The sequence below is a fragment of the Advenella faeciporci genome, assembly GCF_014652395.1.
GTDB classification, from domain to species: Bacteria; Pseudomonadota; Gammaproteobacteria; order Burkholderiales; family Burkholderiaceae_B; genus Advenella; species Advenella faeciporci.
The window spans coordinates 1-57,671 of record NZ_BMYS01000018.1 but is presented as its reverse complement, the minus strand read 5'-3'; the positions used below and the strand labels follow the sequence as shown (position 1 = coordinate 57,671).

The 57,671-nt window shown below is 49.2% G+C and carries 51 protein-coding genes and 1 other RNA gene (1 of these 52 running past the window's edge); 17 read left to right on the top strand and 35 right to left on the bottom strand.

Annotation, left to right across the window (positions count from 1 at the left end; all coding sequences use genetic code 11):
• On the bottom strand, positions 1–345 hold the 5' end (the start) of the coding sequence (locus IE074_RS11825) for a heavy metal translocating P-type ATPase (protein WP_189385664.1). 1,932 nt of this gene lie to the left of the window's left edge; only the first 345 of its 2,277 coding nucleotides appear in the window; it begins with the start codon at positions 343–345; its stop codon lies off the left edge, out of view.
• An 86-nt stretch (positions 346–431) separates the two neighbouring features.
• Here IE074_RS11825 and cadR point away from each other — a divergent pair, with 86 nt between their 5' ends.
• Positions 432–860: a Cd(II)/Pb(II)-responsive transcriptional regulator gene (cadR, locus tag IE074_RS11820; RefSeq protein ID WP_189385663.1), complete on the top strand. Its 429-nt coding sequence runs from the start codon at positions 432–434 to the stop codon at positions 858–860.
• Positions 861–865: 5 nt separating this feature from the next.
• On the opposite strand, the gene pstB is transcribed toward cadR, so the two are convergent.
• From pstB to pstC, 3 genes are read right to left on the bottom strand one after another with little or no spacing between them, the layout of a single operon-like run.
• Complete coding sequence (gene pstB, locus IE074_RS11815; protein WP_169295231.1) at positions 866–1,642, bottom strand: phosphate ABC transporter ATP-binding protein PstB; 777 nt, start codon at positions 1,640–1,642, stop codon at positions 866–868.
• Positions 1,643–1,677: 35 nt separating this feature from the next.
• Entirely contained in the window at positions 1,678–2,565 is an 888-nt protein-coding gene (gene pstA, locus IE074_RS11810; RefSeq protein WP_189385662.1) for a phosphate ABC transporter permease PstA, read from the bottom strand.
• An 18-nt stretch (positions 2,566–2,583) separates the two neighbouring features.
• Complete coding sequence (gene pstC, locus IE074_RS11805; RefSeq protein ID WP_189385661.1) at positions 2,584–3,543, bottom strand: phosphate ABC transporter permease subunit PstC; 960 nt, start codon at positions 3,541–3,543, stop codon at positions 2,584–2,586.
• Between pstC and IE074_RS11800 the strand changes: the two genes are divergently transcribed.
• The gene (locus tag IE074_RS11800) at positions 3,431–3,685 is read left to right on the top strand and encodes a hypothetical protein (RefSeq protein ID WP_189385685.1); all 255 of its coding nucleotides are present in this window, start codon (positions 3,431–3,433) and stop codon (positions 3,683–3,685) included. The genes pstC and IE074_RS11800 overlap by 113 nt on opposite strands.
• A gap of 16 nt (positions 3,686–3,701) precedes the next feature.
• On the opposite strand, the gene pstS is transcribed toward IE074_RS11800, so the two are convergent.
• Positions 3,702–4,748, bottom strand: coding sequence for a phosphate ABC transporter substrate-binding protein PstS (gene pstS / locus IE074_RS11795; RefSeq protein ID WP_189385660.1), 1,047 nt, complete (start codon positions 4,746–4,748; stop codon positions 3,702–3,704).
• Between the two features lie 283 nt (positions 4,749–5,031).
• Positions 5,032–7,116 (bottom strand): polyphosphate kinase 1, encoded by a 2,085-nt coding sequence (gene ppk1, locus IE074_RS11790; protein WP_189385659.1) that lies wholly within the window; start codon positions 7,114–7,116, stop codon positions 5,032–5,034.
• A 296-nt stretch (positions 7,117–7,412) separates the two neighbouring features.
• Here ppk1 and ppx point away from each other — a divergent pair, with 296 nt between their 5' ends.
• Positions 7,413–8,912: an exopolyphosphatase gene (gene ppx, locus IE074_RS11785; protein ID WP_189385658.1), complete on the top strand. Its 1,500-nt coding sequence runs from the start codon at positions 7,413–7,415 to the stop codon at positions 8,910–8,912.
• Positions 8,913–8,990: 78 nt separating this feature from the next.
• Here ppx and IE074_RS11780 read toward each other — a convergent pair whose 3' ends face one another.
• The 5 genes from IE074_RS11780 to IE074_RS11760 all read right to left on the bottom strand — a co-directional run bounded on the left by IE074_RS11780 (position 8,991) and on the right by IE074_RS11760 (position 14,862).
• Entirely contained in the window at positions 8,991–9,755 is a 765-nt protein-coding gene (locus IE074_RS11780; protein WP_189385657.1) for a GNAT family N-acetyltransferase, read from the bottom strand.
• Between the two features lie 138 nt (positions 9,756–9,893).
• The gene (gene glmM, locus IE074_RS11775; RefSeq protein WP_189385656.1) at positions 9,894–11,231 is read right to left on the bottom strand and encodes a phosphoglucosamine mutase; all 1,338 of its coding nucleotides are present in this window, start codon (positions 11,229–11,231) and stop codon (positions 9,894–9,896) included.
• The gene (folP, locus tag IE074_RS11770; protein ID WP_189385655.1) at positions 11,228–12,076 is read right to left on the bottom strand and encodes a dihydropteroate synthase; all 849 of its coding nucleotides are present in this window, start codon (positions 12,074–12,076) and stop codon (positions 11,228–11,230) included. The genes glmM and folP overlap by 4 nt, the downstream gene beginning before the upstream one ends.
• An 18-nt stretch (positions 12,077–12,094) precedes the next feature.
• The gene (gene ftsH / locus IE074_RS11765) at positions 12,095–13,996 is read right to left on the bottom strand and encodes an ATP-dependent zinc metalloprotease FtsH (RefSeq protein ID WP_308429761.1); all 1,902 of its coding nucleotides are present in this window, start codon (positions 13,994–13,996) and stop codon (positions 12,095–12,097) included.
• A 206-nt stretch (positions 13,997–14,202) separates the two neighbouring features.
• Positions 14,203–14,862 carry an RlmE family RNA methyltransferase gene (locus IE074_RS11760; protein ID WP_189385654.1) on the bottom strand — a complete coding sequence of 220 codons (660 nt, stop codon included), beginning with the start codon at positions 14,860–14,862 and terminating at the stop codon, positions 14,203–14,205.
• An 18-nt stretch (positions 14,863–14,880) separates the two neighbouring features.
• Between IE074_RS11760 and IE074_RS11755 the strand changes: the two genes are divergently transcribed.
• Complete coding sequence (locus IE074_RS11755) at positions 14,881–15,456, top strand: YhbY family RNA-binding protein (RefSeq protein ID WP_189385653.1); 576 nt, start codon at positions 14,881–14,883, stop codon at positions 15,454–15,456.
• 199 nt (positions 15,457–15,655) lie between these two features.
• Here the strand turns inward: IE074_RS11755 and greA are convergent, their stop codons facing one another.
• Positions 15,656–16,132 (bottom strand): transcription elongation factor GreA, encoded by a 477-nt coding sequence (greA, locus tag IE074_RS11750; protein ID WP_189385652.1) that lies wholly within the window; start codon positions 16,130–16,132, stop codon positions 15,656–15,658.
• Between the two features lie 240 nt (positions 16,133–16,372).
• Positions 16,373–17,692, bottom strand: coding sequence for a solute carrier family 23 protein (locus IE074_RS11745; protein WP_189385651.1), 1,320 nt, complete (start codon positions 17,690–17,692; stop codon positions 16,373–16,375).
• 239 nt (positions 17,693–17,931) lie between these two features.
• Here IE074_RS11745 and IE074_RS11740 point away from each other — a divergent pair, with 239 nt between their 5' ends.
• The 6 genes from IE074_RS11740 (at position 17,932) to IE074_RS11715 (ending at position 24,079) form a co-directional block, all read left to right on the top strand.
• A complete protein-coding gene (locus tag IE074_RS11740; RefSeq protein WP_189385683.1) occupies positions 17,932–19,218 on the top strand; it encodes an ABC transporter substrate-binding protein in 1,287 nt (428 codons plus the stop codon).
• An 86-nt stretch (positions 19,219–19,304) separates the two neighbouring features.
• The gene (locus IE074_RS11735) at positions 19,305–21,002 is read left to right on the top strand and encodes an ABC transporter permease (protein ID WP_189385650.1); all 1,698 of its coding nucleotides are present in this window, start codon (positions 19,305–19,307) and stop codon (positions 21,000–21,002) included.
• 24 nt (positions 21,003–21,026) lie between these two features.
• Entirely contained in the window at positions 21,027–22,130 is a 1,104-nt protein-coding gene (locus IE074_RS11730) for an ABC transporter ATP-binding protein (RefSeq protein ID WP_189385649.1), read from the top strand.
• 54 nt (positions 22,131–22,184) lie between these two features.
• Complete coding sequence (locus tag IE074_RS11725) at positions 22,185–22,829, top strand: histidine phosphatase family protein (RefSeq protein ID WP_189385648.1); 645 nt, start codon at positions 22,185–22,187, stop codon at positions 22,827–22,829.
• Positions 22,830–22,882: 53 nt separating this feature from the next.
• Positions 22,883–23,293, top strand: a complete 411-nt coding sequence (locus tag IE074_RS11720; protein ID WP_189385647.1) for a YchJ family protein — start codon at positions 22,883–22,885, stop codon at positions 23,291–23,293.
• 24 nt (positions 23,294–23,317) lie between these two features.
• Positions 23,318–24,079, top strand: a complete 762-nt coding sequence (locus IE074_RS11715) for an SDR family oxidoreductase (RefSeq protein ID WP_189385646.1) — start codon at positions 23,318–23,320, stop codon at positions 24,077–24,079.
• 112 nt (positions 24,080–24,191) lie between these two features.
• Here IE074_RS11715 and bfr read toward each other — a convergent pair whose 3' ends face one another.
• The 4 genes from bfr to IE074_RS11695 all read right to left on the bottom strand — a co-directional run bounded on the left by bfr (position 24,192) and on the right by IE074_RS11695 (position 30,227).
• Entirely contained in the window at positions 24,192–24,656 is a 465-nt protein-coding gene (bfr, locus tag IE074_RS11710; RefSeq protein ID WP_189385645.1) for a bacterioferritin, read from the bottom strand.
• A 140-nt stretch (positions 24,657–24,796) separates the two neighbouring features.
• A complete protein-coding gene (gene carB / locus IE074_RS11705; RefSeq protein WP_189385644.1) occupies positions 24,797–28,039 on the bottom strand; it encodes a carbamoyl-phosphate synthase large subunit in 3,243 nt (1,080 codons plus the stop codon).
• Between the two features lie 6 nt (positions 28,040–28,045).
• Complete coding sequence (carA, locus tag IE074_RS11700) at positions 28,046–29,203, bottom strand: glutamine-hydrolyzing carbamoyl-phosphate synthase small subunit (RefSeq protein ID WP_189385643.1); 1,158 nt, start codon at positions 29,201–29,203, stop codon at positions 28,046–28,048.
• A 115-nt stretch (positions 29,204–29,318) separates the two neighbouring features.
• The gene (locus tag IE074_RS11695) at positions 29,319–30,227 is read right to left on the bottom strand and encodes a hypothetical protein (protein WP_189385642.1); all 909 of its coding nucleotides are present in this window, start codon (positions 30,225–30,227) and stop codon (positions 29,319–29,321) included.
• A 333-nt stretch (positions 30,228–30,560) separates the two neighbouring features.
• On the opposite strand from IE074_RS11695, the gene tal reads away from it, so the two are divergent.
• Entirely contained in the window at positions 30,561–31,517 is a 957-nt protein-coding gene (gene tal / locus IE074_RS11690) for a transaldolase (RefSeq protein ID WP_189385641.1), read from the top strand.
• 38 nt (positions 31,518–31,555) lie between these two features.
• On the opposite strand, the gene recR is transcribed toward tal, so the two are convergent.
• From recR to IE074_RS11635, 11 genes are all read right to left on the bottom strand, one after another.
• Positions 31,556–32,164 (bottom strand): recombination mediator RecR, encoded by a 609-nt coding sequence (gene recR / locus IE074_RS11685; RefSeq protein WP_189385640.1) that lies wholly within the window; start codon positions 32,162–32,164, stop codon positions 31,556–31,558.
• Positions 32,164–32,490: a YbaB/EbfC family nucleoid-associated protein gene (locus IE074_RS11680; RefSeq protein ID WP_189385639.1), complete on the bottom strand. Its 327-nt coding sequence runs from the start codon at positions 32,488–32,490 to the stop codon at positions 32,164–32,166. The genes recR and IE074_RS11680 overlap by 1 nt, the downstream gene beginning before the upstream one ends.
• 77 nt (positions 32,491–32,567) lie before the next feature.
• A complete protein-coding gene (dnaX, locus tag IE074_RS11675) occupies positions 32,568–34,517 on the bottom strand; it encodes a DNA polymerase III subunit gamma/tau (protein WP_189385638.1) in 1,950 nt (649 codons plus the stop codon).
• A gap of 73 nt (positions 34,518–34,590) precedes the next feature.
• Positions 34,591–34,688: signal recognition particle sRNA small type (gene ffs / locus IE074_RS11670), an RNA gene on the bottom strand.
• A gap of 72 nt (positions 34,689–34,760) precedes the next feature.
• The gene (locus IE074_RS11665; protein ID WP_189385637.1) at positions 34,761–35,393 is read right to left on the bottom strand and encodes a YadA-like family protein; all 633 of its coding nucleotides are present in this window, start codon (positions 35,391–35,393) and stop codon (positions 34,761–34,763) included.
• A 157-nt stretch (positions 35,394–35,550) separates the two neighbouring features.
• Positions 35,551–39,057 (bottom strand): UvrD-helicase domain-containing protein, encoded by a 3,507-nt coding sequence (locus IE074_RS11660; protein WP_189385682.1) that lies wholly within the window; start codon positions 39,055–39,057, stop codon positions 35,551–35,553.
• Between the two features lie 4 nt (positions 39,058–39,061).
• Positions 39,062–41,785 carry a PD-(D/E)XK nuclease family protein gene (locus IE074_RS11655; RefSeq protein WP_189385636.1) on the bottom strand — a complete coding sequence of 908 codons (2,724 nt, stop codon included), beginning with the start codon at positions 41,783–41,785 and terminating at the stop codon, positions 39,062–39,064.
• A gap of 89 nt (positions 41,786–41,874) precedes the next feature.
• The gene (locus tag IE074_RS11650; protein ID WP_189385635.1) at positions 41,875–42,306 is read right to left on the bottom strand and encodes a MaoC/PaaZ C-terminal domain-containing protein; all 432 of its coding nucleotides are present in this window, start codon (positions 42,304–42,306) and stop codon (positions 41,875–41,877) included.
• Complete coding sequence (locus tag IE074_RS11645; RefSeq protein WP_189385634.1) at positions 42,303–42,749, bottom strand: FAS1-like dehydratase domain-containing protein; 447 nt, start codon at positions 42,747–42,749, stop codon at positions 42,303–42,305. Before IE074_RS11645 ends, IE074_RS11650 begins: the two co-directional genes overlap by 4 nt.
• 15 nt (positions 42,750–42,764) lie before the next feature.
• The gene (locus IE074_RS11640) at positions 42,765–44,015 is read right to left on the bottom strand and encodes an ABC transporter substrate-binding protein (protein ID WP_189385633.1); all 1,251 of its coding nucleotides are present in this window, start codon (positions 44,013–44,015) and stop codon (positions 42,765–42,767) included.
• A 182-nt stretch (positions 44,016–44,197) separates the two neighbouring features.
• Positions 44,198–45,835, bottom strand: a complete 1,638-nt coding sequence (locus IE074_RS11635) for an acyl-CoA synthetase (RefSeq protein WP_189385632.1) — start codon at positions 45,833–45,835, stop codon at positions 44,198–44,200.
• A gap of 256 nt (positions 45,836–46,091) precedes the next feature.
• On the opposite strand from IE074_RS11635, the gene IE074_RS11630 reads away from it, so the two are divergent.
• Positions 46,092–46,613, top strand: a complete 522-nt coding sequence (locus IE074_RS11630) for a hypothetical protein (RefSeq protein ID WP_189385631.1) — start codon at positions 46,092–46,094, stop codon at positions 46,611–46,613.
• A gap of 126 nt (positions 46,614–46,739) precedes the next feature.
• Here IE074_RS11630 and IE074_RS11625 read toward each other — a convergent pair whose 3' ends face one another.
• Positions 46,740–47,216 carry a carboxymuconolactone decarboxylase family protein gene (locus IE074_RS11625; protein WP_189385630.1) on the bottom strand — a complete coding sequence of 159 codons (477 nt, stop codon included), beginning with the start codon at positions 47,214–47,216 and terminating at the stop codon, positions 46,740–46,742.
• A 131-nt stretch (positions 47,217–47,347) separates the two neighbouring features.
• Here IE074_RS11625 and IE074_RS11620 point away from each other — a divergent pair, with 131 nt between their 5' ends.
• The 5 genes from IE074_RS11620 to IE074_RS11600 all read left to right on the top strand — a co-directional run bounded on the left by IE074_RS11620 (position 47,348) and on the right by IE074_RS11600 (position 50,629).
• Complete coding sequence (locus IE074_RS11620; RefSeq protein WP_373297819.1) at positions 47,348–47,596, top strand: transposase; 249 nt, start codon at positions 47,348–47,350, stop codon at positions 47,594–47,596.
• 7 nt (positions 47,597–47,603) lie between these two features.
• A complete protein-coding gene (locus tag IE074_RS11615; protein WP_189385628.1) occupies positions 47,604–47,759 on the top strand; it encodes a hypothetical protein in 156 nt (51 codons plus the stop codon).
• 328 nt (positions 47,760–48,087) lie between these two features.
• On the top strand, positions 48,088–49,644 hold the full coding sequence (locus IE074_RS11610; protein ID WP_189385627.1) for a multicopper oxidase domain-containing protein: 1,557 nt from the start codon (positions 48,088–48,090) through the stop codon (positions 49,642–49,644).
• A 42-nt stretch (positions 49,645–49,686) separates the two neighbouring features.
• Positions 49,687–50,160: a c-type cytochrome gene (locus IE074_RS11605; RefSeq protein WP_189385626.1), complete on the top strand. Its 474-nt coding sequence runs from the start codon at positions 49,687–49,689 to the stop codon at positions 50,158–50,160.
• A gap of 52 nt (positions 50,161–50,212) precedes the next feature.
• Positions 50,213–50,629, top strand: a complete 417-nt coding sequence (locus IE074_RS11600; RefSeq protein WP_189385625.1) for a DUF411 domain-containing protein — start codon at positions 50,213–50,215, stop codon at positions 50,627–50,629.
• A 72-nt stretch (positions 50,630–50,701) separates the two neighbouring features.
• On the opposite strand, the gene IE074_RS11595 is transcribed toward IE074_RS11600, so the two are convergent.
• From IE074_RS11595 to IE074_RS15080, 6 genes are all read right to left on the bottom strand, one after another.
• The gene (locus tag IE074_RS11595) at positions 50,702–51,223 is read right to left on the bottom strand and encodes a hypothetical protein (RefSeq protein WP_189385624.1); all 522 of its coding nucleotides are present in this window, start codon (positions 51,221–51,223) and stop codon (positions 50,702–50,704) included.
• A 175-nt stretch (positions 51,224–51,398) separates the two neighbouring features.
• Positions 51,399–53,744 (bottom strand): heavy metal translocating P-type ATPase, encoded by a 2,346-nt coding sequence (locus IE074_RS11590; RefSeq protein ID WP_189385623.1) that lies wholly within the window; start codon positions 53,742–53,744, stop codon positions 51,399–51,401.
• A 222-nt stretch (positions 53,745–53,966) separates the two neighbouring features.
• Positions 53,967–55,373: a heavy metal sensor histidine kinase gene (locus IE074_RS11585; RefSeq protein ID WP_189385622.1), complete on the bottom strand. Its 1,407-nt coding sequence runs from the start codon at positions 55,371–55,373 to the stop codon at positions 53,967–53,969.
• A 2-nt stretch (positions 55,374–55,375) separates the two neighbouring features.
• Positions 55,376–56,059 (bottom strand): heavy metal response regulator transcription factor, encoded by a 684-nt coding sequence (locus tag IE074_RS11580; protein ID WP_189385621.1) that lies wholly within the window; start codon positions 56,057–56,059, stop codon positions 55,376–55,378.
• A gap of 195 nt (positions 56,060–56,254) precedes the next feature.
• Positions 56,255–57,319 (bottom strand): YVTN family beta-propeller repeat protein, encoded by a 1,065-nt coding sequence (locus IE074_RS11575; RefSeq protein ID WP_189385620.1) that lies wholly within the window; start codon positions 57,317–57,319, stop codon positions 56,255–56,257.
• Positions 57,320–57,409: 90 nt separating this feature from the next.
• A complete protein-coding gene (locus tag IE074_RS15080; RefSeq protein ID WP_373297818.1) occupies positions 57,410–57,544 on the bottom strand; it encodes a DUF2933 domain-containing protein in 135 nt (44 codons plus the stop codon).
• Positions 57,545–57,671: the final 127 nt, after the last annotated feature.

Sequence of the window (57,671 nt, the reverse complement as noted above, 5' to 3'; positions counted from 1 at the left end):
GCTGTTTTTTAAAGGCACCACGTCTATTGCTGCGGTTTGTGGCTCAAAGCCCAACGATTTAATCGCGTCAAGAATAGCGTCCAAGGCATGAGGTTGATGCAGCACCAGCAATTCCCGCTGCATCAAATTAAAATTCATGGCCATTACCCCTGCGGTATTTTCAAGTCGGGTCCTGATAAGACGCTCTTCGGTAGGACAATCCATTTGCATGATACGAATGGGGGTTTGCACTGCATCACCCGCCACCTGTTGAGGCGGCAGATCCCTTAAACCCTGTGTTGTTTCTTTGGGGTCGTGATGAGTATGTTTATGATCGTGATTATGTTGCTGGCAGCAGCCTGACATGACTTACTCCATTTATGCGGTTATTCATTTATAATGATTAGACACCCTGTAGTAACTACAAGGTCAAGCATTTTCGGGAGTATTTCATGAAAATCGGTGAATTGGCCAGTTTGCTAAACTGCAAAGCGGAAACCATTCGATATTACGAGAAAGAAGGCTTGTTACCCAAGCCTGAACGCAATGCCAGCAATTACCGCCACTATGGCGATGAGCATGTTAAACGACTGCGGTTTATCCGCAATTGCCGCTCACTGGATATGACGCATGATGAGATTCGCACACTGTTAATGGTGCAGGATGAAAGCAATGGCAATTGCGCCTGCTTTAACCAGGTAATAGATGAACACCTGGGACATGTGGATGCCCGGATTCAGGAACTGGTTTACCTGAAAGAGCAGCTGATTGCGTTACAAAAGCAATGTGAAACGGCGCAGGCGGTTGAAAATTGTGGGATTTTCAGGCAGCTTTCCACCATGGAAAGCACCGAACCACCTACACGCCATTCACATTTATAGCAACATTAACCGAAACGGCCGGTAATGTAATCCTCAGTTTCCTTGCGCTGTGGTTTAACAAAGATTTTCTCTGTCTCACCAAATTCCATCAGTTCACCAAGGTACATGTAAGCGGTATAGTCGGAACAACGGGCTGCCTGCTGCATGTTATGGGTCACGATGGCAACGGTATAGTCTTTTTTCAACTCGGTAATCAATTCCTCGATTTTTACGGTTGAAATAGGATCAAGTGCCGAACAAGGCTCGTCAAGCAATAAAACCTCGGGTTTAATCGCCACACCACGTGCAATGCACAAGCGCTGCTGCTGGCCACCCGACAAGCCGTTACCACTTTGACCCAGCTTGTCTTTTACTTCATTCCACAAAGCCGATTTCGTCAAGGCCCATTCAACCCGCTCGTCCATTTCAGCCTTACTGAGTTTTTCAAACAACTTGACACCAAAAGCGATGTTGTCATAAATACTCATGGGAAACGGCGTGGGTTTTTGGAAAACCATTCCCACTTTTGCACGAATCAATGAAATATCGGTATTGGTGGTGAGCAGGTTTTCACCATCAAGGTTGATCTCACCTTCTGCACGCTGGCCTGGATACAATTCGAACATGCGGTTGAAGGTACGCAACAGGGTAGACTTGCCACAGCCTGAAGGACCAATGAAAGCAGTTACCTTGTTACGGGCAATACGCATGTTTACGTCTTTGATCGCGTGAAAACCACCATAATAAAAATTCAGGTTTTTAACTTCGATCTTTGTCTCATCGACTGGAACCAAATTTTCCATTTCAATTTCCTAAAATCTGTATATCGATAATCTGTTTACTTACGGAACAAACTGCGAGCCAGGATATTCAGGCCCAATACCAGCAGGGTAATCAGGGTTGCTCCTGCCCAGGCCAGCTCGTTCCAGTCTTTAAAGGGACTGGCCGCGTATTGATAAATAACCACTGGCAGGTTGGCCATTGGTGCATTCATGTTCCAGCTCATGAACTGGTTGGACAATGCGGTAAACAGCAAGGGAGCCGTTTCACCCATAATGCGGGCCACTGCCAGCAAAATGCCGGTAATAATGCCTGAGCGCGCAGCACGGTAACAAATCATGGTCACAATACGCCATTTGGGGCAACCCAACGCAGCAGCGGCTTCACGCAGGCTGTTTGGCACCAGCAAAAGCATGTTGTCGGTGGTGCGCACCACAACCGGAATAACCAGAATGGATAAGGCCAGCGCTCCTGCCCAACCGGAGTAATGACCCACATTGGACACATACAAGGAGTAAATGAACAAACCGATAATAATGGAAGGGGCTGATAGCAGGACATCGTTCAGGAAACGGGTAGCCGGTGCCAACCAGCCACGGCTGCCATATTCGGCCAGATAGGTGCCTGCCATGATGCCAATAGGCGTGCCAATAATGGTGCCCACCGCCGACATAAGCACGGAACCAAGTATGGCGTTGGCCAAGCCTCCCGAATCACCCGGTCCGGGGGTGATTTCGGTAAACAGGGTAAAAGACAGGGACGCACCACCTTTAAGCAGCAAGGTAAGAATAATCCAGAAAAGCCAGAACAAGCCGAAAACCAGTGTAATGGAAGACAGCGTTAACATGACTTTATTGATTTTGCTACGTTTTCTATACAGGGCGTTATCGTTGTTAAGCAACGACTTCACAGGCACAGATGCATGCAATGTAGATTGTGTATTCATTTTTTGTATCCGGTACGCTTAGGATTTCTTGCCTTCACCTCTGGCTGCACGAGCGAGCAACAAGCGGGAAAGCGCCAAAACAATGGTCGTAATAAGGAACAGGATAAGACCCAGTTCGATCAAGGCTGATTTTTGCAAACCACCTGCCTCGTTGAATTCGTTCGCAATGGCAGAGGCAATGGAGTTTGCCGGTGCAAAAATACTGTCAGGCAAGCGGAAAGCATTACCAATGACAAAAGTAACTGCCATGGTTTCACCCAGTGCACGCCCCAAACCAAGCATGATGCCACCAATGACACCGCTGCGGGTATAAGGCAATACGACTTTCCACATGACTTCCCAGGTTGAAGCGCCCAGGCCATAAGCGGATTCTTTAAGCATGGTTGGCACCACCTCGAAAACATCACGCATGACCGAGGCAATGTAGGGAATGATCATAATGGATAAAATGAGACCGGCGGTGAACAGGCCAATACCAAAAGGAGGGCCCGAAAAGAAGCCGCCAATGACAGGAATATTGCCAAGCACGGCAATCATGCCGGGCTGAATATACTCCTGGAAAATAGGCACAAAAACAAACAGACCCCACATACCATAAATAATGGAGGGAATCGCTGCCAGCATTTCTACGGCAACCCCCAATGGCCTGCGCAACCATGCCGGGGCCAGTTCGGTCAGGAACATGGCAATACCAAAAGAAACGGGAACTGCAATAAGCAGTGCAATAAAGGCGGTTATCACAGTACCTAAAATGGGTACAACAGCGCCATATACGTCATTGACCGGATCCCAGTCATTTGTGGTAAAAAATGACATACCATAGGCGGCAATGGTTTCACGACTCCCATAAACCAGGGAAACCATGATGGCTGCAAGCAAAATAAAGACGAAGAAGGCGAAAAACCTGGCTGTACCTTTGAACAAACCATCTGCAAGTGCATTTTTACTTGTCGGGTTTGGTGGGATATCTTTTTTCATGGCTGAATCAGCAGTTTTAATATTTGAAGAAACGGAAGGGGTTATTGTAGCGCTCATTCTCGACTCTACTTTTGAATTTTGCAAAAAACATGGCGGTTTTTTAAAAAACCGCCATGTTTTTCAGACAAGGTTAGCCAATTAATTGAACAACCCGTTGTTTATTTCCAAACTGCTTCACCGCCAGTTGTTTTGATTTCAGATGCCCATGCATCACGAACCTGGCTGGTAACTGCTTCTGGCAGAGGTACGTAGTCCAGCTCGGCGGCTGTTTTGGCACCATTTTTAAATGCCCAGTCAAAGAATGACAGCACTGCTTTAGTTTGCTCGGGCTTTTCAGCAACTTTATGCACCAGGATGAAAGTAGCTGCAGTAACAGGCCAGGATTCCGCACCGGGTTCGTTAGTTAATACAACACCCATACCTGGGGCACCTTTCCAGTCAGCATTGGCGGCAGCTGCTGCGAATGCTTTTTGTTCTGGCTGAACAAATTTACCATCCTGGTTTTGCAATTGTGTCCAGGACAGGTTGTTTTGTTTTGCGTAAGCGTACTCTACATAGCCAACCGAGTTTTTCAATTGACCCACGTAAGCGGCAACACCTTCGTTACCTTTTCCGCCCTGACCTACTGGCCATTTAACGGCCTTGCCTTCACCCACTTTTTCTTTCCATTCGGCAGAAACTTTAGACAGGTAGTTGGTCCAGCCGAAGGTGGTGCCTGAACCGTCTGAACGGTGAACAACAACAATGTCGGCGCCTGGCAGTTTAAGATCGGCGTTCAGGGCAACGATAGCAGGATCGTTCCATTTTTTGATTTTACCCAGGAAAATATCGGCCAGAACAGCACCTGACAGTTTCAATTCACCTGGTTTGATACCGTCGATATTAACAACAGGTACTGTACCGCCAATAACAGCAGGAAATTGCAGCAGATTGTTTTCTGTCAGTTTGTCAGCTTTCATTGGATCATCAGAAGCACCGAAATCGACGGTTTTAGCAATAATTTGCTGTTGACCGCCGCCCGAACCAATTGACTGGTAGTTGATTTTATTACCGGTTTGTGCTGCGTATTCAGATGCCCATTTTGCATAAATAGGGTATGGGAAAGAAGCACCTGCACCAGTTACTGTGCTGGCGGCCTGTACTGAAAAAGCAGCAGTGCCTAAGGCGACTGCCAATGTAACGCGTTTAAATGCATGCTTCAACATTGTTTTTCCTTTCGAGAAAAGTGGAAATGGATTTTGATACCAATGACGACATAGTAAATCCCAAATATGACATGATTGTGACAGTTCTTGCATATTCGCTTGCGACTTGTCTAGATCACAATCCCCAAAAACCCTAATTAATCAATAAATTAAAAGAAAGATGTTGAATTTTTACATCAGACAAAAAACGTGAACAAATGTCAACAAGCTTTAGGCCTCCTGAATTTGCCCACGTTTTCAGAGCCAGGCCCGGCTGGTGCCTGGTGATGACCGGGGGAAAGAATTATTTACCCAGCAATCCCATTAAATGATTTTGCAAATTAAATGGTTGGCGACGGTTTCTGACACGCTGGTAATTGCCGTCGGGTTGCTGCTCCCAAGCCAGTACATTGTCTTTAAGCGCATAAGTGAATGACTCGGCAATAACCCGTTTTTTCAGCGCAGGATTTAAAACAGGGAATCCGACTTCCACACGACGGAAAAAGTTGCGCTCCATCCAGTCAGCCGAAGAAAGATAGACCTGCTCTTTACCATTGTCATAAAAATAAAATACCCGGGAGTGCTCAAGGAAGCGCCCTACAATGGATCGCACGCGAATATTTTCAGACATACCGGCAACCCCGGCACGCAATGCACACACGCCGCGCACAATCAAGTCAATTTCCACTCCTGCCTGACTTGCCTCATAAAGGGCATTAATCACCTGAATATCCAGCAGGGAATTCATTTTGGCCATAATACGCGCCTTTTTACCCTGACGTGCATTTTCCGCTTCATTATTAATAAGCGTTAGCATTTTTCCATGCAGGGTAAAAGGAGACTGCAGCAACAATTTCAGTGGGCGCCGGGCCCCCAAACCGGTTAACAGGGAGAATATCTTATCCATGTCCTCGGTAATTTCCCGGTTGGCGGTCAGCATGCCAAAGTCGGTATACAAACGGGCTGTACGCGGATGGTAATTACCGGTACCCAGGTGACCATAGCGTACAATGCGTCGCCCTTCCCTTCTTAATACCAAGGCCATTTTTGCATGGGTTTTATGACCAACCACCCCATAAACCACATGCGCCCCAACCTCTTCAAGCTTGGCGGCCCAATTGATATTGGTTTGTTCATCAAAGCGAGCCATCAGTTCTACCACTACAGTAACTTCCTTGCCCGACTTGGCAGCCATAACCAGCAAACGCATCAATTCCGAGTCTTCACCGGTACGGTAAATGGTTTGCTTGATCGCGACCACGGCCGGATCCACGGCAGCAGCCGTCAGAAATTCAATGACCGGATCAAAAGATTGGTACGGATGATGCAACAGCAGATCTTCCTTGGCGATCGCACTGAACATGTGCTCAGGATGATCTTCCATTTTGTCAAAGGGTGATGGAATTTTTGCCCTATACCCTGGAAACACCAAATCGGTTCCCGCATCAATATCACACAGCGGCATGATGCGGGTCAGGTTAACCGAACCCGCAGTACGGTATGTGTCAAGCGGTGTCAGTGCAAACTCGGATTGGAGGAAAATCTCCAGCTCTTCAGGGGTATCCTCGGCAATCTCCAATCGAACCGCGGCACCAAAGTTGCGCTGGGACAACTCTCCCTGCAAAGCCTGCCGCAAATCGGTTACCTCATCTTCATCGACATAAAGGTCGCTGTTGCGGGTCACCCGCCATTGATACAGTCCCTTGACTTCCAATCCTGGAAACAGATCTCCAACAAACATCTGCATCAGACTGGACAGCAAAGTGTGACCGTGTTTTTGCCCACACACTTCTTCAGGAATTTTTAACAGTCGCGGCAAGGCACGCGGTGCCTGAACAATGGCAATGGAAGAATTACGTCCAAACGCATCAACACCCGATAGTGAAACGATAAAGTTAAGGCTTTTGTTATAGACCCGGGGAAATGGATGGGATGGATCAAGCCCGATGGGCGTCAATAAAGGCATCACATCCTCAAGGAACACCTCACGGGCCCAGGCCATCATGCCTTCGGTGTACTCCTGGGGCTTGTAAATATAAACCCCTTTCTCACGCAAGGCTGGCAAGATGCTTTGATTTAATAAGAAATACTGCCGTTTGACCAGCTCATGCACATCTTTTTGCACCAAATCAAACGCCTCACCGGGTGTGTAACCATCATCACCAATCACCCGAGGATTGCGTCTCTCCTGCTCTTTAAGGCTGGCAATCCGGATCTCAAAAAATTCATCCAGATTGGAACTGACAATACATATATATCGCAAGCGCTCTAGTAGTGGCGTATTTTCGTTTTCAGCCATCCCCAATACCCTGGCGTTAAACTTGAGTAAAGACAACTCCCGATTCAGAAAATTGGGAGGCGACACATCTTCCTGGCTATTCTCGATCATGATTACCTTACAAATGATTTAATTTTTTATTTGTTGCTTATACACTATATAAATTACCATTTAATGACAATGTCATGTAAGTGCCTTTTTTTCATTAATTTAATTATTCCTGTCTCATTGGCACACATTCACCCCACGCAAGTCACATAACCTGCCCAATTACGTTTGCCCCACTTACTCAGTCAGTCAAAACTTCTACGAATGTCGCTTAAATTTTTTGGCATTTATTCTTTTATACAAAATACATATTTTTTTTTACTAAAATAGCGCAACTAAACACCTAAGACAGCAAACGCATGGATCAAAATAACTTATTAGCTGCCGTTGACCTGGGCTCCAACAGTTTCCGGCTTTCTATCGGACGCATTGTGCAGCGTGAAGGTATTTCACAAATCTATGCACAGGACAGACTGAAAGAAACGGTCCGCCTGGCAGCCGGCCTTGATGAGAACATGATTCTTAGTGAGGAAGCGATTGCAAGAGCTATTGCCGTGCTGGAACGGTTTGGCGACCGAATAGAAAACTTTCCTCCCGACCGCGTTCGTGTAGTGGCCACCAATACTTTTAGGGTTGCCCGCAATATCAAGGAATTCCTGCCTCGCGCTGAAGCTGCATTAGGTTACCCGATTGAAGTGGTTGCCGGTCATGAAGAAGCACGGCTGGTTTTTTCGGGTGTGGCCCATGAACTGCCACCATCAGACGAAAAACGCCTCGTGATCGATATTGGCGGAGGCTCAACAGAATTCATTATTGGTCAAAACCTTGAACCCAAACTCATGCAATCTTTAAGCATGGGCTGCGTCAGCTTCACCAAAGCCTATTTTCCAGAAGGCGCAGTGACAGCTGAAGGTTTTGCCCATGCAGAAATTGCTGCCCGCAAAGAGCTGGAGGCCATCTCCAAACAATTCCAAAGAATGGGTTGGGCCGAAGCTTATGGCTCTTCCGGCACCGCAAAGGCCTTAGTGGCCACCCTGGAAGAATCCGGCTTCTCGGAAAAAGGCATCACCCTTGATGGCATGCAAAAACTCAAGAAAGTCTTGATTCGCTACGGTTCTGCCAAAGCCCCCGAACTGAAAGGTCTTAAAATTGATCGTATGGAAGTGTTGCCCGCAGGACTTTCCATTATGATATCCGCCTTTAAAGAGCTTAAAATAGAACGCATGCTTCAGGGTGAAGGTGCGCTTCGGGTAGGTGTACTTTACGATATGCTGGGGCGGCAGGCTGCTGTTGACAAACGTGATGAATCGGTCAAGCAGTTCATCAGGCGCTATCACATAGATATCAAACAAGCCACTCGTGTAAAGCAGCTTTCCCTTCAGTTTTTTGACCAATTGAAGCTTGAAGACCCCCTGGCGAGTGAATTACGACAGGCCCTGGGATGGGCTGCCGATTTACATGAAGTGGGCTTAAGCATTTCACAAAACGCCTATCACAAACACACCGCCTATGTGTTGGGCAATGCCGATATGCCAGGGTTTTCCAAAGCAGACCAAAGTATTCTTTCATTACTGACGCTGGGTCACCAAGGCCGCCTTGATAAAATAAACTCGCACACACCCACAAGAAACCAATGGCTTGCACTGTTATGTTTAAGACTCGCCGCTTTGTTTCTGCGTCGCCGGCAACTTATTAACCCGGAAATTTTAAGACTGGAAGTAGATGGAAAAACCGTCTCGGTGATTATCTCCAGCAAGTGGCTGGCTCATCATCCGTTAACGCAGTACAGCCTTAAGCTGGAAGCGTCGGAATGGAAACAGGCTGATGCCAATTTAACCTTCAAGGTAGTTCCGGCATAGCTAATGACTATTTCCAATGACCAATAAAACAATGGCCTCACTTGTCAGCCAGTGAGGCCATTGGCATAAAATCCGAAGTTAATCTATGCCAAAATGTTTACGATAACGCGGATCCATACTTTCAATATCAATAATAATCGGGAAATCCGCTGCATTGAAATTGGGATCCCAGGCAGGCTCACCACAAATACGGGCACCAATTTTAAGATATCCCTTAATTAACGGTGGAATCTTCACTTCCCCGGTCGCATCAAGCTTTTCAAGTGGATATGGATTTAACGGCGTTACCCTTGGCAATTCCGGATGTTTGTCCATTTCAGCTTTTGCGGCACGCCACACCTGTGAGGCCTGCACACCACCATCAGCCAGGCTGACACTGGCACAACCCAGCATGTACCGATAATTTCTTTGATGTAAAAATTTGGTCAGACCCGTCCAAAGCATCATTATGGCTGAACCATTACGATAATCGGCATGAGTACAGGAACGACCACACTCACACAATAAGTGACGGATATGATCCAGGCTGGAAATATCAAACTCGGATTCCGAATAATAACCTTTGGCTTCAATGGCTTTTTCGGGTGTCATGACACGATAAGTGCCCACAACCTTACCGGTTTTTACATCACACACCATTAAGTGATAACACCATTGATCATAACGGTCAACATCAACGCCATCAACGGCATCAGGAAAAACAGCGTTCATTTCTTTTGTATAAACATCGAAACGCAATCTTTGCAACTGCTCAAGTTCTTCCGGTGTTGTTGCAAGCCCCAAAACCAACCCAGGTTCATCCTGATTTGCCGTATCCGTATCTGTACGCAATAGTTCTTGCATTAGCTTATTTTCCTACGCAATGATTAACAATGACATCATACCGATCTCATTTGACAAAAACTTTTCACAAACACGAAACATAAGGTGTTTGTGAAAAGCATTGTACTTTATTTGTTTTCTGGCGTGATGCTGTTGTAATCAAGACAAATTAACGGCAGCAAGCTGATCAACACAGTGTTTGGCCAAATCATAATTCTCAGCCTCGACCATCAAACGAAGTTTGGGTTCTGTACCGGAAGCCCTGATCAAGACACGACCGCGACTGCCAAGCTCTTTTTCCACTGCCTCACGGGCAGCTTGAAGCCCGGCATGCGACTCCCATTTCACTTCTTTGGCCAAAGGGACATTGATCATGACCTGAGGATACATTTTAAGATCGGCAATCCACTCGGACAGTTTTTTTCCACTGCGAACCAAACCTTTAAGCACTTGCAAACCGGCAATAATACCATCACCTGTTGTATGATGATCTAAACACAACAGGTGCCCGGAGCCTTCACCACCATATAACCAGCCATTTTTCTGCATGGCTTCCAGCACATAGCGGTCACCCACTTTTGCACGTTCAAAGGGGATACCCAGGGCTTTCATTTGTTTTTCAAAACCGTAATTGGTCATTAGCGTACCCGCCACACCCTTGACCGCTCCTTGATTAAGCCGTTCAAGGATAATGGCATACAACAATTCATCACCATTATAAATACGTCCATCGGCATCAACCATCTGAATCCTGTCTGCGTCACCATCAAGGGCAATGCCATAATCAGCACCGCGGGCGCTAACCGTGGCGGCCAGTTTTTCGGGGTACAGGGCACCGACATCCTTGTTAATATTAAAACCATCAGGGTGGCAACCAATCTCAATAACCTCGGCACCCAGCTCACGAAAAACATGCGGAGCTATATTATAGGCGGCGCCGTGCGCACCATCCACCACAATTTTCAGGCCTTTCAAGTCCAATTCGTTTGGAAACGTGCTTTTACAAAATTCGATATAGCGCCCTGCCGCATCATCAATCCGCCTTGCCCGGCCAATTTTTTCTGAACGCACGCAACCAACGGGTTCATCAATGGCCCGTTCAATTTCCTCTTCCACGTCATCGGGCAGTTTGGTGCCCTGACCGGAAAAAAATTTAATCCCGTTATCATCATAAGGATTATGCGAGGCACTAATCACCACACCGGCAGTCAATCGCAAGGCACGGGTTAAATAAGCAACCGCAGGCGTGGGAATAGGGCCTGCCAGAAAAACATCAATGCCTGCCGCACTAAGACCCGCTTCCAGGGCTGATTCGAGCATATAACCCGAAACTCGGGTATCTTTGCCGATCAGGACAATAGGACGCCCCCCTCCCTGATGATTCTTGGACAGCACACGTCCTGCCGCATACCCCAATCGCAATGCGAAGGCGGCATTAATCAGTTCTCCACCCACTTCACCCCGAATTCCATCGGTTCCAAAATATTTACGGCTCATTCATTAACTCCAAATTCAACTGCATTCCATACGGCCAGCGCATCATGCGTCTGGGCCACATCGTGCACCCTGACAACCACCGCCCCCCGGGCAACCCCAGCCAACGCTGCGGCAATACTTCCTGACAGACGATCATTTACCGGCTTATGGGTAACAGCGCCAATCATTGTTTTTCGGGAAACCCCCACCAGTATGGGCGCTTTCAATTCATTCAGGTCAGCCATTTCCCGTAGCAGCTGAAAATTCTGTGCGGCTGTTTTACCAAAACCAAAACCCGGATCGATCATAATTCTACGAGGATCAATCCCGCTTTGCAGCATAATTTTCATTCTGTCCCGTAAAAAAGCAGCCACTTCACGAGTAATGTTATTGCCGTAATCAGGCGGATTGACTTGCATGGTTTTAGGCTCACCGTGCATATGCATGATGCAAATTCCGCAATGTGGAAATTCACTAACAACCTCAAGGGCACCTGGCTGCCTTAATGCATAAATATCATTGATTAAATCAACCCCCGACTGCAAGGCTGCCTTCATCACCTCGGGTTTGAAAGTGTCAATGGATAAAGGTACGCCACAATTGCGCAGCCCCTCTATAACGGGAATGACCCTGTTCAGCTCTTCCTGTATGCTTACCGGCTCGGAACCGGGACGCGTGGACTCACCACCGATATCCAGGATATCTGCACCTTGCTCGACCAGTCCCAGGGCATGATCAATGGCCGCATTAGTTGAAAAATGATGTGAACCGTCCGAAAAGGAATCGGGCGTGATATTCACTATCCCCATAATTAAAGGGCGCTCGAACCCAAGTTCAAAGCGCCCGCAAAGGAATGTACTATTCATTCAGTAAAAATATTATTATTACACGGCAGTTGCCGGACTATCGCTGTCTTTACCTTTGGGAGCCGTGCCTGTTGGCGGGGGCATACCAGCGGAATCATGCGGTGCATCAGGCTCTTTAGGCGGACGAGGATCACGACCTTTCATAATGTCTTCGATCTGATCCGCATCAATGGTTTCCCACTCTAGCAGCGCTTTGGCCATAGCATGCATTTTATCGCTGTTCTCTTCGATAATCTTGCGCGCAATGGCATATTGCTCATCGATAATCAAGCGAATTTCAGTATCCACCTTCTGCATGGTGGCCTCAGACATATGTGTGGTTTTTGTCACACTTCGGCCAAGGAAGACTTCATTTTCGTTCTCGGCATAAACCATTGGGCCCAATGAGTCTGTCATCCCATAGCGGGTAACCATGTCACGTGCAATGGCGGTTGCCCGCTCAAAGTCGTTTGAAGCACCGGTGGTCATTTGATTCATGAACACTTCTTCGGCAATACGGCCACCAAACAGTACAGCAATGGTGTTAAGCAAACGTTCCCTATCCATGCTGTAACGATCGCCTTCAGGCAATTGCATGGTAACACCCAAGGCACGACCACGAGGAATAATGGTAACCTTGTGGACCGGGTCTGTTTTAGGCAGCATGCTTGCCACAATGGCGTGACCAGCCTCATGGTAAGCCGTATTCTTACGCTCTTCTTCGGGCATGACAATAGAACGGCGCTCGGCACCCATGATGATTTTGTCTTTGGCTTTTTCAAAATCGATCATGTCGACGGTACGGCCATTACGACGCGCGGCAAACAAGGCGGCTTCATTAACCAAGTTGGCCAGGTCTGCGCCCGAAAAACCAGGTGTGCCACGAGCCAGAACTGAAGCCACTACGTTAGGTGCCAAGGGCACTTTACGCATATGTACATTCAGGATTTGCTCACGACCACGTACATCGGGCAGGTTTACCACGACCTGGCGGTCAAACCGGCCTGGACGCAACAAGGCAGGATCAAGCACATCGGGACGGTTGGTTGCAGCAATCACGATAACGCTTTGACCGGACTCGAAACCGTCCATTTCAACCAGCATCTGGTTGAGCGTTTGCTCGCGCTCATCGTTACCACCCCCCACACCAGCGCCACGCTGACGTCCAACCGCATCAATCTCGTCAATAAAGATAATGCACGGTGCGTGTTTTTTGGCGTTTTCGAACATATCGCGAACACGGGAAGCGCCCACACCCACGAACATTTCAACAAAATCGGAACCCGAAATGGTAAAGAACGGTACTTTTGCTTCACCGGCAATAGCCTTGGCCAACAAAGTCTTACCGGTTCCAGGAGGACCAACCATTAACACGCCACGGGGAATACGACCACCCAAACGCTGAAAGCGCGAAGGGTCACGCAGGAAATCGACCAACTCCTTAACATCCTCCTTGGCTTCATCACACCCGGCCACATCAGCAAAAGTAATGGGGTTAGTGCTTTCGTCCAGCATGCGGGCACGGGATTTGCCAAAACTGAAGGCACCGCCCTTGCCACCGCCCTGCATTTGGCGCATGAAAAAGAACCAGACCCCAATTAACAGCAACATGGGGAACCATGAAATAATGGCGCTTAATAAAAACGAAGGCTGTTCTGGCGGTTTGGCGGTAACCTTGACGCCGTCACGCACCAAATCACCAACCATCCAGAGGTCACCCGGAGAGGTTAAAGTATAAGGACGACCACCGCTAGGGGTCACATAAAGGGTATCACCCTGAATTTCCACACTGGAAATCTTGCCCTGTTTGGAATCAGCCATGAACTGGCTGTAACTGACACCATCGTTGGTACGTGCCGGGCCGTCATACTGTTTGAAGACAGTAAAAAGCACCAAGGCAACAATGGCCCACATGGCGAATTTGGAAAAGGAATTATTCAAAGATCAGCTCTCCCGCATGAAATTTAGAGCTGCAATTTTTATGACTCATAAAAACTACAAAAAAAACTAAGATTGCACCTGATTACATTCTATATCATAGAAATAAAAAAGATAGAATTAGTGCATATTTCGAATGAATTAAAATGTATCGAAATACGCGGGTACTAAATATTAGATTGGGACAAAAAACCCAATTGCAAGCCTGTTTAATCTTGCAGATCTTGCTCCCGGGGTTTCTTCAGACCGCGGGCAACCAGAAAAGTTTCTGATGATTTATCACGCGAGGCCTTTGGCTTGCGCTCCACCACTCTTTTGAAGTGCTGCTTGAACATTTCCACAATTTGTGAAAAGCCGCTACCATGGAACGCCTTGACAATGAGCGCGCCCTCGGGCTTAAGATGATTAAGCGCAAAATCCATGGCAAGCTCGCATACATGCTGGATACGGGCCGAATCGGCCGAACTTACACCAGAAAGGTTGGGAGCCATGTCAGAGACAACCAAGTCTACCTGCTGACTGCCAACTTGCTCATGCAAGCGGTTAAGAACCTCATCTTCACGAAAGTCACCCTGAAGAAATTCCACCCCGGCAATCGGTTCCATGGGTAAAATATCAAGTGCAATAACCCGGCCGTCCATGACACCACCCGGCCCAACCAATCTTTCGCGTGCAACTTGCGACCAACTTCCCGGAGCAGAGCCCAAGTCGACTATAATATCCCCCCGACGCATGAGCTTTTCTGAATCCAGGATCTCGATCAGCTTGAATGCAGCACGTGCCCGGTAACCTTTTTGCTGAGCCATTTTCACATATGGATCATTAATGTGCTGATGGATCCACTCTTTTGAGAATTTCTTTTTGGCCATTGCCGTATTTCCTAACTTATGCCTATACTCGAATTAACATCTAAAGAACGCAGCGCCTTACGCTCTGCCGCCCACCCACTGAAACCGGTTGTCCTGATTGGCGATAACGGACTGACCGAAGCAGTCCTGAAAGAAATCGACACCAGCCTGACGGTTCATGGCCTGATCAAAGTCCGCGTCGCAGGAGACGACCGGCAAGCTCGCATTGATATGTTGAATCAGATTTGCGACACACTTTCCTGTGCCAATATTCACCATTTGGGCAAAACGCTTATTTTATATCGTCACGGCTCGTCCAACCGTGCTTTTGAAGAAAACGAAGCAGAACCCCAACAGGCCAGTTATCGCAAACCTTCCGAACCTTACACACCCAAAAAACTGGCAGCCGCCGGCAAAAGCATTAAAGACAAGCGCCGCAAAACAACCTTTAAGGGTAATGATGCGCTGGCTTCCGACAATCAAAAACCAGTTCGTAAACCTGTGGCCAAATCGCCTGCCAGTCGCCCGGCCCATAACATTCCGCGCCGTGCTGGCAGTGCCTTATCTTTGCGAGCCGGACGCCGCAGCAGCACAACACGCCGCGGCTCCCGCTAATGCCAATATTCTGACTGGCAGAAACTGCCAGCAGTTATTACAGCAAGATCCCTGAGCAGGTATAACCTCGTTGACAATTGCCAGCCCTCAAGCTGGCTTTTCTTTTGACGACTGAAAAACAAAAATGCCAGCCCTTTAATAAAGCGTGGCATGCAATTTCATGCTATGGCAAGCATAAAATCCTGAAACAACGATTTGTTTAATTATATTCGATCTCGATGATTTCGAACTCTTTCTCTCCGGCGGGTACATTGACCATGACCACATCACCTTCCGATTTACCAATAAGCGCACGGGCAACCGGACTGGAAACGGAAATCAGGTTCTGGCGAATATCCGCTTCAAGATCACCCACAATCTGGTAAGTCACCGTTTCACTGGAGCCCAGATCTTCGATCGTAACCGTTGCACCAAACACAATACGATCATCTACTTCCAGCGTAGCCGGATCAATGATATGTGCATTGGCCAAAGTGCCCTCCAGTTCCTGGATGCGGCCTTCGATAAAACCCTGGCGCTCACGTGCGGCATCGTACTCGGCATTTTCAGACAAATCTCCCTGGGCACGTGCCTCGGAGATGGCTTCAATGACATTTGGCCGTTCGATTGTTTTCAAGCGGTGCAATTCTTCTTCTAAGCGCTTTGCACCACGCGCCGTTAATGGAATAGCTGCCATAATTTCACACACTCATAAAAAACTAAACGCCCCGCATTATTGTTAGATAAATACAGAGCGTTACAAATAAACACGCGTCTTTTTGAAAGACAAAAAATTTCCCCGGTTCACTCTGAACCGGGGAACTAATCACAATTGTGCTTAAATTTGATTAAAATTGCAAGTCATTTAATTAAAAGACATTTTTATGTCGCCAAAAAGCACGAACAAACGTCAAACCTGTTTTTTCAGCGCAAAAATTCAATGCTTACTTGCACGGCAATTCAATAAGGCATATAGCAAAATGGCACCAAAAGTGGCCGTACCAATACCATTCAGCTCAAAAACCCCCATGGAAACCTTAAAGTCTCCAGCGCCCAGAATCATGGTTACCGCCGCCACAATCAGGTTTTTATTGTCACTGAAATCAACCTGATTAACCACCCAGATGCGGGCACCTGCAATAACGATAAGACCAAAGACCACCACTGCAACGCCACCCAGCACAGGCGCAGGGATACTGTGAATCAGGGCACCAAATTTGGGAGAAAAACCCAGTAAAATGGCAAACAAAGCGGCAACGACAAACACGATCGTTGAATAGATGCGGGTCACGGCCATTACGCCTATGTTTTCGGCATAGGTAGTGACCCCTGTTCCGCCCACCGAGCCTGACAGCATGGTCGCAACACCATCCCCCACAAAAGCGCGCCCCAGATATTTGTCCAGATCCTGCCCGGTCATGGCGCTGACCGCACGAATATGCCCCAGGTTTTCGGCAACCAGAATGACCGCCACCGGCACAATAACCGAAATGGCTGAAAGACTGAATTGAGGGGTAGCCAGGGAAGGCAAACCAAACCAGGCCGCATTCTGGATGGCAGTAAAGTCAATAGCCTGCCCCAGTCCCATGACGTTGGCAAAGACCCAGTACAGCACGCTGGCCAGAATCAGCCCCACCAGAATAAGCAGCCGCTGGACTGTACCTGACGTAAAAACAGCAATAATACCCACACATAAAATAGTCATGATTGACATGGCAGCCTCGAAATTGCTGCCGCTACCCATCGCCCCCTTAGCGGCAATGGGCGCCAGGTTCAGGCCAATCACGGCAACAATCGCCCCAGTGACAACCGGGGGCATCAGTTTTTCTATCCAGGCTGATCCATTGCCCCGTGAGTTGGCATACCAAACGATAAGACCGATCAGGGTATATACCGCACCGCAGGCAACAATGGCCCCCAATGCCACCCCGATATTAAGGTTGGGTCCTGAACCGGCGTACCCGGTAACCGCCACCACTCCACCAATGAAAGCAAAACTGGAACCCAGATAACTGGGCACTCTTCCCCCCACGAACAGGAAGAACAGAAGCGTACCTATACCCGACATTAAAATAGCCAGGTTGGCATCAAAACCCATCAACAAGGGTGCCAGTACCGTTGAACCGAACATGGCAACCACGTGCTGAATCCCCATGGCCACGGTTTGCCCTGCAGGCAGATATTCATCAGGCGCAACAACCTGACCAGGTTCAAGTTCATCAACCTTGCGCCAGATTGGAAAATAAGTTCCAGACATTTCTTTCCCTTTAAATTATTTCAGACAAATGCTGGAAGCAAAGTGTACGTCCTGAAGGGCTTTGGTGGCAAGCAAATATGGCAGGAAAACTAGGGACAACCACTATTAGACAATTTAATCAATCAATCGTATTGTGACATTTATATTGCGGCTCATATAAAAAAGCACTATTCCAACCACCAGGAGACAAACCCATGAAAGCCAAGCTGAAAAAAAGGCTCAAATGCACCTTTTTAACCATGATGCTTGCCAGCGCCCCTGGCGCTTTTGCCGGCACAGTTACCATCATCACATCTTTTCCCAAAGAACTCACCCAAGCCTATAAAAGCGCTTTTGAAAAAGCCAACCCTGACATCAAACTTGAAATATTAAATAAGAACACCGTTTCAGGGATTGCCTATGTCCGGGAAACACCTGCCGGTCAACGCCCCGAAGTTTTCTGGGCTAGCGCCCCCGATGCCTTTGAAGTCCTGGGGGCTGCCGGCATGCTTGAAAAAGCGGGCGACATTTCCAATCCTGACGTCCCCGATAAAATCGGCAGCTTCCCCATTAATGATCCCAATGGCTTATTCCTGGGACAGGCATTGGCAGGCTACGGCATTATGTATAACACCCGCTTTCTTAAAGCCAAAAACCTGACAGAACCCAAAGAATGGCACGACTTGCTTAAGCCGGAATGGTTTGGCAATGTTGGCATGACGTCTCCATCACGCTCGGGCACACAGCACCTGACTGTTGAAACCATTTTGCAGGGTGAGGGATGGGATCAAGGCTGGAATACCATTATTCGTATGGCAGGCAATAGCAGCGCATTAACCGAACGCTCGTTTGGCGTCCCCGATGGCATCAATAACGGGCAATTTGGTGCGGGCCCGGTCATTGACTTTTTCGGACTGTCCAGCAAGTTTTCAAAATTTCCGGTTGAATTTGTTTACCCGGAAACAACCGCGATCGTACCGGCCAATATCGGGCTGATCAGTGGCGCAAAAAATACCGAAGAAGGCAAAAAATTCATTCAATTTGCACTTGGCAAGGAAGGACAGGCATTATTGCTGAAACCCGAAATATCACGCCTGCCTGTTTTGCCCTACGAAAAAATGGAGAATATTCCCGAGGGCTACCCCGATCCGATCAAACTGGCTGAGCGCAGCAAAGTTCACTTCGACACCAATCTTTCGCAAAAGCGTTATTACGTCGTTCAGTCCTTGTTTGACCAAACTATTACCTTCCGCCACAAAGAGCTTCAGCAAGCCACTCAGGCCATTCTGGATGCCGAAAAGAAACTGGGTGACAACGCCAGTGACAAGGCAAAAGCATTGCTGGATGAAGCCAAAAAACTGGCCTGGTCTCCACTGATTACCGCCGATCAGGCCTTGTCGGATGAAATCCAGGCTATTTTTCAGGGTGATAAAAAAGACGTACAAGTGAGCCAGAAAATCTCAAAACTGCAAGGTGAATGGAACAGTCAAGCTGAAGCCAATTACAAAAAAGCGATTGAGCTGGCCAAACAGGCAAGCAACGCATAACGCACAATCGTTTGGCGTGTAGTTTCCTGAGGCTCATCTACGGGTATGCCCCACTGGGACAGGCATACCCGACTGGACTTTCAAGCATGACCACAATAAATACAAGATTTCCGCCAGGCCTGACTATTATTGCATTGCTCATCCTGGCATTCCTGGCCCTGTTTCTGGTGATACCTGTCGTCACGGTTTTCTATACTGCCTTTACCGACTTTGACGGCAGTCTGACACTGGGGCACTTTGGCGCATTCTTTCACCAACCTTTACTTGAAGAAGCGTTTTACAACAGCCTTTATGTCGCTGTCATGTCAGTCATTTTTGCCTCTTTGATTGCCATACCGCTGGCTTATTTTACGGTACGCTTTCGTTTTAGGGGTGCCCTGATCATTCAAACCCTGGGGGTGCTTCCCTTAATTATGCCGCCTTTTGTGGGTGCTGTTGCCCTGCAACTTATTTTTGGCCGCTCGGGTACAGTCAACCTGCTTTTGCAAGACTGGTTCAATTTTTCAGTACCTGTCATGGATGGCCTGAACGGGGTGATTTTTGTCGAGTCATTGCATTACTTTCCTTTTATATTGCTGAACCTGACGGTTGCCTTACGCAATATTGACGGTGCCATGGAAGAGGCCGCCCTGAATATGGGCGCAAAAGGCTGGCGCCTGTTCAGACGGGTTATTTTTCCGCTTGCACTGCCCGGTTATGTTGCCGGTGCCTCACTGGTTTTTGTCAAGGTTTTTGATGACCTGGGCACCCCACTGGTCCTTGGCATCACCAATATGCTGGCGCCACAAGCTTACCTGCGTATTACCCAGGTGGGACTGGATGACCCACTGGGTTACGTTATTAGCGTACTCATGATTGCATTTTCCATTCTGGCGCTATGGCTTTCTGCCCGGGTACTTAAAGACAAGGATTTTTCAACCATTCAGAAAGGCGGCAACTCCCTGCAGCAACGCACCCTTAATAAAACTGAAAGCATCCTGGCCTATGGCTGGATTTTCCTGGTGCTATTGCTGGTACTTTCACCCCACATAGGTGTGTTGCTGCTTTCATTTGCAACGGTCTGGAGTTATGCCCCCTTGCCCGATGGCTATACCCTGAGCCATTATGCCGCCGTTTTCACCCACTCCAATGACATGATCATGAATACCCTGCTGTATTGCAGCCTGGCGGCCGGGATTGACATTGTCCTGGGCACTGCCATTGCCTACCTGATTTTACGCACCCGGCTGCCCGCACGCCGCTGGCTGGACTGGATTGCCTCTGCGGCGCTGGCCGTACCCGGAATTGTGCTGGCTATTGGCTATTTGCGTACGTTTCGCGGCCTTGAAATCCCGGGTACCGACACGATGCTTACTTCAACCTGGATCATTATCATGCTGGCCTATTCGGTAAGGCGCCTGCCTTACGCCTTGCGATCTTGTATTGCAGCCCTGCAGCAAATCAACATTTCCCTGGAAGAAGCCGCAGCCTCGGTGGGGGCAACCCGCCGCAGAATCATTCAGCGCGTGGTTGTTCCCTTAATGGCGGGCGGTATTCTGGCCGGTTTTGTCACCAGTTTCATTACCGCAGCGGTTGAGCTTTCTGCCACCATCATGCTGGTTACCCGTGACAGTGACGCTCCCATGAGCTATGGCATCTATTTGTACATGCAAAGCGCATCAGGACGTGGCCCGGGTGCAGCCCTGGGTGTTATGGCGATTGTTGTGGTCGCTATTGGTACCTATATTTCACACCTGATTGTTGAGCGCAATGCCATGCGCACGCGTCCGGCCAGAACAGAATAAGAAAAACGCAAAGGAACTTAAAAAATGAAAAAAGTCAGTGTTGAATGCAAAAACATTTGCCTTTCCTATGGCAACAATGAAGTACTGAAAGATATTAATATCCGGATAGAACCCGGCGAATTCTTTGCCTTGCTCGGCCCCTCGGGTTCGGGAAAATCCACCTTGCTGCGCCTGATTGCAGGCTTCAACCAGCATAATGCCGGACAATTGCTGCTTGATGGCAGTGACATCACACACACACCACCCCATAAACGCAATATTGGCATGGTGTTTCAGAGTTATGCATTGTGGCCACATTTATCGGTCTGGGATAATGTGGCATTTGGTCTGGTTGAACGCAAATTGCCATCAACGCAAATCAAGGAAAAAACCGCTTCAGCCCTGGAACTGGTTGGCCTGTCTCAATTTGCCAAACGCCGCCCCAATGAACTTTCCGGCGGTCAGCAACAGCGGGTTGCGCTGGCACGAACCATTGTGATTGAACCACAGGTACTGTTACTGGACGAACCGCTTTCCAACCTCGACAAAAAGCTGCGGATACAGATGCGACGCGAACTGCTATCGTTACAACGCCGGCTTGGCATTACCACTATTTTTGTGACCCACGACCAGGAAGAAGCCATGACAACAGCAGACCGCATGGCCGTTCTGGATCACGGGATCGTTCAGCAAATTGGCACGCCCACTGCCCTCTTTGACTATCCGGTCAACCGCTTTGTAGCCAATTTTGTTGGCACCATGAATACACTGGAAGGTAGGGTAACCGCCCGCGATGCCAGCAAGGTTTCCATTTATGTCGATGCGATTGGGGAACTGCACATTCCTGTAAACGGCCACGTCCCGGAGGGAGATTTTTTGGCTGCCAGTTTTCGTCCCCACACCCTGCAAATCCATCCTGCCGATACCCGGCAGGATCCAAATTTCATTTGGCTACCGGGTATCATAGAGGCCAGTGAATTTCTGGGTGAGTTCACGCGCTACCAAATTACATCGGGCAATACCCTGATTACCGCCGACCAAACCCATTTCTCGGACCAACAAAAAATGAAAGCTGGCCAAGCGGTTACGCTTGCCCTTACCCCATCACAAATACGCTTATTGCCAGCCACCACCACCCGCATTGGTTAAAGTAATACAATGGAGTATTATTGAATTGAACAGGCTAATTGCTTTAAACAACCTATGTCACATACTGATATCTGGGTTATCCGTCACGGAGAAACCGACTGGAACAGCGAACGCCGTTTGCAAGGCTGGAGAGATATTCCCCTGAATGAGGCCGGCATTGCCCAGGCAGAAAACCTGTGCAGGCACCTTAACAAGGATTTCTTTCAGGTTTTACCCCAACACATTTATACCAGCGACCTGCAACGCGCCTACCATACCGCGCTGCCTTATGCCCGTGCCAACGACCTTGGCATTACCACCCTGCCCGGCCTGCGTGAGCGCAATTATGGCATTCTGGAAGGCAAACACTGGTCAGTCCTGAAAGAATACAATACCATCCGTGAAGAAAACCTCGCCATCGAACTCAACCAGGAAGAACACCAGGCCGAATCCCTGCAAACTTTCTACGATCGAATCAGAAATACCTTGCTTGATCTGGCCACGCAACACGTGAATGAAACACTGCTTGTCATTTCCCATGGTGGCGCCATTGACATGATGTGGCGGGCGGCCAATCAACTGCCCCCCAATGCACCACGTGAATTTACACAACGCAATACATCCATTAACCGTTTGCAAATTTCCCATGACAAAAAGTGGTCGGTCATTTCATGGGCCGATGCCAGTCATCTTGATGAATTACTCAAACAGACAAACTGATCATTAATATTTTTTTTACACCGGGTAGCGTCTAGGATTAAAGGAGCGCAGACATGAGCAAAAAGAAAAATACCGAAAACACAGCCTGCCCCTGCGGGGGGTATCAGGGAAAAACCCTGTTTGGGCAGTGCTGCGAGCCATATATCCTGGGCCAGGAGCAGGCCCCGGATGCCGAGCGCCTGATGCGTTCACGCTATTCTGCCTACGCACACAGCAATGAGCATTACCTGTTGAACACCTGGCATGCTGCCTCACGACCTTCCACCCTTGATCTTGAGTCATCCCCATCGCAATGGCTGGGCCTTACTGTCCATGAGTTCCATGAAATAGACCCGGACCACCAAGAGGTGTCCTTCACCGCCAAATACAAGCAAAACGGAAAAGCCTTTAAAATGCATGAAAACAGCCGCTTTGTTAAAGAAGATGGCAAATGGTTTTATTTTGATGGCGATATGGTTGAGTAAAGAAAACTGCCGAAGGGATTTTACATGCGTATATTTATAACCGGCGCAAGCAGCGGGATTGGCAAAGCACTGGCAACGGCCTATGCCCAACAAGGCGTCTGCCTGGGGCTGGTTGGGCGCAAGAAACAGGTCTTGGAAGCACTGGCTGCCAGCCTGCCCGGACAGCACCGGGTTTATGCTCTGGATATTGTAGACAGAAACGCCCTGCATACGGCCGCCCGCGATTTTCTTGAATCTGGCCCCGTTGACATTGTGATTGCCTGTGCAGGCATTAGCATTGGGACCCTTACCGAACATGAGGAAGACTTCATCCAGTTTCAGAAGGTGATTCACACCAATCTGCTGGCCATGGTAGCTACCTTTGAACCATTCATCAAACCCATGAAGACGCGAGACTGCGGCACGCTGGTGGGCATCAGCAGTGTGGCTGGCGTGCGTGGCTTACCCGGTTCCAGCGCCTATTCTGCTTCAAAAGCGGCCACCACTACTTATCTGGAAAGCCTGCGGGTTGACTTGCACGACACCAACCTTAAGGTTGTCACCATTGCACCCGGCTTTATTGATACCCCCATGACGCAACACAACCCGTATAAAATGCCCTTCCTGATGCAGCCCGATGACTTTGCCGGTGCTGCCCTGAAGGCCATAAAGAAAGGCAACAGCCATACCGTTATTCCATGGCAAATGGGTATGGTGGCTACGCTGCTTAAATGGGTGCCAAACCCAGTCTATGATTATTTTGCATTCAGATCGGGCAGAAAACCCAGGAACAACTCCCTATCCTGAATAACGCACAAAACAAAAGGACTGATCCCGGCTTGACACCGATTCAGTCCTTGTTAAATCCATCAAGCCGGTTTTGCATTTGCAGCAATACTTGCCTGGTTTAAAAGAATGATTACAGTTGTGATTGCAGGTAATTTTCAAGACCCACATGCTTGATTAAACGCAGCTGCTGTTCCAGCCAGTGTGCGTGATCCTGTTCAGTGTCGTCAAGCTGCTTCAGCAAAATATCACGTGATACATAATCGCTATGCTGTTCACATAGTGCCATGCCTTTTTTCAGGTTTTCACGCACTTCATATTCGGTGTCCAGGTCATACTGCAACATGTCGGGCACATCTTTACCGACATTAATTTTAACTGGCACCATATTGGGTATCCCTTCAAGCATAAGGATACGACGGATCAGGTCATCGGCATGACCGGTTTCATCTTCCATTTCATGACCAATGCGGGCAGCCAGTTTTGTATAGCCCCATTCATCGTACATCCGGGAATGAATAAAGTATTGATCGCGGGCGGCCAATTCACCAGTGAGCAATTGATTTAAAAAGGCAACGACTTCGTGATGTCCTTTCATGATAATAAATTCCTGTTTTAATGAAGCTGATGGTCAAATTATAGCCAATATAAAAAACTGCCCACACAAGGTGGGCAGTTTTTTATAAATACAGGCTACCAGCGTGAATGCAAACCGCTCACGCCGGTGGTTTGGCCAGATTATTGAGCCTTAATAGAGGCATGCAATGATTGCAGGGAATAAACTTTCATACCCTGTGAATCACGCAGATACTGCATACCCTCTACCGCGGCACGGGCACCGGCAATGGTGGTGAAGAAAGTAACCCGGGCAGCCAATGCCTGGGTACGGATGGTACGGGAATCCTGAATGGCGTTACGACGCTCTTCAACCGTATTGATAACCATGGCAATTTCACCATTTTTAATCATGTCAACAATATGTGGACGACCTTCGGTGACTTTATTGACTGCCAGTACCGGTAAACCAGCCTCTTCCAGGGCGGCAGCCGTGCCACGAGTAGCAACCAGCTTAAAGCCCAGTTCATGCAAGCCTTTGGCAATATCAACGGCCTTGGCCTTATCCTGGTCTTTGACACTGATAAATACCGTGCCACTTTCCGGCAGAATAACACCGGCAGCCAGCTGGGATTTCACAAATGCCTCGCCAAAGGTTTCACCAACACCCATGACTTCACCGGTAGATTTCATTTCAGGGCCAAGAATGGTGTCAACGCCCGGGAATTTGACAAACGGGAATACCGCTTCTTTGACCGAGAAGTAAGATGGCGTGATTTCCTTGCCAACGCCCTGTTCGGCCAGGGTTTTACCGGCCATGGCACGGGCCGCTATTTTAGCCAGCTGCAGGCCGGTAACCTTGGAAACATAAGGAACAGTCCGTGAAGCACGCGGGTTGACTTCCAGTACATAGACATCGCCATTCTGAATCGCAAACTGCACATTCATCAAACCCTTGACATTAAGGGCCTTGGCCATCAAACCGGTTTGGCGCTTGATTTCCTCGATGACTTCAGTAGACAGTGAGTACGGTGGCAAACTGCATGCGGAGTCACCCGAGTGAACACCCGCCTGTTCGATGTGCTCCATGACACCACCGATAAACACGGTTTCACCATCAGCCAGACAGTCCACATCGACCTCGGTCGCATTGTTCAGGAAGCGATCCAAAAGCACCGGAGAGTCGTTACTGACTTTAACCGCTTCACGCATATAGCGCTCGAGATCATTTTGCTCATGAACGATTTCCATGGCACGACCACCCAGCACATAGCTTGGGCGAACCACCAGCGGATAACCGATTTCAGCCGCGTGGGCAATTGCTTCGGCTTCAGTACGTGCAGTACGGTTTGGCGGCTGGCGCAGACCCAGTTTTTGCAACAGTTTCTGGAAACGCTCACGGTCTTCGGCGACATCGATGGATTCAGGGCTTGTACCAATAATGGGCACCCCATTGGCCTCGAGGGCACGAGCCAGTTTCAGCGGGGTTTGGCCACCGTACTGAACAATCATGCCTTCAGGTTTTTCGATATGGACAATTTCAAGAACGTCCTCAAGCGTTAAGGGCTCGAAATACAGACGATCGGAAGTGTCATAATCGGTAGAAACGGTTTCAGGGTTGCAATTGATCATGATGGTTTCGTAACCATCTTCACGCAAGGCCAAAGAGGCGTGAACGCAGCAGTAATCAAACTCGATACCCTGGCCAATACGGTTGGGACCACCACCGAGCACAATGATTTTTTTCTTGTCGGTGGGTTCGGCTTCGCATTCTTCCTCGTAGGTAGAATACATATACGCGGTTTTGGTTGCAAACTCTGCGGCGCAGGTATCAACACGCTTGTAAACCGGGCGAACACCCAGCTGGTGACGTACTTTACGTACTTCAGACTCGGAGACGTCAAGCAGGAAAGCCAGGCGACGATCTGAAAAACCACGACGCTTGAGTTGACGCATGGTGTTTTCATCAAGGTCGGCCAGTGTTTTTTGCTCAAGCGCCAATTCAATTTCAACAATTTCCTGGATTTGATACAGGAACCAGGGATCTATTTTGGTTAAAGCATGCACCTCGTCAAGGGTGAAACCTTGGGCAAAAGCATCGCCCACGTACCAGATACGTTCCGGGCCGGGCTCAGCCAGTTCCACTTGCAGTTTCTCACGATCCAGGGTTTTCTGGTTCAGACCATCAACACCCACTTCAAGGCCACGCAGGGCCTTTTGGAAAGACTCCTGGAAAGTACGGCCCATGGCCATGACTTCACCCACGGATTTCATTTGAGTGGTCAGGTGAGAATCGGCCTGGGGGAATTTTTCGAATGCAAAACGCGGGATCTTGGTAACCACGTAATCGATGGTAGGTTCGAAAGAAGCCGGTGTTGTACCACCCGTAATTTCATTCTGCAGTTCATCAAGTGTATAACCCACTGCCAGGCGGGCTGCCACTTTGGCAATCGGGAAACCGGTGGCCTTGGAAGCAAGCGCGGAAGAACGCGACACGCGCGGGTTCATTTCAATGACAATCATGCGACCGTTATCGGGGTTAACCGCAAACTGCACGTTAGAGCCGCCGGTATCAACGCCAATTTCACGCAGCACCGCAATAGAGGCGTTACGCATGATTTGGTATTCTTTGTCTGTCATTGTTTGGGCCGGTGCTACCGTGATGGAGTCGCCCGTATGCACACCCATGGGATCCAGGTTCTCGATAGAGCAAATGATGATGCAGTTGTCAGCCTTGTCGCGAACCACTTCCATCTCAAACTCTTTCCAGCCTAGCAGGGACTCTTCAATCAGCAACTCTTTGGTCGGAGAGGCTTCCAGACCACGACGGCAGATAACCTCGAACTCTTCGGGGTTGTAGGCAATACCGCCACCGCTGCCGCCCAGTGTAAAGCTGGGGCGAATCACAACCGGAAAACCGGCTGTACCAATTTCTGCAGCAATGTTTTTTTGGACTTCCCAGGCTTCTTCCATGCTGTGGGCCACGCCGGATTTGGCTGACTCAAGACCGATGCTTTCCATGGCCTGTTTGAATTTCAGACGGTCTTCAGCCTTTTCAATCGCGTGCTCGTTGGCACCAATGAGCTCTACGTTATGCTTGGCCAAAACACCGTTATGAGCCAGATCCAGTGCACAGTTAAGCGCGGTTTGGCCACCCATGGTGGGCAACAGGGCATCCGGTTTTTCAACTTCGATGATTTTCTCAACAGACTGCCAGGTGATGGGCTCGATATACGTCACATCGGCTGTTTCAGGGTCTGTCATGATGGTGGCCGGATTACTGTTGACCAGAATGGTACGGTAACCCTCTGCCTTCAGGGCTTTACAAGCCTGGGCTCCAGAGTAGTCAAACTCACATGCCTGACCAATAATGATGGGGCCTGCCCCAATAATAAGAATGCTTTTTATGTCGGTACGCTTTGGCATAATACTCTACTTTTGCTGTGCCATTTGGCTGATGAATTTATCGAACAGGACAATAATGTCATGAGGGCCGGGGCTGGCTTCAGGGTGCCCCTGGAAGCAGAAGGCGGGACGGTCGGTAAGCTCGAAGCCCTGCAAGGTGCCATCAAACAGTGAAACATGGGTGACACGTGCATTGGCTGGCAAGGTGTCTGCATCTACCGCAAAACCGTGATTTTGGGCAGTAATATAGACACGGCCGGTTTGCACGTCTTTGACGGGATGGTTGTCACCATGGTGGCCTGTTTTCATTTTCAGGGTTTTGGCACCAATAGCCTGCGCCAGGATTTGCTGCCCAAGACAAATGCCAAACAGCGGAATTTTTTTATCAAGGAGGGTTTTAACGGCTTCGACCGCATAACCGCAAGCGCTAGGATCGCCAGGGCCATTGGCCAGGAAAACGCCATCTGGATTAAGCGCCAGAACATCTTCTGCAGGTGTTGTGGCAGGAACTACCGTTAAACGGCAACCCTTATCGGCCAGAATACGCAAAATGTTTGATTTTACCCCGAAATCATAGGCCACGACGTGATAGCTTGTTTGATTGGGCTGTGTATAGCCCTGACCCAATTGCCAGGTACCTTCAGTCCAGTTTTCGGTTTGCTGGCGGCTAACCTGACTGGCGAGGTCTTGCCCTTGCATGCCCTGGTAACCACGAGCCAGTTCAAGGGCTTTTTCAACATCATCGCCCACCAGGATACATGCACCCTGCGCACCTTTCTCGCGCAACAACCGCGTGATTTTGCGGGTATCCACCTCTGAAATGGCCACGATGCCATTTTCCTTGAGATAAGCAGGCAGTGATTGGGTGGCACGGAAATTTGAAATACGGTCTGGACAATTGCGAATGACCATACCAGCGGCATGTGTCTTGAAAGACTCAACATCTTCTTTGTTAACACCCGTATTGCCAACATGCGGGTATGTGAAGCTGACAATTTGCTGGGAATAACTGGGATCGGTCAGGATTTCCTGAAAACCAGTCATTGAGGTGTTGAAAACCAGTTCGGCTACGGTATGACCGTTGGCACCAATGGAAATACCTTTAAATACAGTACCATCGGCCAAAGCCAGAATTGCGGTAGGGAATTCTGTATTTTCCCCGAAAATATGTGACGGCAGCGTCATAAAACCCCAAGTTCTAAAATCAATAAGTAAACCTTGCTATTATACTGTTTTATTGATTTTCCAATAGAAATTTTACGATTTGCGCACGAAAAAAACCGTAATTTTCACTACTTTTCTAGGGCATCTGTATATCAAAAGCCAATGCTTCTCCTGAAGCATCCACATTTATGGTGAACCCGAGTTTTTGCTGATAGAGGTCTTCTCCGTATTCAAAGAAAGTGACCCGTATGCCCTCGGGGAGCTTTTTCTGGCTGTAAAGCGTGGGATAGGTATAGCGGCTGTTGGGCAAAATGTACAGTTCACTGAGTGACTTGCTGGACATGATGGGCACCCAAACTTTGGAGTTGGCCGCGTTTTCGATAATCCAGGTAGGTCCTTCCGGTTCACTGGTTTTACATTTCACCAAAACCAGTGCCTTGCCAGAAACCTTCATGTTTACCGTATGAAAATCAAGCGAATCGAAGGTGGAACTGCGGCACCATTCGTATTGCCCCTGCAAGGGCAAAACCAGCTCACGCAAAGAAAGACGGGGGTGCGACAACAACTCTGACTTTACCTGAATACGGTCACTTTCCCGGTAAACCGCCGTACGGTCCAGGTTGGTTTGCGCCCACTCTATCATGCGTGGCAAACGCTCAGCCAGGCAGGCAACCGTTTGACACAAGGCCAGACCGTTATTGCGGGTTTTTATCAAACGACTGATTAACACAGGGCGATCGGTTTGCGCCTGAAGGGCTGAGCTGATGTACAGCCATTCGAAAAGCCCGGTGGCCACCTGTGTGTTTTCACACATGTTTGCCGGCCATTGTTTTTGAGTATCACGCAACAGTTCTAGGCCACTTTGCCCAAACCTGCTTTTTATCACCGATTCGGGAATACAGGGATTAAGGGCAATTTCCTGAAACGCAGTCGGCAACCCGACGCCCACCTTTAAAAGGGAGCGATCGAATTGCGCATATACCGCTTTTACGGAAAAGAGCAGGCCAAAAACCACTATAAATAGCCTACCCAGCTTAAGTAGCATTTACTTACAACCTTTAAATTAAAATGAACGGTTCAACGATGAAATCATATCAAGCTATCCACAAAGAGGCAGCTTATATTGTTGTTTATGTATAAATATATTACCCGGAATGTAAAAAAATACTACCAGGATATATTATTGACAAAGCGATTATTTGAAGAGGCAAAAGACTACAATTAATATGTCACCCTGTCAAACCTGAAACATATAAACGACATGTCTGCACCCAGATTTTAATCCTGATTCAAAATCAGGCTATATTGTCATATGGAATCTGAGAAATAACTTCCAATATCGTTGCCATTATAATTTCTATCCTGGGTACAAGTATATATGAGTAATCAATTAGATGAACTACGTAAATTCACTACTGTTGTCGCAGACACCGGAGACTTCCAAAGTATGCGTGAGCACCGCCCCACCGATGCCACCACCAACCCGTCACTTATCCTGAAAGCCATTCAAAAAGACGAATATCGCCCCCTTCTTGACCAAACCATCCAGGACTATCCCAATGCCAGCACGTCACAAACCCTGGATCACTTACTGGTGAAATTTGGCGAACAAATACTGAATATTGTGCCAGGACGGGTGTCCACCGAAGTTGATGCGCGCCTTTCATTTGATACCAGTGCCACCATTGAGCGTGCCCGCCACCTTATTGGGCTTTACGAAAAAGAAGGCATTTCGCGAGATCGCATTCTGATAAAGATTGCTTCTACCTGGGAAGGCATCAATGCGGCAAGGATTTTACAAAACGAGGGAATCAAATGCAATATGACCCTCCTGTTCTCGATGGCCCAGGCAGTTGCCTGCGCTGATGCCAATGTACAGTTGATTTCACCCTTTGTAGGCCGTATTTACGATTGGTACAAAAAGAATGCGGGCAGCCAGTGGATTGAAGAAGACAATGCTGGCGTGAATGATCCAGGCGTCCAGTCAGTGACCCGTATTTTCAATTATTTCAAGAAACACGACATCAAAACCGAAATCATGGGCGCAAGCTTTCGGAACAAGGGACAAATCATTGCCCTTGCCGGCTGCGACCTGTTAACCATCAGTCCCGAATTGTTGGCAAACCTGGCACAAAGCAATGAAGCGGTTCAGCCTGTACTGAATGCAGCGGATTCTGGCAAACTGGATATTGAGCCCATCGAAACCAATGAGACCGCATTCCGTTTCATGCTCAACGAGGATGCCATGGGCACCGAAAAACTGGCCGAGGGCATTCGCGCTTTCGTAGCCGACTCGATCAAGCTTGACCGGATTATTGAACAGGCCCGCGCCTAAGCATTATGACTGGTATTTTTACCTTGCCGGGCGTTAATTCAAGAGCTTCGACGCTCTATGAAGGCCCAGGCAATGGTGCCCGCATCAACATACTCAAGCTCGCTGCCGGTGGGAATACCCCGGGCAATTCTTGACACCCGCAGCCCCCTGCTTTTAAGCATTTCAGCCAGATAATGAGCAGTCGTTTCGCCCTCGGCCGTAAAGTTGGTGGCCAGAATAACCTCTTGCACCTTGCCATCACTGACACGCTCAAGCAATTTATCAAAACCCAGGTCATCCGGGCCCACCCCTTCCAGGGGTTTCAGGCTGCCCATCAGGACAAAATACAGGCCACGGTAACCATGACTGGCCTCTATCATGTTCTGGTCTGCAGGGGTTTCCACAACGCAAAGCAGACTGTCATCACGCTTGGGATTAAGACAGGTTTCGCATATCTCATCCTGGGAAAACGAATGACAGCGTTTGCAGTGCCTTAAATGATTCACCGCATGCGACAGGGCAAAAGACAGTTGCTGCGCCCCTTTACGATCATGTTGCAGCAAATGGTAAGCCATGCGCCGGGCGCTTCTGACACCAACACCGGGCAATCTGCGCAAGGCATCAACCAGCGCAGACAGCGGTTCCGGCTCGGGCAGGTGATCTTGCATCAGAATGGAAACTTCATTCCGGGTGGCAATGGCATGCCAGCCGTTACGGAAGACATTTTTTCCTGGGCAGTGCTTTCGGTCTTGCGCAGGGCATCATTAAAAGCGGCGGCCACCAAGTCTTCAAGCATGTCTTTTTCGTCTTCCAGCAGGGAAGGATCAATCACCACCCGCTTTACATCATTGCGGCAAGTCATGGTTACCTTGACCAGGCCACCACCGGAAGAGCCTTCAACCGTGATATCTGCCAGGGCTTCCTGGGCTTTTTTCATGTTGTCCTGCATTTGCTGGGCTTGCTTCATCAAGCCTGCCAATTGATTTTTCATCATGATGAATGATTTCCTGCTTCATTAATTAATGGGATCAGCACGTATTTTAGTAGATTAAAACATAAAGATCATGATGATCAGCATGGTTTAATACTTTCGGGAAGTACCTTGGCATCAAACTCTTCAATCAGGGCATTAATAAACTCGCTTTCCTGCACGGCCTGCTCGGCTTTTTCCTGACGGGCAGCCTGCTCGGCGCGAATAGAGGCGTACGCGGTTTCCTCAACATTTTCGGCATACTCGAACGAAACTTTCACCACTTGCCTGAAATATTCGGTCAGCACCGTATTCAATTTTGCCTTGGCACCCAACTCGTTGGTGTTTTTTACCGGAATACGCAAGCGTATTTCGTTATCTTCCACCCCCAGCCATTCGCTTTGTTTGGCAAATTCGGCCGCCACACCACTTAATGGCAACTCCTGCGACAAAACAGTCCAGTCATAGGGCGTCATTTGCTGAAGATTCTGTTCGGACGACTGGCCCTGATGACTGGGTATCCAGGTGGCATCTTCCTGCACAACAGGAAAAGACACCATATCGGGGTCTGACGGATCCATATCAGGATCAGGCGGTATTGCCTGAGCAAAATCCGCTTCGTCATCAGGCGCGGAAGCGGCCATCATTTCCCATTCAGCGGGGATGTCCTCCCAGGCAGGAATAAAATCGTCAGCCGTTTTTTTTTCAACGGTTACTGCTGCTTTTTCAGTGCTTACCGCCTGTTCAGCGGTAGCCGTATTTTCATTTCTGGCCGCTGAAATATTGCCACCAGCACTTACCTTACCCCCAGTGGTGCTGGCGTCGGATTCCACCGAAACGGAAGAGGCTTCTGTGTTATTTTCAACAGAAGTGACCGCCTCATGATTTGAAGCTGCATGATGAGTGCTTACGTCATCCTTTGGGGCACTGGCCCTGGTGGCAGGCGCAGGCAATGCGGCCACATCGACCGTACTGACCAATGACAGCATTCTTAAGCCAGTCATGACAAAACCGGCATATTCATCGGGTGCCAAAGACAGCTCGTTACGGCCATGCACGGCGATACTGTAAAACAGCTGCAGGGTATCCGGGTGAAACACCCTGGCCAATGCCTGCATATCTTCATGCAAAGGATCATCAGCCATGAGCGTACCCGGCAAACGCTGCTCTATCGCGATGCGCGAGAGCAAAACAGACAGGTCTGCCAAGGCACCCGAATAAGAAAACCCGCGCATCGACAATTCATTGGCCGTATCCATAACGCCCTGCGCCGAACCTTGCAGCAAAGCCTGTAAAAATCGCACCAGATATTTCTGGTCTATGGTGCCCAGCATTTCACGGACGGCGTCGTCGGTAATATTGGAAGCGCTATAGGCGATGGCCTGGTCGGTTAAAGACAGGGCATCGCGCATGGAGCCGGCAGCCGCCTGGGCGATAAGGCGCAAACCGCCAAGATCATAACGGACATCTTCCTGCGTGAGCACATTTTCCAGGTGACCCACAATCGCCTCGGGAGGCATTTGTTTTAAATTGAATTGCAGGCAGCGGGACAGTACCGTGACAGGAATTTTTTGCGGATCAGTGGTGGCAAGTATAAACTTGACGTGTGGCGGTGGCTCTTCAAGCGTTTTCAGCATGGCGTTAAACGCATGCCCCGTTAGCATATGGACTTCGTCGATCATGTAGATCTTGAAGCGACCGGCACTGGGCGCATACACGGCCTGTTCAAGCAGCTGAGTCATTTCCTCAACGCGCCGGTTGGAGGCCGCATCAAATTCCAGATAGTCTACAAAACGGCCTTCGTCTATTTCGACACAGGCACGGCATTGACCGCAAGGTGTGGCGGTAATACCTGTTTCACAATTGAGGGACTTGGCAAGAATGCGTGACAGGGTGGTTTTACCCACACCGCGAGTACCCGTAAACAACCAGGCATGATGCAGCCGCCGGGTATTAAGCGCATTGCTTAATGCCCTTACCACGTGCTCTTGGCCGACAAGGGTTTCGAAGGATCGGGGACGCCACTTACGGGCAAGAACAAGGTAGCTCATGGAGTGATTGTAGCCCAGAAATGCAAACGTCACCCTGAAGGTGACGACTGTTTTACTGAATTTTTTAGATATGAGGGGTGAGCCTTACTCCGGCACTGAATCTAAACGGTTATGGCTGCTTCGTTCCCGACCTGACCAGTTTCGCCGCCGACCCATGCGAAGGGGCCCACCAAAAAGCATTGTAACAGCTTTCTGGATTATTACAATACAAAAATACAAGCTGCCCAAGACTTGATGCAAGTTTTAGCGCCAGCGATAGCCTACACCCACACCCGCACCCACGTCCCCCCCAGAAGAACCCACTACTGAGCCATTGAGCAACCACTTGCCGTTGTCAGTTGCGGCAGACACACCTACGGCATAACCGGACTCACCCGACCAGGTACCGCCACCCACACCCACCACTTTTTCACCCGGCAAAACCGCCTGTGGCAAATTGGCCGCCGCAATCGCGGCAGCGGTGCCTTCGTCGGCCTTGCGTTCGGTTTTACGGATTTTACGGTTTACGTCATTAAACATTTCCGTGGTTTGGCCCAGGTTAACGGCGTCTGTGGGCCGGCTTCCGGCTGCCACGCCGGAAACCATGCGAGGGCCTTCGCTACCTGCCATGGACACTTCTTTTCCATTGGTCTGACCGCCAATGGAAACCGTACGGGTTTCATCATTTTGAGTGACCGCCACCGGCGAAGAAGCGGGAACCGCCTCATAGACTGCCTGCATGGCTGCCATAATGGGGCTGACAGCCTGCGCCATGGCAGGAAAACTGCCGAAAACAGCCACTGCTGTTAGCCCGCAAACCATCCAATTGCGCAACACCGTGCTTTTGTTTTTTTCTGACACTGTTGTTTTACATGCTGCAAGAATAATCGGATTCATTGGTTCTCCAAAACTGAAAATTTAGTAAACAAAATTAACTGACTGGTATTATTCCCTTTTTTAAAAAAAATGTTTTGTATAAACTCATATACTAACAACTTATTACATGATTGTGATAAAGCAAATCAGGTACAAGCGTGCTTACAGGCTTACCGCCTTACAATGTCAGCCAACGGTTACCATCCAATGCATAAATAACCGCCCGGGCGGGACGGCCATCCAATGCGGTCAACCGTGCACAATAATCCTCAAGCTGTTTACGGTACGTTTGCCGCAGGCGGTTTTCAAACACCTCGTCAGACTCATGCTCATGCTTCAGTGCCGTCTTGTAATCAACCACCAGCCAGCCATCGGGTTCGGAAACCGCCACATCCACAATCAACACTTTGCCATTGGCATCCACCAGCTCCCATTCCTGACGGGCATTGGCCTGCTGCAGCAACCATTGTCCTTTTTCATTACTCAGGAAATTCAGCAATAAAGATTGCACCCGCATGGTCGCCTCGCGGGCCTGTTGGGGACGCAAGCCTTCCTGCAGTAACTGGCGCACAATTACATTTTCAGCCGATTGGATCCGCCCGGATGTCCAGCCTTGCAATTGCTCCTGCCCCATACGGGCCAGCCAGGCATGCACGACCGTACCGACATGCGCTTCATAGCGGTCTTCAAAATGCCAGACGTTGCCCTCATGAAAGCTTGAGCCTGTTGAGACCTGGGTTTTACCGGCTTGCGGGTGCAGGGCCTGCATCATGGCATCGGTAAAGCGGATTAACGGTGGTCCCACCACTTCATATTGACTGTTTTCATTGTCCTGCCCGTTATTGGCCTGCGAAACCGGCAGATAGGGCGGCTTGACCGTAAAAAAAGTATCCATTAAAGGCTGCAACCGCGAAAACAGGGTACTGGATGCCGCATTCACAAGCTCCCCGTCCTTAACCTGCAAGAGCGCCACCAAATGCAGCCGTTGACACGCCCTTGTGGCGGCCACGTATAACAGACGGTCAAGCTCATACTGGGTGCGTTTTTTCTCGCGCCCGGCCAGATAGACCGAGATCGGATCTTTTTCCTCGGATGCCCTGGGCTTGATAGGTCCCAGCAACAGGTGCCCCTCGGACTGCTCAAACCGAAGCAAGGGATCGGGGTTATTGCGTGGTACCCTATGCAGGCCATACAAAATAACTTCCTGAAACTCCAGCCCCTTGGATTTATGCATCGTCATGATAGTCACGGCATTTTGCTCATGAGAGGAAGCGGCATACAGGCGTTCAAGTTCACGATCAAGTTCGGCCGGATTCAGGCCACCATACGGCGCAATGCTGTCCAGCAGGCGCAACACCGTCTGCACATCGTCATGTTCACTTTCATGGGCATAAAAAACAAATCCGCCCAAAGCGCGCCAGATGGATTCCACATGGGCTGAAAAAGTAATGACATCATGTTCAAAGGGCCGGTCAAGCAAGGCACGGGCCACCGGTAACACACGGTTCCATTCAACGGCAGACAAATCCTGCTTCGCGGCAAATACCGGATCATTACCGGAAAACGCATTCGCCAACACCTGCGCCAGCAACTGTGGCACAGGTGTTTTCTGCTGTTCACCAAACAGGGCATCCAGGGTGTGCAGGGTCAGCCCGCACAAAGGCGAGCGCAGCAAGGAAAGCCAGGCCACACGGTCGGCCGGGTGCGACAGGGCTCGAATCAGCTGCACCAGATCAATCACCACCTGACGGTCTTTAAGCGGCTGAAAATCCACGGCCCGCACGGGAATACCTTCCAGGCTCAGCCGGTGCATCAATTCATTCAGATGGGTTCGTGCCCGCACCAGAATGGCCACAGGGTCTTTTTTACCTGCATGCGTTTGCAGTGCCGATCTGACCAGTTCAATCACCCTGTCCTGCGCCGCTGTTTCTGCCATTTTCTGGCTTATTTCAATCGGCAACGGTTCTTCATCAGCGGCGGCCGCTTGCGGCAAGGTATGGGGTTCAAGCAAATGGGCGGGAATATGGCGGCCATAATAAAACGGATGCATCAACACCGCCTCGGACTCGCCTGCCTCATTAAAAGCCACGGATGGCGTATATTTGATGGCTCCCAGGACGGGATTATCTCTTGTCGGAAATATCCGGGCAAAGGTTTGATTAACCCATTCAACCACGCCCTGGCGGGAACGGAAATTTTCCGTCAACTTCAGCACGGTCAGTGGCAAATCATTAATGCTTTCCCGGGCCACCTTCAAGAACAGGCCCACTTCAGCTTTCCTGAAACGGTAGATGGATTGCATCGGGTCACCCACCAGAAACAGGGTGCGGCCTTCGTTGGCCAGCCAGCCTGACGTCAACTTGTGAATCAGGTCAATCTGCACCTGGCTGGTATCCTGGAACTCATCGATCAGGATATGTTTGATCACGGCATCCAGCGACAGCAGCAATTCGGCCGGATCATCCACCGAACCCAAAGCCTGCCCTGCCCGCCAGGCTATTTCAATAAAATCCACTTCGCCTTCACTGGCAAAAACCTGTTCAAGCTGTTGCGCGGCCAGTTTAAGGCACTCTAACAGATTGCCAATAATATGTATTTGCTGCGGCGTCATCAAGACATCGGGCAAGTTGGTCAAATCATGCAAGGCTTGCGTCCACTCGTCCGAACCGGTCCGTTGTGACTCCAGCCAGGCTTGCATGGCATCCTTATGTGCCGTCTTGGGCGGAAAGCCTTCATTCTTGGTCAGGCGGCTGCGCAACTGCCCTTTGCCCGTCAGCAACAGGCGGGCCAGCGCTTTCCAACGACCAATGTCCGTGAAATAAGGTAACAGGGGACTTCCATCCCAATCGAGCAACGGGTAATCATCATAATGACCGGCAGCCGGGTCGGCCAGGGTGCTGGCCGCCATGCGTGCGATGGGTGCCAAAGTGTCGGCCCAGCCCATTGGCATCAGCCCGCTGACCCTGGCAATGTCTTCATCCATGGCCTGCGCCAGGGATTCCATCACCGCCTGCATGGCGCCTGCCGGGTCATTCACTACCTGCAGCCACTGATCCCTGAACCCCAGCATATCCACCAACAAGGCTTCGGCAGGCTGTAAATCCACATCCAGGTGCGCCACCAATGCCTGTACACATTCGGTGCTGTCAATCAGGGCCAGCGTTTTACGGGCCGCCTTGCCATACAGGGTCCGGGCATCTTCAGTCACCGAAGGCATGCCGCCCATTCCTGACAACCAGGGCATGGACCTCACCAGCGACGCACAAAAAGAGTCAATCGTTTTAATGCTCAGGCGTGCCGGATGCGCCAGCAAATTCCAGCCATTTTCCCGGTCGCGCTGCAAGGCTGCCCGGGCCAGCTGCCAGCTTTTTTTCTGATGCGCCGGTTCCGGCTCTTCTTGCTGCAAACCCAGGGCCAGTTTTTTCAACACCCGCGCATGCATTTCCGAGGCCGCCTTGCGGGTAAAGGTAATGGCCAGAATTTCCTCTGGCCGGTTAACCGTGCCAAGCAAGGCCAGAATCCGGTCTGTCAATAACTCTGTCTTGCCTGAGCCGGCCGGTGCCTGGATCAGGAAAGACTCGTCAGGTTTGACAGCCCGGGCACGGGCCCGATGATCACTGGGCAGGCGTTCTGCCGGCTGATTGGCCAAATTTTCCTGGACATGCAAGGACTGGTCTTCTGTCATGGTTTCACTCATCTTCACTTTCCTGCGCCAACCTTAAAAAAGGTTTTACATCACAATATTGCAAATCACTTTCCCGCCAGGCCCGGTTGATAGCCTTCCCGGCAGAAAAATCCTCTGCCAATTGCTCCATGACCCTTTGCCAGCGTTGCAGTAAATCATCCCAGGATACGGCTGGCTCCCAACTGCTGCGATCATCCAGGGCATCAACACCCAGGTCTTCATTGGCAATACCCTTGAGTTCGATCTGGCGCGCATTCAAACGGGCAAACAGCAAACCGGCCACCGGATTGCCCTTGCCCGCCCCCATGACTGCGGCATAAAAAGGCAACTGCAAATTAACGGGCACCTCTCGTGACCAATCCTGTTTGAAGGAAGGCGTACTACCCGACTTATAATCAATAATCACCTGCTGGCCATCGGCCAGGGTATCAATCCGGTCCATGCGTAATGACAGGCTAACCTGCGCATGCTGCCACTTCACATCCTGCTCCAGCTGCTGCACGGCAAACGGCTCCCGCTCAAGTTCAATCTGCAAAAAATCCATCACAATCCGGCGGGCACGGTCTTTTTCCATTTGCACCACAGCGGCATAATCATGCTTAAGCTCCTGATCGGCAGCCAATTCCACGCATTCATTCACAAAAGCTTCAAGAGAGCCGCTTTCAAATTTCCCAACCAGACGTTCCCAGTCTTGCAACATACCCCACACCAGTTCCATGACTTTATGCAGAAAAATACCTCGTACCCGCTGGCTGACCGCCTGCGGATAATCCGTCAGCTCACGTGCGCCCAAACGGTAACGGGCAAAGGCCCACAACGGGTTGCGCGCCTGGGTTTCCAGCACATCCATGCCACCGCTAACGGGGCGCTTGCCGGACAGCGCAGGCGCCTGGTGATCGGAAAAGGTCTCAAGGTCACGTTGAAGTTCAGCACCGTTTGTACCGGCACATAAGGTTTCTGCCTCGAATAATGGAATATTTTCCAATAACGGGGAAGCCCTGAGTTCTTTTTCACCCTCCATCAGGGGCCAGCTTAAACGGACTTGAGGGGCACATTGCCGCAAAGCATGAAACAGTTCATCTGCCCAGGCTTTTTCCCGCTCAGGCGTGGCACGAGGCGCGTTGACCCTGCGCAGCGCGCTGACCGGCAAAAAAGGATTGGGACTTGGGCTGGCGGGCAAGACCTCATCGGTCAGGCCAAGGATCCATACCGCATCCCAGCGGCCACCTTCCGCTTCCAGAAAGCCCAGCACATCAAGCCGGGCCAGTTTATCCCTTTGCGGCTGAAAAGCCGATTGACGTGCCAGCCTATGCAACAAGGCACAGGCACCGGTGCCGTCCAGAAGACCACCCACTTCATATAAGGCAGAAAAACGAACCAACAGTTTTTCAAAGGCCTGACACACCTGGAAATTGGCGCTACTGAGCGTTGCCGGGCCTGGAAAACCAAGACCCGCCAGACACTCGCGAATACGCTGTGCCCATTGGTCGGTACTGGCACGCATATACTTTTCCTGAAAGGGCTGACACCAGTGTTGATATATTTCCCTGAATTTCAAGGACTCATCAATATCAAACTGATCAAACATGGCCAACACAGCCGCTTCAGGAATAGTCAGATCTTCTTTCTGACGCAACTGGGCATCGTATTGTGCCATGGCGGCCAACGCTAAAGGCCTGGCTGAACAATGCCCGGCCAGCAACGCCGCCCCCAGCACCTGTACCTCGCATTGCCGGCGACTGCCAAGCTGCGCCAACAGCCTCAGCCAGGCAAATGCCGCCCGCACGGGTGCCCATTCTGTTAAAGGACGGCCAACCGCCACGTTCCAGCTTAACCCATGGCGACCCAGATTTTGCGTTAACAAACGCCTGGCCAGTGGGGCTTTGGCTTCCAGATCCGGGGCCACAATGGCATACGTACCCAGGGGATTTTCCTGCAGGGCCTGTCTGGCCCATTCAATAGCCGTTTCCCATTCTGCTGCCGTATCACCCAACGCTGTCTTGCCAACATCGCTGGCGCTGGCCGAATTTTCAGCCAGCACGGCCAGATAGGTACCATTGGCCTGGCAAGCATTTAACAATCTGCCCAAGCGTGGCGCACATTCCGTGAACCCAAGCAAAATAATCTGCTTGGGCAAATTCAGGTTTTCATGGCTCTCCAACGCCCGAATCAGGCTTTCCTGCATCAGACAATCGTCTTCAGCATCCATCTGGGACAGGCGGTGCAGGTAAGCCTTTTGCCATTGCCTGAACCGCTCGTACTCTTGCGTGCTTTCATCATCATTAACCTGGAGATGCCAGTCGGCACACAAATGATGGGCATCGGAAGCCATTTTTGCCGTTTGCTGCAAATCCAGCAAACGGCCCACCCCTTCTTCCTGCTCGATGACCGACTCCCATACCAGCTGCTCGGCAAAACGGTCCAGTGCAATGGCCGGCACATGGTTTCGCGTGCTGAATAAACGGGCATCATGCAGGGCGCGAAGCCATCGGCCCAGCGGCATAACCAAAGGCAATTCAACAATACTGGCAGAAGAGCCCATGTGCCGGACCAGCAACTGCTTCAGGCGTAATGCCTGCCGGTTGTTAACAGTAAGCACCAGTTGCTGGCGGGCATCCCCAGCGACAAGCGCATCAATGGGCTGGGCGGGCAAGGAGGAAATCGTAAACTCAGGTGAAGCGGCAGTCATAAGCCCCCATTCAAGGTAGAAAACATCATTTGGCAACATAATGATACTTGATTGAGCGTAACTTCACTGACGAATAATACGAATCACAGGCCATGCATCGGGCATTAACAAGGCTGTGTCCTGAATACTCACATAAAAGGCAATGTTACCCGCGCCTCTGCGGTTAGCCTTGGCACGCCATGCTGGTTGCAAACGCTCAAATCCATCACGACCCGCAGACCGGTTTCGGTTTGTTCCGCCTGCCTGATTATGCCGGTACATACCGGTTGCTCTGCCAACTGCATGATGCTTACAAAGCGCACCTTGATACTGTCCAGATATTCTTGCTGGACAATGCGTGAAAGACACTGCTGCATAAAGGCAAAGGTAAACATGCCATGCACAAAAACATCATCAAAACCGGCGGCCTGGGCATAATCACTGTCTATATGCAATGGGTTATGGTCGCCCGAAGCCCCGGCAAAGAGCGCCAGTGCCGCACGACTGAAGGGCTCCCCCTGCCATAGCGGCAAACGGTCACCCACTTTGCAATGTCTTAACTCAAACCCCGAATTGCTCATGATTTCCGATTTTCCACAAACACCGATATCAAATCGGCAACAGGCTTGCCATCCTGGTTTTCCACCCGCGTGTGACGGTCAAGAAAATACAGGGTGCCGTTTTTTTTAGTATAGACATCGGCCACCCGGGAAGTAAACGTTAATACATCACCGGCAAAACACTGTCCATGACAGATGAATTCCTGCGAGGCATGCAATGTTTTACCGGCATCCAGACCCACCTCGGTAAACCAGGCATAGGGGTCTTCCCTGTTCATTTCCAGACCGAACAGCAGCCCCACGGGCACCACGACCGACGGATACCCCTGCGCTTTGGCATAAACCTCATCAAAGAACAAGCGCTCGGTCTGGCCGGTGACTTTCGCATAAAACTGCACCTGGAACAGGGAAACCGGCACCTGGTGAGACCCCAAATCCTTACCGATCAACCCCGATTCAGGCATATTGACTCCTTATGTTCAACGCTTTGTTACCAAGTGGCATTTGGACTCTGACAAAGGAAGGTTGGCATCTTCAGCCGAAATAACGCCCTTGATATGGTAATAATCCCATGGTCTTTTTGATTCGCCCGGTTTTTTCACTTCCAGCAAAAGCATATCATGAGCAAACTTGCCATCCTCCCTGATCTTGCCCTTGAACAGGCCATCATCAATTTCTTTAGACTTCAAATACGCCATGACCTTGTCAGCCTCGTCAGTACCGGTTTGCTTGATGGCATCCAGATAATTGATCACTGATGAATACACCCCAGCCTGCCCCATACTTGGCATTTTGTTGGTTTTGGCATAATAGCGCTCTGACCAGTCACGGGTTTTGTCATCGCGATCCCAATAAAAACCTTCTGTGAGCATCAGCCCCTGCGCCGCATCCAGCCCCAGCGCATGAATATCATTAATGAACATGACCATGGGTAAAATGCTTTGCTTTGACTGTGTGATGCCAAATTCGGCCGCCTGCTTGACGGCGGTAATCGTGTCCTGGCCGCCATTAGCCAGGGCAATGACATCGGCATTGGACTGTTGGGCATTCAACAAATAAGAAGAAAAATCGGTTGAGTTCAGCGGGTGCTTGGAAGACCCCACAATCTTGCCATTGTTTTTTTCGATAACCTTGCCTGCGGCATCCATCATGGCACCGCCAAAGGTGTAGTTCACTGTAATAAAATACCAATTCTTCTTGCCTGAATCCAGCACATATTTGGCCGTACCATTGGACAGCGAATACGTGTCATAGACCCAATGCACGGTATTTTTGTTGCATTGCTCATTGGTCAATGGCAAGGACGCCGCCCCGGACACCAGCGCGACGCGGTTTTTGTCGGCGGCAATTTTACTGACTGCCAAGGCGATATTGGAGGTGACCAGTTCGGTAATCACATCCACCTTGTCCACATCAAACCATGAATTGGCCCTGGCCATGCCAACATCTATTTTGTTCTGGTGATCGGCACTGACAAGCTCTATGGGCGTTTTGAAATCGGGATTCGCTTTCTGGAAATCCTCAACCGCCATTTGTGCAGCGGTGACTGCCCCGGCGCCACTAAAATCAGAATAAGGGCCACTCATATCGGTCAGCACCCCTATCTTGACCAGATTGTCACTGATTTTTGCCTCCGTTGCCTGCGCTGCCGGCAATGCCGCCATAGCTAAAGACAGGCCCACACCGGCCTTTGCCACCTTACCTAAAATGCACATCCCTTCTTTTTTCATTGCCGCCTCCATTTATGTAAATATATTTACTTATAAAGACGGATTATGCCGATTTTTAAAAATTAATAAAGCAATTGCTTATAGGGACTTTCCCTTCCCTGCAAGACAAAAAGAAAAAACAAGGGCATATAAGAAATTCATATATGCCCTTGGATCATCTCATTTAATTTTTAATTAAATAATCATTTTGAAGGTGAAGCCAATAGTGCCTGTGCCTGTTTTCTTAATTCATATTTCTGGATTTTGCCGGTCGCTGTTTTTTGCAGCTCACCAAATATGATTTTTTTAGGCACTTTGAAACGGGCCAGATTTTCACGGCAATAATCCAGGATTTCGTCTTCCTGAATTTGTGCGCCCTCTTTCAGCTCGACAAAGGCAACCGGGATTTCACCCCATTTTTCATCGCTTAGCGCCACCACCGCGCAGTTGGCCACGCCGGGATATTTATACAGCACATCTTCAACTTCAATACTGGAGATGTTTTCTCCACCTGAAATAATGATGTCTTTGCTACGGTCCCTGATTTGCACATAGCCGTCTTTATGCATGACGCCCAAATCGCCCGTATGGAACCAGCCACCTTCAAAAGCTTCCTGGGTTGCATGCGGGTTTTTAAGATAACCTTTCATGACGATGTTACCCCGGAACATCAGCTCACCCATTTCTTCACCATTGGCCTTGACGTCATCCATAGTGGACGGATTTTTTACGCTTAAACCGGCCTGCAGATGATAGCGCACACCCTGGCGGGATTTGAGCCGGGCTCGTTCTTCGATGGTTAAATCTTGCCAGCTGTCGTGCTCGACACAAACCGAGGCGGGGCCGTAGACTTCGGTAAGGCCATAAACATGAGTGATATCAAAACCCATTTTTTCCATGCTGGCCAACACGGCCTCTGGGGGTGCGGCACCGGCAATTAAACCCTTGACGGTATGATCAATGCCTTTTTTCAGATCATCAGGCGCATTGGCCAGGGCAGAATGCACAACGGGCGCAGCGCAATAATGCGTGACTTTTTCATCGCGGATCAAATCAAGGCAAACCTTGGCATCAAACTTGCGCAGGCATACATTAACCCCGGCACGCGCGGCGACTGTCCAGGCAAAGCACCAGCCATTGCAGTGAAACAGCGGCAAAGTCCACATATAAACGGGGTGCTTGGCCATATCCCATTCTAAAATGTTTGACATTGCATTAAGGGCCGCTCCACGATGATGATAAACCACCCCTTTGGGGTTGCCAGTGGTGCCCGACGTATAGTTAAGGGCGATGGCATCCCATTCATCAGCGGGCATTTGCCAATTATCAAGATCTTTGGCCGAAGCCAGGAAAGACTCATAATCAAGTTCGGCAAACGGCTGGATATTTTGCGGGCCTAGGGCATCATTAACCTGGATAATAACAAGATGGGGCAATTTACGACGGATTTGAGGAATATGGGCCTCGAACTCGCTGTCTACCAGCAGCACCTCGGCCTCGCCGTGCTCGAGGCAGAAAATAAGGCTGTCTGTATCTAGCCGTACATTAAGCGAACAGAGTACGCCACCCGACATGGGCACCCCAAAATGGGCTTCTACCATGGCAGGCGTGTTATGCAGCAAGACCGCAACAGTGGAATTGCGTTCCACCCCCAACTGGCGCAGCGCAACCGCCAGCTGCTTGCAGCGACGGTTGGTTTCGGCCCAGTTTTGCCGGATTGGCCCATGCACAATTGCCAGACGATCGCCATACACACTGGCGGCACGTTGCAGGTAATCGATGGGGGTTAGTGGTGCATAATTGGCCTGGTTACGCTGAAGGCCCGTATCAAAATCAGCCATTGTGTCTCCTGTTGGCTATTTGTTAATTTATACAAGATGTTACCAGCAAGATTAACAAATAAACCCCGAATAGATCAACATATTGACGATTATTTTTACCTATTTGAACACCCAAACACCTTGACAACTGCTATTGCAACAACTTTCGCAATCGTGTTGCCCACAAAATAACGTACACGCTTGCAAACCCGCCACAATTGCCTGAAAGTTGTCTAAAATGCCAGCTTCGTTTCTTTAACTCAGGCACTACCACTTCATGAATACGGCACAAATCCAACTACTGCGAGACGCAGCCAGGCAGGCTGATACTGGCAAGCACTGGATTGCCACGGCCAAATTCCTGGACATCGCCAATCCCAAGATCATTGCCGATTTATGCGATGAAGTGCTTACCTTGCGGGCCGGGTACAACAAAACTCCCAGCATCATGCCCTCTAAAAATGCACTGGAAGAAGTTTTCCTGATGGAATGCCCCAACCCTTCCTGCGATAAAACCAAAGACGGCTATGCCATCCGCTACGCCGGGCAAACTTACGACCCCAACAAGACTGAAGCGGCCCAAGGTGTTGCCTGGACTGCACAGGAAATGGCCATTTTCAAGGCCCGCCAAGACGGCAGCATCACAGAACTGCTTAGCCGCCTGGAAAACATGGCGCACATTCCCACCTGGTACCTGACGGTGGAAGCCGGCAGAAGAAAAGGTTACGAAGGCACACTGATTTTCAAATACAGCAGGGAAGCCCCCAACCGGGCACAGCAGCTGACGTTTCTGGATTGAATGCCTGCTACTGCACATTGCTTGGTTGAATGCTGCTCGATTCCATGCTCTGAAGTGATCCACAAAAGAACGCTATGGTACTTGGCATAAAGTCCTATTCATCAAAGGTTCATCAATGGAAGGGGTTTAGAATAGTCCAGCCTTATCTAAGCCGAAAGCCTTGTCGACAGAACCTGGAATGGATTTGAATGCGATGCTGAGACGGTTCCAACCGTTGATAGACACGATCAGGAATGTCAGCGCAACAATATCATCCTCTGGGAACTGTTCGCGTACACGAAGATATATTTCGTCTGATACCCCCTCTGGTGGCAGTGTTGTAAGAGCCTCTGTCCATTCAAGCGCAGCCCGTTCCCGCTCATCAAACAACGGTGACTCGCGCCAAATAGCAACGTGATGTAGGCAAAGTTCGCGCTCACCGTTGATTTTGGCTTCTTTAACGTGCATGTCTACACAAAATGCACAACCATTTATTTGCGAAGCCCTCAAAGTTACCAGCTCTTTTATCTTTTCCAGTGAGGGTTTGCTGTTTATCGTCTGGCTGAAATTCAAATATTTTTGTGCTAATTCTGGGTTGTGTGAAAAGTAATCTAAACGTGACACTCTAGTTTCCTTGTTAAATACAACCGTAAGCTTACCCTAAAAAGGCACAAGCCAAAACCAGAGATTTCTGCCATTATCATCTTTGATGGAGGAAGTCATGAAACGATCCAAATTTACTGCAAACTCAGATTGTGGCTATTTTGAAGTTGGCTGAGCAAGTCATGAAAGTAACCGATATTTGCTGCGAACATGGCATCAGCAACGCAACTTATTATCAGTGGAAAAGCAAGTACGGTGGCTTGGAAGCGTCGGATTTAAAACGGTTGCGAGACATCGAGGCAGAAAATACCCGGCTTAAAAAATGTACGCTGAACTGGCCTTGGAAAACGCTGCAATTAAGGATTTGCTGGGAAAGCTCTAACTCCGGAGCGACGACGTGAAGCGGCCTTGGATTTGGTCCAACAGGGATCGCTGTCCATTGCCCAGGCATGTCGTCTGACACGCTGGTCTCGTCGCAGTTGGTACCGGCCTGACCCCAATCAGCAACGTCTTGAGCGGGATCAACCTATCATTGATGCGCTTGACGGTGAGCTTACGCGATGACGTCGTCATTACATTTTTGTCATATCATCCCAATCTATTATTAGTGAAGAAACTTCATACCACAGAAATAGGCATTCATCGTATTTCTTACAATCCAAACACCATCCAACACGTTTTAGCAAGGGTAAAGGCTAACGCCTTAGCTAAGACCGACTGGACGGCATTACCCCTCCAAGATGTCAACATTGTAATCACTCGCATTTTCGATGGCTGATACACTTTACCCATTGAGTTGTCATGGTTAAAAACCAGGGCCTTGCCAGTCTGTTTATGCCGTTACCATTAACCATGACACCGTAATTAATCAAGTTATTTTCAGGAGTTGAAGATGAATCGTCGTAAATTTTTTGGGTTGAGTATGTCCGCCAGTGCTGTAGCCTTGCTTGGTGGCAATAAGGTATTCGCAGTGAACCATATGCAAAACGGTCATGGTATGGCGGGACATGATATGCATGGAATGAATGTCGGCATGGGTGGAATGATGGCTGGTACTGATTTATTGCCGGTGGATGCATTGCCCGGCGGCGCACCGTTGGCACCCTTGGCCTTACTGAAGAACCAGTCCGGAAAAGATGGTTTATTCAAGGCACAATTGACAGCCAAAGAAACCCCTATAGAGTTGGTCAAGGGCAAACCTACCACTTTCATGACCTACAATGATCAAATTCCTGGCCCCCAGATTGTAGTCACAGAGGGCGATACAGTAGAAATCGAATTTAAAAACTCCCTGAAAGAACCCACCACCATTCACTGGCATGGACTGCCTGTTCCCCCTGAACAAGATGGCAATCCTCATGATCCTGTTCTGCCGGGCCAGACACATACCTATCGCTTTACCCTGCCCGAAGGCTCAGCAGGGACCTATTGGTATCATACGCATGCCCATGAACTGGCAGCAGCCCAAGCCTATAGCGGTCTTGCGGGTTCGTTTATTGTCAAGGCAAAAAATGATCCGCTAGCCCATCTTCCTGAGCAGCATTGGCTGATTTCCGATTTACGCCTGGACAATGAAGGTCAGATTCCAGGCAACGACATGTTTGACTGGATGAACGGACGAGAAGGTCAATATGCGCTTCTTAACGGTCAGCGCCAGCCGGCCATTACTATTCAGGGTACGCAACGCGTACGTATTTGGAATGCATGCAATGCAAGATATTTAAACTTGTCGATTCCTAATTGTGAATTCATTGTTGTTGGGACTGACGGTGGGTTGCTTGAAAAGCCGGCTTCTGCCGTGAGTGAATTACTGATTGTGCCCGGTGAGCGTTATGAAGTAGTGATACGTGCCATACAGAGCGGCACCTTTCCATTGAACAGTTTGCCTTTTAACCGCCAAAAAATGATGGTGGATTTCAAGCCAGAAACGCTTGTGCTCGCCAATGTGAGCATTAATGCAGTAGAACCCGACTTGCCCGGCAAGTTGCGAGCTATTGCGGACTTTGGACCGGCAACCGCACAGAAGAAAGTCACCTTCGGTGAAAAGCCAATGGACCATGCTGTAGGAATGACACCGGGTCATGAAATGAGCGATATGCCGCCCAGCACAATGTCAGACTTATTTTTTATTAATGACAAAACTTTTGATATGAACCGTATTGACCTGCGCAGCAAGGTTGGGGAGGTTGAGGAGTGGATTCTGTATAACAATTCTCATATGGATCATCCATTTCATATTCATGGCACCCAATTCTTGGTTACTGAACATGTTATTAATGGCAAAGCATCCCAGCCGGCTTATCGTGCCTTGAAAGATACGGTGAATTTGCGTCCTTATGAAACCGTGCATGTTAAAACAGTGCAAACTGACAAGGGTATACGAATGTTTCATTGCCATATTCTTGAGCATGAGTCACTCGGCATGATGGGGCAGGTCGAAGTGGTTTAAAAGACATTGGGCAAATTGCAGGTTAATTAACATCTCGAAAATATGGCAAATACAAAATTAATACTTACTTCTATTGGCGTTGCCGTGATAGGCGCTGGTGCGCTGCTGTATAACATGGTGCATGCACCAGCACCAGCATTCATTGACCCGGCCAATCAGCAACTGGTAGTACAGGGCAAAGCCATTTACACGAATCTTTGTGCATCCTGTCATGGTGAGTCGCTCCAGGGGCAGCCAGACTGGCGCCAGCGCATGTCTAATGGCAGGTTGCCTGCTCCACCCCATGACAAAACCGGACACACTTGGCACCACCCCGATGCCTTGCTGTTTGACATGGTCAAGAATGGACTGGTACCAGGTAAAACCGCGCCTCCTGGTTATGAAAGCGATATGCCCGCGTATCGTGATCAATTAAGTGATGAGGAAATTGTTGCGGTGCTCGCGTACATCAAAAGCAGTTGGCCATCCAAGGTACTGGAAATGCAAAAAGAAGTCACTTTACAACAACAAAAATAGTTTATGCGGACATATTAGTCTTAATCAATACTAAATATTCATGGGGTTTTTTATGAGAAAATGGTTGTTTTTGGCAACCCTCGCAGTAGCATCATCCACAGTCCATGCGACCGGGAACACTATTACGGTTTATCAAGATCCCAATTGTGGCTGTTGTTCTGGCTGGGTTGAACACATGCGTGATGCTGGCTTTGAAGTGAAAGCCTTCAAGTCGGGTGAGCTGGCCTCAGTCAAACAAAAACTGGGTGTTCCAATGAAGCTTGCCTCATGTCATACAGGTATCTTAGAAGAAACGGGTCAACTCGTTGAGGGCCATGTGCCGGCAAATGTGGTACAGAAACTGCTTGCCAATGCCACGGTCAAGGGAGTATCTGCCCCTGGCATGCCCCAAAATGCGCCAGGCATGGGTGCTCTGGACGGAAATCTGGTGACCGTTGACTTCAACGGCAGATTTTTTTCGAAAGATTAATTTCCTGAAAATTATTACGGCCCCATCATGATCGGTGGAGGCCGCTAAAACTCAACTGCAAACTTGCCTGTATTATTTATTTTCAGGCGTATCCATACGATCCATCATCATTTGCATCATTGACTGCATCATGTCCATGCGCTTGGTCATGAGTTCATGGTGCTGCATCATGCCCGACATCATTTGCATGCCGGGAGCAACCGCTTGCGCATTGACATTAGCGTTATTCATGCTGCCCATCATCCCCTGACCCATCATATTCATATTCTGTGTTTGACCAGATGCTTCCATCATCAGCTTCATGCCTTCTTGCATTGATGTGTGATGTTCAGCCATAAGCGCCTGACGCTCTTCAGCATTAGCATTCTGAAATTTTTGATGGAGCTGCTGCATGTTTGCCATCTGTGTATCCATCTGCTTAAGGAGCGGTGTAATATCGGCAGGCAGTGAACTTGTTGCCGCAGATGCTTGACTTGTTGTTAGCGTATCTGCAGGGTGGTGGGCATTATGCTCGTCTGGTGTCGATTGTGCTAACGCTACGCTGGCAAGAGAACTAAGGATAAGTGCAGAAAGAGTGAGAAGAAAAGTTTTCATGATGATGCTCCGTAGGAAATTTTGACCACGTTTTATTACTCTCTATTACTGTTTCTACTATAGACACTCGCGACTGTCACCAAGGTGTCTCCACTATTACATTTGTGTAATGGTGGAGATATTAAAAAGAGTGGTGTTTATTTTAACTGAATGACAGGCTATATCATTTCTTCAATTAAACCGACTTGCGTAAACGCAGGGCATTGAAGACTACCGATGCTGAACTAAGACTCATGGCCAATGCTGCAAACATGGGTGAAAGCAGCAGTCCAGTAAAAGGATACAGCACGCCCGCTGCCAGAGGCACACCCAGCGCGTTGTATATAAAGGCAAACCCCAGGTTCTGCTTCATGTTGGCAATTGTTTTTTCAGACAAGTGGCGGGCAATCGAAATACCACGCAAATCGCCTTTAACCAGTGTGACTTGAGCACTGTTCATGGCCACATCAGTGCCGGTACCCATTGCAATACCAACATCGGCTTTGGCCAGGGCCGGTGCATCGTTAATGCCGTCTCCGGCCATGGCAACGAGTCGGCCTTCAGACTGAAGCCTGCTGACAAGATCTAGCTTGTCAGCAGGCTTCACTTCACCATAGACCTCATCTATTTTCAGTTGCTGAGCAACAGCACGTGCTGTTGCAACACCATCACCCGTTGCCATGATAATGCGGATTCCAGCATCTTGCAGGTCTTTCACGGCTTCTGGCGTGTTTTTCTTAATGGGGTCGGAAACCGCCAATAAACCCATGAGCCGGCCATCTGCCGCCAGGAACATGACGCTTGCACCCTTGGCGCGCAAGGAATCGGCAGCCTCGGTCATAACAGCGGTATCCACACCCTCATGCTGCATCAAAGCGGTATTACCAAGAACGAGCCGTTTTGCGTCCACTTCACCACGAACACCAATACCGCTACTGGACTCAAATTCCTTAACCGTACTTAATGGAAGACTACGTTCATGGGCAGCCTCAACAATGGCGTGCGCCAGAGGATGTTCACTGCCTTGGTCAAGGCTGGCAGCCAGGCGCAAAACTTCATCAGCCGTTGTGCTTTCTGTAGGTATGGCTTGCTCGAACGTCGGACGACCCTCAGTCAACGTGCCTGTTTTATCAACAATTAGGGTATCAACCTTGCGGAAATTCTCGATCGCCGCTGCATCACGAAACAGCACGCCTTGAGTGGCACCTTTTCCGGTAGCAACCATGATTGACATGGGAGTGGCCAAACCTAGCGCACAAGGGCATGCAATGATCAACACAGAAACAGCGTTAATCAAACCGTACACCCAGCTCGGCTGCTGACCAATAAAGCCCCATACAAAAAATGTGACAATTGCAATAGCCACTACAGCCACGACAAAATAGCCAGCCACGATATCAGCCATGCGTTGCATGGGCGCGCGAGAACGCTGCGCTTGCGCGACGAGTTGAACAATCTGCGAAAGGACGGTTGCCGAGCCCACTTTTTCGGCGCGAATGACTAGTGCACCAGAAGTATTCATGGTGGCGCCAATCACCTTGTCACCAGGGTGTTTGCTAACCGGCAGCGGTTCACCTGTTAGCATGGATTCGTCAAGTGAGCTGCTGCCATCATCCACGGTACCATCAACCGGCACTTTTTCACCGGGACGTACACGCAGGCGATCTCCTTCATGCACATGGGAAAGCGGAACATCTTCCTCGGTGCCGTCAGCATTAATTCGCCGGGCAGTCTTGGGAGCAAGGCCTAGCAGCGATTTGATAGCAGCTGAAGTCTGCGACCGGGCCCTTAATTCAAGCATCTGGCCAAACAGGGTCAATGAAATAATGACAACCGCGGCTTCAAAATAAACGGAAACACGCCCCATTGACATGAATGATTCGGGGAAGATACCCGGTGCTATGGTTGCCACAACACTATAGATGTATGCGGCTCCCGTTCCAAGGCTGATCAGCGTCCACATATTCGGGCTGCGATTGACAACCGATTGCCAACCTCGAATAAAAAACGGTTGTCCTGCCCAAAGCACAACCGGTGTCGATAACACCAACTCGATCCATGTTTGCACACCCGGGCTGAACCAGCCCAACTGGTGACCAAACATGGCGAGCACCGTGACAATAACGGTAAGAGGCAACGTCCACCAGAACCGTCGTCTGAAATCCTTGAGTTCCGGATTGTTATCGTCATCAAGACTGGGCATTAACGGCTCAAGCGCCATGCCGCACTTGGGGCAGTTTCCTGGGTGATCTTGTCGAATCTCCGGGTGCATCGGGCAAGTATATATTGTGCCCGGCGCTGCTAGAGACTTTGTTTCTGATTCTTGCTTGGGCTTCAGGTACATTTCTGGATCATTCTCAAACCTCGTCTGGCACTTGGTACTGCAAAAATAAAAATCGTGTTCCTGATGCTTAACGTGATAGGGTGATTGTTTTTTTACGCGCATGCCGCATACTGGGTCTACAAGCAGATCTGTGGCATCAGCCAATTCAGCATGTTTGTGTTCATGACCCTGAAGTGGATTATTTTCTTTGTTCTTCATGGTGGCAAAGACCTTTAATAATGGGAGAAGAAGCTTTGGGATCGCGGTTCGGTCTCTTTACCTCTGACCAAACCGACACACTTCATGATTACATATTCTAGCTGGCACTGAATTACATTCTATTTACATCTTGATTACATTGTTGTCATCTTCGCTTAACTAACCTTTATATTACCAGCATCGTGCTCTTGAAGCATTCTTTGTAAAAGCCCAGTATCAAAATCAACATTCCGTTGCAGGCATTTTGATCTCAAACGTTGTTGCTTGGGGCGTAGAGCGTGCGCTAATTGCCCCGCCATGCGCTTCGATGATTGATTTAACGATCGCCAGTCCAAGGCCTGCCCCCTCACCACTACGATGCCTTGATGCGTCAGGCCTGTAAAACCGTTCAAATATATGCGCAAGATGCTCAGCCGGAATGCCCACCCCCGGATTCTGGATTTGAAGCCAGGCATTGTCAGCGTTCATGCCAAATTGCACAGTAATGCACCCTTCCGTGGGGCAGTGACGGATTGCATTAGATAATAGATTGCTTAATGCCCGACGAATCATTAATCTGTCTCCCAGGATACAAACTTGCTTGCCTGTCACGCCCAAGCCCACTTCACGTTCTTCGGCCCAGGCACCAAAGTAATCGAAAAGCATGTTTATCTCTTCATCTAAATCAATTTTTACGAGTTCTGGTTTAAGCAAATTATTATCGGCCTGAGCCAAAAACAGCATATCACTGACCATTTTCGCCATACGTTCATACTCTTCGAGATTTGAGTACAAAATTTCACGATACTGCTCAACACTCCGAGACTGGGAAAGCGCTACTTGCGTCTGCGTATTCAGGTTTGTAATCGGTGTACGCAACTCATGGGCAATATCACCCGAGAAATCCGATAAGCGGCGAAAAACATCTTCTAGACGCTCAAGCATGCCATTAAAAGATGTAGCCAGCTCCACCAATTCAGCCGGCACGGTCTCTGGCTTCAATCGTATATGCAACTGGTCAGATCGAATTCTTCTAATTTCGCGACTGATTCGCCGTATTGGAGCATGCCCCTGATAAACGACAAACCATGTCGCCAGGATAGCAACAAGACAAGCTAGAACAATAACTACCCTAAGATAGTTACCAAAACTTGCTAGATAATGCAGGTGAAAATTAATACCGGTAGCGACAGCAATTGTTAATGCTCCTGAACCTGGAAGACCTTCGGGTATCATTTGCAGCACGGCCCCTCGATACGTTTCCCCTTCGTACTCCCATGTAGAAACCGTGTTGATTGTTATCTCGCTTACAGGTCGCGCAATACGCTCAAACTGCTTAAAAAAGAATCCGGGCGTAGCATAAACCAGGCTGCCCGTATCGGAGGTAATACGATATTGAGCATTCTGATGACCCGACACTGCGTTAGCCAATAGCTGGTGCAGTTGATCGGTTTTTGTGCCAGGAGGGAGGGTAGAAATTGTGTGATTCAATGCTTGTACAACATCCTTGAGTTCGTCAACATCCTGCTGGATAAAGTGATCGTTGATGGATCGTTCAACAATCCATCCGAAGGCAAGCAACACGGACACGATAACGGCTCCAATTGAGACCGTGAGCCTTACTGCCAAGGAAACGGGACGATGTTTCATGGCTAATCAGGTGTATCTACATCAAGCATATAACCCATGCCACGTACCGTGTGAATAAGCTTGGGTTCATAATCGTCATCTATTTTCGCACGAAGCCGTCGAATGGCGACATCAATGACATTAGTATCGCTCTCAAAGTTCATATCCCAAACCTGAGAAGCGATCAATGAACGTGGTAGCACTTCGCCCTCTCGACGCACTAAAAGCTCAAGTAATGAAAATTCTTTGTTCGACAGGTTGATACGCGTATTTTTTCGATGTACCCTGCGTCGAGCAATGTCGAGAACAAGATCTGCTACTTGCAACTGGTCATTAAGGGTGGGAGCAGCACCTCGCCTCAGTAAAGTGCGTACGCGGGCCAAGAGTTCAGAAAAAGCAAAAGGCTTTACCAAATAATCATCGGCCCCCAGCTCTAACCCTTTGACTCGATCTTCGACACTATCCCGTGCGGTAAGAAAAAGAACCGGCGTCGGGATTTTTGCATTTCGGATTGCCTGGACGATACGCCATCCATCTACGTCAGGCAACATGACGTCAAGAATGATCAAATCATAGTCCCCTGTCAGGGACAAATGATGACCATCCAGGCCTGTACGTGCAAGGTCCACAACAAATCCCGATTCGGTGAGCCCCTGACACAAGTAATCACCAATCTTAACCTCGTCTTCAACCACCAGTAATTTCATGGTTTTATTCCTTTAAGGTATTTATAGTTATTGGCACGAAAAATGGATCTTTTTTCGGTAATAACGTTCAGGATAGTACTTTAATGCGCCGGGGCTGACACCAAGGTGACGGCTTGATTACAAAATCGTAATTTTAGAAATAGTGGTGCCTGTTAACACAAGCACCACTACCGGTTCGCCAGTCAAAAAAGATCCTTAAGGAATGGCCCTGTATGTGATTCCATTTGGATTGGGTCCAACGTCATAAGTCGCAACAACTTCTTGGGTATTAGTGTCAATTGCGCTTACCGTATCGGCTTTGTTATTGGTAACAAAGGCAAATTTTCCATCGTCGCTGACGACCACGCCATGCGCGCCCTTGCCGGTCGTAACGGATGCGATTACTTTTCGGGTGCCCGTGTCAATAACAGATACGGTATTGTCAGGGTTTTTAGCGCTTCCTTCATTGGCGACATATACTTTACTGCCATCCGGGGTAGTAAAAAGCTGGATGGGACCACGACCCACCTTGATGGTATCAATCACTTTCTGGCTGCTTGTATCAATAACCGCAACACTATCTTCATCCCGAAGCGACACATAGACCTGTTTACCGTCGGGAGTGAAAGCAACCTGTACTGGCGCTTTGCCCACAGGAATACGTGCGGATTCTTTCAGGTTCTGTGTATCAATCACTGAAACATCGTTATCAGTCACGTTTGCTACGAACAATTGCCTACCATCAGGACTTAGGCGCAAGCCATGGGGATAACCTCCGGTAGGAGTTTCTGCGACAATGGATTTTTTCTTGAGATCAACAACAGACAAGCGATCTGTGTCAGCGTTTGTTATATAAGCAAAAGTACCATCTTTACTGGTTACCACATGAGCTGGATGACTGCCGGCAGGCAATGTTGCAAGCAGCTCACCTGGCTCGACTGCGTCCAGCAATACCAACCCGCCACCTTCTTCTCCATGTGCGCTGGAGGTCCCGGAATGGGAAGAAATATTCATCATAGCCCCACCGCCATGCCCTTCATTTTTTTCTGCTACAGGGCCTACGGCCAGGATAAGCTTGCCGTCCGGTGAAATCTGGACATTGTGAGGAACCACAGGTAAATCAACCGTACGGACTTCACCTGTACTTAATGTGATTGCACTGACAGAACCGTTGTCTTCATTGGCACTATAGACAACGCCATTGGACAAAGTAACTGCGCCTGCCGTTCCGGTTACTGCAGCAAGGGAAAGAGCAATCAAACTAACGCGAAATTTCTTCATGATTGTATTCCTAAAGGAAAGCAGCCTAATTTTAATTAACAGCTGTGATTAAGACTATATTGACTGACTATTTATCAACCGGTGATGCACTTACCGTTGTCCTGATGTTTCTTTTTCCACATCTGACACAGGTATTTGTGTCGCTTTATGCTTTACAGTGTCCTGTTCATGATGGCAGGACTGCATACCTTGCATCATGAATAACATCATCAAAGGACAGATCAACGTAAGCGTTCGGCCATCTCATCTTGACAGCGGTTTTCTTTAACCTGTTTTTTTACATCGCTGTCTGCGGTTGCCAATTATGCGGCAACAGTTCAGCAATACGGCTGGCGGGCTGAGTGGGCAAGCG

Excerpts from the sequence above, each read along its gene's own strand:
- IE074_RS11635 (WP_189385632.1), bottom strand. The coding sequence starts at position 45,835 with ATGGCTGATTTTGATACGGGCCTTCAGCGTAACCAGGCCAATTATGCA.
- greA (WP_189385652.1), bottom strand. The coding sequence starts at position 16,132 with ATGGCAGCTATTCCATTAACGGCGCGTGGTGCAAAGCGCTTAGAAGAA.
- bfr (WP_189385645.1), bottom strand. The coding sequence starts at position 24,656 with ATGAAAGGACATCACGAAGTCGTTGCCTTTTTAAATCAATTGCTCACT.
- carB (WP_189385644.1), bottom strand. The coding sequence starts at position 28,039 with ATGCCAAAGCGTACCGACATAAAAAGCATTCTTATTATTGGGGCAGGC.
- recR (WP_189385640.1), bottom strand. The coding sequence starts at position 32,164 with ATGCAAGATCACCTGCCCGAGCCGGAACCGCTGTCTGCGCTGGTTGAT.
- IE074_RS11735 (WP_189385650.1), top strand. The coding sequence starts at position 19,305 with ATGACCACAATAAATACAAGATTTCCGCCAGGCCTGACTATTATTGCA.
- IE074_RS11720 (WP_189385647.1), top strand. The coding sequence starts at position 22,883 with ATGAGCAAAAAGAAAAATACCGAAAACACAGCCTGCCCCTGCGGGGGG.
- IE074_RS11730 (WP_189385649.1), top strand. The coding sequence starts at position 21,027 with ATGAAAAAAGTCAGTGTTGAATGCAAAAACATTTGCCTTTCCTATGGC.
- glmM (WP_189385656.1), bottom strand. The coding sequence starts at position 11,231 with ATGAGCCGTAAATATTTTGGAACCGATGGAATTCGGGGTGAAGTGGGT.
- IE074_RS11800 (WP_189385685.1), top strand. The coding sequence starts at position 3,431 with ATGGCTGCAAGCAAAATAAAGACGAAGAAGGCGAAAAACCTGGCTGTA.
- IE074_RS11650 (WP_189385635.1), bottom strand. The coding sequence starts at position 42,306 with ATGAGCAATTCGGGGTTTGAGTTAAGACATTGCAAAGTGGGTGACCGT.
- IE074_RS11695 (WP_189385642.1), bottom strand. The coding sequence starts at position 30,227 with ATGCTACTTAAGCTGGGTAGGCTATTTATAGTGGTTTTTGGCCTGCTC.
- tal (WP_189385641.1), top strand. The coding sequence starts at position 30,561 with ATGAGTAATCAATTAGATGAACTACGTAAATTCACTACTGTTGTCGCA.
- IE074_RS11745 (WP_189385651.1), bottom strand. The coding sequence starts at position 17,692 with ATGTCTGGAACTTATTTTCCAATCTGGCGCAAGGTTGATGAACTTGAA.
- IE074_RS11595 (WP_189385624.1), bottom strand. The coding sequence starts at position 51,223 with ATGAAAACTTTTCTTCTCACTCTTTCTGCACTTATCCTTAGTTCTCTT.
- IE074_RS11585 (WP_189385622.1), bottom strand. The coding sequence starts at position 55,373 with ATGAAACATCGTCCCGTTTCCTTGGCAGTAAGGCTCACGGTCTCAATT.
- IE074_RS11590 (WP_189385623.1), bottom strand. The coding sequence starts at position 53,744 with ATGAAGAACAAAGAAAATAATCCACTTCAGGGTCATGAACACAAACAT.
- IE074_RS11655 (WP_189385636.1), bottom strand. The coding sequence starts at position 41,785 with ATGTTGCCAAATGATGTTTTCTACCTTGAATGGGGGCTTATGACTGCC.
- IE074_RS11575 (WP_189385620.1), bottom strand. The coding sequence starts at position 57,319 with ATGAAGAAATTTCGCGTTAGTTTGATTGCTCTTTCCCTTGCTGCAGTA.
- cadR (WP_189385663.1), top strand. The coding sequence starts at position 432 with ATGAAAATCGGTGAATTGGCCAGTTTGCTAAACTGCAAAGCGGAAACC.
- IE074_RS11630 (WP_189385631.1), top strand. The coding sequence starts at position 46,092 with ATGAATACGGCACAAATCCAACTACTGCGAGACGCAGCCAGGCAGGCT.
- IE074_RS11725 (WP_189385648.1), top strand. The coding sequence starts at position 22,185 with ATGTCACATACTGATATCTGGGTTATCCGTCACGGAGAAACCGACTGG.
- carA (WP_189385643.1), bottom strand. The coding sequence starts at position 29,203 with ATGACGCTGCCGTCACATATTTTCGGGGAAAATACAGAATTCCCTACC.
- IE074_RS11780 (WP_189385657.1), bottom strand. The coding sequence starts at position 9,755 with ATGCAAGAACTATTGCGTACAGATACGGATACGGCAAATCAGGATGAA.
- IE074_RS11680 (WP_189385639.1), bottom strand. The coding sequence starts at position 32,490 with ATGATGAAAAATCAATTGGCAGGCTTGATGAAGCAAGCCCAGCAAATG.
- pstA (WP_189385662.1), bottom strand. The coding sequence starts at position 2,565 with ATGAATACACAATCTACATTGCATGCATCTGTGCCTGTGAAGTCGTTG.
- IE074_RS11755 (WP_189385653.1), top strand. The coding sequence starts at position 14,881 with ATGCCTATACTCGAATTAACATCTAAAGAACGCAGCGCCTTACGCTCT.
- IE074_RS11610 (WP_189385627.1), top strand. The coding sequence starts at position 48,088 with ATGAATCGTCGTAAATTTTTTGGGTTGAGTATGTCCGCCAGTGCTGTA.
- IE074_RS11580 (WP_189385621.1), bottom strand. The coding sequence starts at position 56,059 with ATGAAATTACTGGTGGTTGAAGACGAGGTTAAGATTGGTGATTACTTG.
- dnaX (WP_189385638.1), bottom strand. The coding sequence starts at position 34,517 with ATGAGCTACCTTGTTCTTGCCCGTAAGTGGCGTCCCCGATCCTTCGAA.
- IE074_RS11740 (WP_189385683.1), top strand. The coding sequence starts at position 17,932 with ATGATGCTTGCCAGCGCCCCTGGCGCTTTTGCCGGCACAGTTACCATC.
- IE074_RS11660 (WP_189385682.1), bottom strand. The coding sequence starts at position 39,057 with ATGACAGAAGACCAGTCCTTGCATGTCCAGGAAAATTTGGCCAATCAG.
- folP (WP_189385655.1), bottom strand. The coding sequence starts at position 12,076 with ATGAATAGTACATTCCTTTGCGGGCGCTTTGAACTTGGGTTCGAGCGC.
- IE074_RS11605 (WP_189385626.1), top strand. The coding sequence starts at position 49,687 with ATGGCAAATACAAAATTAATACTTACTTCTATTGGCGTTGCCGTGATA.
- IE074_RS11760 (WP_189385654.1), bottom strand. The coding sequence starts at position 14,862 with ATGGCCAAAAAGAAATTCTCAAAAGAGTGGATCCATCAGCACATTAAT.
- IE074_RS11600 (WP_189385625.1), top strand. The coding sequence starts at position 50,213 with ATGAGAAAATGGTTGTTTTTGGCAACCCTCGCAGTAGCATCATCCACA.
- IE074_RS11640 (WP_189385633.1), bottom strand. The coding sequence starts at position 44,015 with ATGAAAAAAGAAGGGATGTGCATTTTAGGTAAGGTGGCAAAGGCCGGT.
- pstB (WP_169295231.1), bottom strand. The coding sequence starts at position 1,642 with ATGGAAAATTTGGTTCCAGTCGATGAGACAAAGATCGAAGTTAAAAAC.
- ppx (WP_189385658.1), top strand. The coding sequence starts at position 7,413 with ATGGATCAAAATAACTTATTAGCTGCCGTTGACCTGGGCTCCAACAGT.
- pstC (WP_189385661.1), bottom strand. The coding sequence starts at position 3,543 with ATGAAAAAAGATATCCCACCAAACCCGACAAGTAAAAATGCACTTGCA.
- pstS (WP_189385660.1), bottom strand. The coding sequence starts at position 4,748 with ATGTTGAAGCATGCATTTAAACGCGTTACATTGGCAGTCGCCTTAGGC.
- ppk1 (WP_189385659.1), bottom strand. The coding sequence starts at position 7,116 with ATGATCGAGAATAGCCAGGAAGATGTGTCGCCTCCCAATTTTCTGAAT.
- IE074_RS11665 (WP_189385637.1), bottom strand. The coding sequence starts at position 35,393 with ATGAATCCGATTATTCTTGCAGCATGTAAAACAACAGTGTCAGAAAAA.
- IE074_RS11645 (WP_189385634.1), bottom strand. The coding sequence starts at position 42,749 with ATGCCTGAATCGGGGTTGATCGGTAAGGATTTGGGGTCTCACCAGGTG.
- IE074_RS11715 (WP_189385646.1), top strand. The coding sequence starts at position 23,318 with ATGCGTATATTTATAACCGGCGCAAGCAGCGGGATTGGCAAAGCACTG.